56 protein-coding genes (2 of these 56 cut by a window edge) are annotated in these 56,221 nt (G+C 72.2%); 22 read left to right on the top strand and 34 right to left on the bottom strand.

All coding sequences use genetic code 11. From position 1 onward, the window contains the following. A protein-coding gene (locus HHX33_RS04430) for a DUF222 domain-containing protein (protein ID WP_259402145.1) crosses the window boundary here: on the top strand, window positions 1–1,538 show its 3' portion. The gene continues 514 nt to the left of window position 1, outside the view; 1,538 of the gene's 2,052 nt are visible here — the last part of the coding sequence; its start codon lies beyond the left edge, outside the window; its stop codon occupies window positions 1,536–1,538. Window positions 1,539–1,670: 132 nt separating this feature from the next. Here the strand turns inward: HHX33_RS04430 and HHX33_RS04425 are convergent, their stop codons facing one another. Further along, window positions 1,671–3,233: an FAD-dependent oxidoreductase gene (locus HHX33_RS04425; protein WP_182873459.1), complete on the bottom strand. Its 1,563-nt coding sequence runs from the start codon at window positions 3,231–3,233 to the stop codon at window positions 1,671–1,673. Between the two features lie 177 nt (window positions 3,234–3,410). Here HHX33_RS04425 and HHX33_RS04420 point away from each other — a divergent pair, with 177 nt between their 5' ends. Then, on the top strand, window positions 3,411–4,064 hold the full coding sequence (locus HHX33_RS04420; RefSeq protein ID WP_182873458.1) for a TetR/AcrR family transcriptional regulator: 654 nt from the start codon (window positions 3,411–3,413) through the stop codon (window positions 4,062–4,064). 67 nt (window positions 4,065–4,131) lie between these two features. Beyond that, the gene (locus HHX33_RS04415) at window positions 4,132–4,788 is read left to right on the top strand and encodes an IMPACT family protein (protein ID WP_182873457.1); all 657 of its coding nucleotides are present in this window, start codon (window positions 4,132–4,134) and stop codon (window positions 4,786–4,788) included. 40 nt (window positions 4,789–4,828) lie between these two features. Here the strand turns inward: HHX33_RS04415 and HHX33_RS04410 are convergent, their stop codons facing one another. Continuing rightward, window positions 4,829–6,058, bottom strand: a complete 1,230-nt coding sequence (locus tag HHX33_RS04410) for an isochorismate synthase (RefSeq protein ID WP_310741230.1) — start codon at window positions 6,056–6,058, stop codon at window positions 4,829–4,831. A 165-nt stretch (window positions 6,059–6,223) separates the two neighbouring features. On the opposite strand from HHX33_RS04410, the gene HHX33_RS04405 reads away from it, so the two are divergent. Next, window positions 6,224–7,039: a GDSL-type esterase/lipase family protein gene (locus HHX33_RS04405; protein WP_182873456.1), complete on the top strand. Its 816-nt coding sequence runs from the start codon at window positions 6,224–6,226 to the stop codon at window positions 7,037–7,039. A 5-nt stretch (window positions 7,040–7,044) separates the two neighbouring features. On the opposite strand, the gene HHX33_RS04400 is transcribed toward HHX33_RS04405, so the two are convergent. The 10 genes from HHX33_RS04400 to HHX33_RS04355 all read right to left on the bottom strand — a co-directional run bounded on the left by HHX33_RS04400 (window position 7,045) and on the right by HHX33_RS04355 (window position 17,818). Beyond that, window positions 7,045–7,626, bottom strand: coding sequence for a CGNR zinc finger domain-containing protein (locus HHX33_RS04400; protein WP_182873455.1), 582 nt, complete (start codon window positions 7,624–7,626; stop codon window positions 7,045–7,047). A 30-nt stretch (window positions 7,627–7,656) separates the two neighbouring features. Further along, a complete protein-coding gene (locus tag HHX33_RS04395) occupies window positions 7,657–8,262 on the bottom strand; it encodes a response regulator transcription factor (RefSeq protein WP_111698573.1) in 606 nt (201 codons plus the stop codon). Next, on the bottom strand, window positions 8,259–9,419 hold the full coding sequence (locus tag HHX33_RS04390; RefSeq protein ID WP_182873454.1) for a sensor histidine kinase: 1,161 nt from the start codon (window positions 9,417–9,419) through the stop codon (window positions 8,259–8,261). Before HHX33_RS04390 ends, HHX33_RS04395 begins: the two co-directional genes overlap by 4 nt. 20 nt (window positions 9,420–9,439) lie before the next feature. Next, window positions 9,440–10,165, bottom strand: coding sequence for an ABC transporter permease (locus tag HHX33_RS04385; protein WP_182873453.1), 726 nt, complete (start codon window positions 10,163–10,165; stop codon window positions 9,440–9,442). After that, entirely contained in the window at window positions 10,165–11,079 is a 915-nt protein-coding gene (locus tag HHX33_RS04380; RefSeq protein WP_310741213.1) for an ABC transporter ATP-binding protein, read from the bottom strand. The genes HHX33_RS04385 and HHX33_RS04380 overlap by 1 nt, the downstream gene beginning before the upstream one ends. Window positions 11,080–11,255: 176 nt before the next feature. After that, window positions 11,256–11,798, bottom strand: coding sequence for a calcium-binding protein (locus HHX33_RS04375; protein WP_220501486.1), 543 nt, complete (start codon window positions 11,796–11,798; stop codon window positions 11,256–11,258). A gap of 71 nt (window positions 11,799–11,869) precedes the next feature. Then, a complete protein-coding gene (locus HHX33_RS04370; RefSeq protein ID WP_182873452.1) occupies window positions 11,870–12,703 on the bottom strand; it encodes an SAM-dependent methyltransferase in 834 nt (277 codons plus the stop codon). Window positions 12,704–12,749: 46 nt separating this feature from the next. After that, complete coding sequence (locus HHX33_RS37060; RefSeq protein WP_182873451.1) at window positions 12,750–15,596, bottom strand: ATP-binding protein; 2,847 nt, start codon at window positions 15,594–15,596, stop codon at window positions 12,750–12,752. Between the two features lie 139 nt (window positions 15,597–15,735). Then, window positions 15,736–17,079, bottom strand: coding sequence for a glycosyltransferase family 4 protein (locus HHX33_RS04360; RefSeq protein WP_310741212.1), 1,344 nt, complete (start codon window positions 17,077–17,079; stop codon window positions 15,736–15,738). Window positions 17,080–17,164: 85 nt separating this feature from the next. Beyond that, the gene (locus HHX33_RS04355) at window positions 17,165–17,818 is read right to left on the bottom strand and encodes a class I SAM-dependent methyltransferase (protein ID WP_182873450.1); all 654 of its coding nucleotides are present in this window, start codon (window positions 17,816–17,818) and stop codon (window positions 17,165–17,167) included. A 163-nt stretch (window positions 17,819–17,981) separates the two neighbouring features. On the opposite strand from HHX33_RS04355, the gene HHX33_RS04350 reads away from it, so the two are divergent. Then, entirely contained in the window at window positions 17,982–18,260 is a 279-nt protein-coding gene (locus HHX33_RS04350) for a DUF3040 domain-containing protein (RefSeq protein ID WP_111698552.1), read from the top strand. Between the two features lie 28 nt (window positions 18,261–18,288). On the opposite strand, the gene HHX33_RS04345 is transcribed toward HHX33_RS04350, so the two are convergent. Together HHX33_RS04345 and HHX33_RS04340 are read right to left on the bottom strand one after the other, a co-directional pair. Then, the gene (locus HHX33_RS04345) at window positions 18,289–19,908 is read right to left on the bottom strand and encodes a penicillin-binding transpeptidase domain-containing protein (protein WP_182873449.1); all 1,620 of its coding nucleotides are present in this window, start codon (window positions 19,906–19,908) and stop codon (window positions 18,289–18,291) included. Between the two features lie 63 nt (window positions 19,909–19,971). Continuing rightward, a complete protein-coding gene (locus tag HHX33_RS04340) occupies window positions 19,972–20,595 on the bottom strand; it encodes a lysophospholipid acyltransferase family protein (protein ID WP_138460932.1) in 624 nt (207 codons plus the stop codon). Window positions 20,596–20,785: 190 nt separating this feature from the next. On the opposite strand from HHX33_RS04340, the gene HHX33_RS04335 reads away from it, so the two are divergent. The 3 genes from HHX33_RS04335 to HHX33_RS04325 all read left to right on the top strand — a co-directional run bounded on the left by HHX33_RS04335 (window position 20,786) and on the right by HHX33_RS04325 (window position 22,764). Continuing rightward, window positions 20,786–21,343: a TetR/AcrR family transcriptional regulator gene (locus HHX33_RS04335; RefSeq protein WP_111698707.1), complete on the top strand. Its 558-nt coding sequence runs from the start codon at window positions 20,786–20,788 to the stop codon at window positions 21,341–21,343. Window positions 21,344–21,387: 44 nt separating this feature from the next. Continuing rightward, entirely contained in the window at window positions 21,388–21,972 is a 585-nt protein-coding gene (locus HHX33_RS04330) for a DUF4865 family protein (protein ID WP_220501519.1), read from the top strand. Window positions 21,973–22,212: 240 nt separating this feature from the next. Beyond that, window positions 22,213–22,764: a GNAT family N-acetyltransferase gene (locus HHX33_RS04325; protein ID WP_310741211.1), complete on the top strand. Its 552-nt coding sequence runs from the start codon at window positions 22,213–22,215 to the stop codon at window positions 22,762–22,764. Between the two features lie 36 nt (window positions 22,765–22,800). Here the strand turns inward: HHX33_RS04325 and HHX33_RS04320 are convergent, their stop codons facing one another. Continuing rightward, window positions 22,801–23,613 (bottom strand): class I SAM-dependent methyltransferase, encoded by an 813-nt coding sequence (locus tag HHX33_RS04320; RefSeq protein WP_182873446.1) that lies wholly within the window; start codon window positions 23,611–23,613, stop codon window positions 22,801–22,803. A gap of 9 nt (window positions 23,614–23,622) precedes the next feature. Beyond that, a complete protein-coding gene (locus HHX33_RS04315; protein ID WP_182873445.1) occupies window positions 23,623–24,078 on the bottom strand; it encodes a GbsR/MarR family transcriptional regulator in 456 nt (151 codons plus the stop codon). A gap of 166 nt (window positions 24,079–24,244) precedes the next feature. Here HHX33_RS04315 and HHX33_RS04310 point away from each other — a divergent pair, with 166 nt between their 5' ends. Continuing rightward, a complete protein-coding gene (locus HHX33_RS04310; protein WP_182873444.1) occupies window positions 24,245–24,907 on the top strand; it encodes a class I SAM-dependent methyltransferase in 663 nt (220 codons plus the stop codon). A 6-nt stretch (window positions 24,908–24,913) separates the two neighbouring features. On the opposite strand, the gene HHX33_RS04305 is transcribed toward HHX33_RS04310, so the two are convergent. Then, complete coding sequence (locus HHX33_RS04305) at window positions 24,914–25,867, bottom strand: tyrosine-type recombinase/integrase (protein ID WP_182873443.1); 954 nt, start codon at window positions 25,865–25,867, stop codon at window positions 24,914–24,916. Window positions 25,868–26,064: 197 nt separating this feature from the next. On the opposite strand from HHX33_RS04305, the gene HHX33_RS04300 reads away from it, so the two are divergent. The 3 genes from HHX33_RS04300 (at window position 26,065) to HHX33_RS04290 (ending at window position 29,004) form a co-directional block, all read left to right on the top strand. Continuing rightward, a complete protein-coding gene (locus HHX33_RS04300; RefSeq protein WP_111698534.1) occupies window positions 26,065–26,472 on the top strand; it encodes a YciI family protein in 408 nt (135 codons plus the stop codon). Beyond that, window positions 26,469–27,614 carry an RNA polymerase sigma factor gene (locus tag HHX33_RS04295; RefSeq protein ID WP_182873442.1) on the top strand — a complete coding sequence of 382 codons (1,146 nt, stop codon included), beginning with the start codon at window positions 26,469–26,471 and terminating at the stop codon, window positions 27,612–27,614. The genes HHX33_RS04300 and HHX33_RS04295 overlap by 4 nt, the downstream gene beginning before the upstream one ends. Window positions 27,615–27,783: 169 nt before the next feature. Continuing rightward, window positions 27,784–29,004 (top strand): hypothetical protein, encoded by a 1,221-nt coding sequence (locus HHX33_RS04290; protein WP_182873441.1) that lies wholly within the window; start codon window positions 27,784–27,786, stop codon window positions 29,002–29,004. A gap of 31 nt (window positions 29,005–29,035) precedes the next feature. Here the strand turns inward: HHX33_RS04290 and HHX33_RS04285 are convergent, their stop codons facing one another. Further along, window positions 29,036–29,464, bottom strand: coding sequence for a glutaredoxin domain-containing protein (locus HHX33_RS04285; protein WP_182873440.1), 429 nt, complete (start codon window positions 29,462–29,464; stop codon window positions 29,036–29,038). A gap of 140 nt (window positions 29,465–29,604) precedes the next feature. Between HHX33_RS04285 and HHX33_RS04280 the strand changes: the two genes are divergently transcribed. Continuing rightward, on the top strand, window positions 29,605–30,153 hold the full coding sequence (locus HHX33_RS04280) for a DUF2243 domain-containing protein (protein ID WP_310741210.1): 549 nt from the start codon (window positions 29,605–29,607) through the stop codon (window positions 30,151–30,153). Next, window positions 30,150–30,971, top strand: coding sequence for a cytochrome c oxidase assembly protein (locus tag HHX33_RS04275; protein ID WP_310741209.1), 822 nt, complete (start codon window positions 30,150–30,152; stop codon window positions 30,969–30,971). The genes HHX33_RS04280 and HHX33_RS04275 overlap by 4 nt, the downstream gene beginning before the upstream one ends. Here the strand turns inward: HHX33_RS04275 and HHX33_RS04270 are convergent. From HHX33_RS04270 to HHX33_RS04235, 8 genes are all read right to left on the bottom strand, one after another. Further along, window positions 30,943–32,106, bottom strand: a complete 1,164-nt coding sequence (locus HHX33_RS04270; RefSeq protein ID WP_182873439.1) for a cation:proton antiporter — start codon at window positions 32,104–32,106, stop codon at window positions 30,943–30,945. The two genes, HHX33_RS04275 and HHX33_RS04270, sit on opposite strands and share 29 nt — an antisense overlap. Window positions 32,107–32,115: 9 nt before the next feature. Continuing rightward, a complete protein-coding gene (locus HHX33_RS04265) occupies window positions 32,116–32,598 on the bottom strand; it encodes a cation:proton antiporter regulatory subunit (protein ID WP_111698508.1) in 483 nt (160 codons plus the stop codon). A gap of 112 nt (window positions 32,599–32,710) precedes the next feature. Further along, window positions 32,711–33,562 carry an SRPBCC domain-containing protein gene (locus HHX33_RS04260; RefSeq protein ID WP_182873438.1) on the bottom strand — a complete coding sequence of 284 codons (852 nt, stop codon included), beginning with the start codon at window positions 33,560–33,562 and terminating at the stop codon, window positions 32,711–32,713. Then, complete coding sequence (locus HHX33_RS04255; protein ID WP_182873437.1) at window positions 33,555–34,115, bottom strand: helix-turn-helix domain-containing protein; 561 nt, start codon at window positions 34,113–34,115, stop codon at window positions 33,555–33,557. Before HHX33_RS04255 ends, HHX33_RS04260 begins: the two co-directional genes overlap by 8 nt. A gap of 102 nt (window positions 34,116–34,217) precedes the next feature. Then, the gene (locus HHX33_RS04250; protein ID WP_182873436.1) at window positions 34,218–35,339 is read right to left on the bottom strand and encodes a SagB family peptide dehydrogenase; all 1,122 of its coding nucleotides are present in this window, start codon (window positions 35,337–35,339) and stop codon (window positions 34,218–34,220) included. Between the two features lie 11 nt (window positions 35,340–35,350). Beyond that, a complete protein-coding gene (locus HHX33_RS37055; protein WP_182873435.1) occupies window positions 35,351–36,316 on the bottom strand; it encodes a tetratricopeptide repeat protein in 966 nt (321 codons plus the stop codon). Window positions 36,317–36,394: 78 nt separating this feature from the next. After that, window positions 36,395–36,643, bottom strand: a complete 249-nt coding sequence (locus HHX33_RS04240) for a hypothetical protein (protein ID WP_182873434.1) — start codon at window positions 36,641–36,643, stop codon at window positions 36,395–36,397. 165 nt (window positions 36,644–36,808) lie between these two features. Further along, a complete protein-coding gene (locus HHX33_RS04235; protein ID WP_182873433.1) occupies window positions 36,809–37,219 on the bottom strand; it encodes a nuclear transport factor 2 family protein in 411 nt (136 codons plus the stop codon). Between the two features lie 133 nt (window positions 37,220–37,352). Here HHX33_RS04235 and HHX33_RS04230 point away from each other — a divergent pair, with 133 nt between their 5' ends. Further along, the gene (locus tag HHX33_RS04230; RefSeq protein ID WP_182873432.1) at window positions 37,353–37,973 is read left to right on the top strand and encodes a TetR family transcriptional regulator; all 621 of its coding nucleotides are present in this window, start codon (window positions 37,353–37,355) and stop codon (window positions 37,971–37,973) included. Continuing rightward, window positions 37,966–38,952, top strand: coding sequence for a pentapeptide repeat-containing protein (locus HHX33_RS04225; protein WP_182873431.1), 987 nt, complete (start codon window positions 37,966–37,968; stop codon window positions 38,950–38,952). The genes HHX33_RS04230 and HHX33_RS04225 overlap by 8 nt, the downstream gene beginning before the upstream one ends. Before the next feature lie 21 nt (window positions 38,953–38,973). Here the strand turns inward: HHX33_RS04225 and HHX33_RS04220 are convergent, their stop codons facing one another. Then, window positions 38,974–39,786, bottom strand: a complete 813-nt coding sequence (locus HHX33_RS04220) for a putative protein N(5)-glutamine methyltransferase (protein ID WP_182873430.1) — start codon at window positions 39,784–39,786, stop codon at window positions 38,974–38,976. Window positions 39,787–40,201: 415 nt separating this feature from the next. Here HHX33_RS04220 and HHX33_RS37050 point away from each other — a divergent pair, with 415 nt between their 5' ends. Then, complete coding sequence (locus tag HHX33_RS37050) at window positions 40,202–41,275, top strand: methyltransferase domain-containing protein (protein WP_182873429.1); 1,074 nt, start codon at window positions 40,202–40,204, stop codon at window positions 41,273–41,275. Between the two features lie 28 nt (window positions 41,276–41,303). On the opposite strand, the gene HHX33_RS04210 is transcribed toward HHX33_RS37050, so the two are convergent. The 4 genes from HHX33_RS04210 to HHX33_RS04195 form a co-directional block, all read right to left on the bottom strand. Next, window positions 41,304–42,665 carry an MFS transporter gene (locus HHX33_RS04210; RefSeq protein WP_310741208.1) on the bottom strand — a complete coding sequence of 454 codons (1,362 nt, stop codon included), beginning with the start codon at window positions 42,663–42,665 and terminating at the stop codon, window positions 41,304–41,306. Between the two features lie 32 nt (window positions 42,666–42,697). Next, window positions 42,698–43,318, bottom strand: a complete 621-nt coding sequence (locus HHX33_RS04205) for a TetR/AcrR family transcriptional regulator (protein WP_182873428.1) — start codon at window positions 43,316–43,318, stop codon at window positions 42,698–42,700. Between the two features lie 95 nt (window positions 43,319–43,413). After that, on the bottom strand, window positions 43,414–44,907 hold the full coding sequence (locus tag HHX33_RS34890) for a serine/threonine protein kinase (RefSeq protein ID WP_220501485.1): 1,494 nt from the start codon (window positions 44,905–44,907) through the stop codon (window positions 43,414–43,416). 69 nt (window positions 44,908–44,976) lie between these two features. After that, on the bottom strand, window positions 44,977–46,467 hold the full coding sequence (locus tag HHX33_RS04195) for an aromatic amino acid ammonia-lyase (protein ID WP_182873427.1): 1,491 nt from the start codon (window positions 46,465–46,467) through the stop codon (window positions 44,977–44,979). Window positions 46,468–46,529: 62 nt separating this feature from the next. Between HHX33_RS04195 and HHX33_RS04190 the strand changes: the two genes are divergently transcribed. From HHX33_RS04190 to HHX33_RS04180, 3 genes are all read left to right on the top strand, one after another. Then, complete coding sequence (locus tag HHX33_RS04190; RefSeq protein ID WP_182873426.1) at window positions 46,530–48,083, top strand: NAD(P)-binding domain-containing protein; 1,554 nt, start codon at window positions 46,530–46,532, stop codon at window positions 48,081–48,083. Next, window positions 48,067–49,560, top strand: coding sequence for a class I adenylate-forming enzyme family protein (locus HHX33_RS04185; RefSeq protein WP_220501484.1), 1,494 nt, complete (start codon window positions 48,067–48,069; stop codon window positions 49,558–49,560). Before HHX33_RS04190 ends, HHX33_RS04185 begins: the two co-directional genes overlap by 17 nt. A gap of 97 nt (window positions 49,561–49,657) precedes the next feature. Then, complete coding sequence (locus HHX33_RS04180; protein WP_182873425.1) at window positions 49,658–50,278, top strand: dihydrofolate reductase family protein; 621 nt, start codon at window positions 49,658–49,660, stop codon at window positions 50,276–50,278. A 52-nt stretch (window positions 50,279–50,330) separates the two neighbouring features. Here the strand turns inward: HHX33_RS04180 and HHX33_RS04175 are convergent, their stop codons facing one another. The 3 genes from HHX33_RS04175 to HHX33_RS04165 form a co-directional block, all read right to left on the bottom strand. Next, window positions 50,331–52,712: an ATP-binding cassette domain-containing protein gene (locus HHX33_RS04175; RefSeq protein ID WP_182873424.1), complete on the bottom strand. Its 2,382-nt coding sequence runs from the start codon at window positions 52,710–52,712 to the stop codon at window positions 50,331–50,333. A 127-nt stretch (window positions 52,713–52,839) separates the two neighbouring features. After that, a complete protein-coding gene (locus HHX33_RS04170) occupies window positions 52,840–53,250 on the bottom strand; it encodes a VOC family protein (RefSeq protein ID WP_182873423.1) in 411 nt (136 codons plus the stop codon). Between the two features lie 5 nt (window positions 53,251–53,255). Continuing rightward, on the bottom strand, window positions 53,256–53,744 hold the full coding sequence (locus HHX33_RS04165) for a helix-turn-helix transcriptional regulator (protein WP_259402143.1): 489 nt from the start codon (window positions 53,742–53,744) through the stop codon (window positions 53,256–53,258). A 92-nt stretch (window positions 53,745–53,836) separates the two neighbouring features. Here HHX33_RS04165 and HHX33_RS04160 point away from each other — a divergent pair, with 92 nt between their 5' ends. Beyond that, window positions 53,837–55,138 (top strand): APC family permease, encoded by a 1,302-nt coding sequence (locus HHX33_RS04160; protein WP_310741207.1) that lies wholly within the window; start codon window positions 53,837–53,839, stop codon window positions 55,136–55,138. 107 nt (window positions 55,139–55,245) lie between these two features. Beyond that, window positions 55,246–56,221: the 5' portion of an RNA polymerase subunit sigma-70 gene (locus HHX33_RS04155; RefSeq protein WP_182873422.1), read on the top strand. 32 nt of this gene lie beyond the right edge of the window; 976 of the gene's 1,008 nt are visible here — the first part of the coding sequence; it begins with the start codon at window positions 55,246–55,248; its stop codon lies off the right edge, out of view.

Below are 56,221 nucleotides of genomic sequence, written 5' to 3'. Positions count from 1 at the left end.
GGGTGGTGGCGCTGGTGCCGGTGCCTGAGTCGGCGGAGGTGTGTCTGGCCGAGGCTGAGGAGTTGCTGGCGGCACGGGATCGGATCACCTCCGCGCTTGCTGCCCGGGTGGGGCGGGTGCATCGGTCCGGGGAGGCGAGGAACCATGGGTATGCCTCGACCCGGTTGTGGCTGCGCTCTGTTGGGGGGATGACGATTCCGGGTGCGGGCCGGTTGGTGACGATGGGCGTGGAGTTGGGTCGTCTGTCGCGGGTGCGTGAGCGGTTCGCTGAGGGCAGCCTGGCGGAGGGGATTGTGGAGGCGATCTGCACGGCCACTGCGGGGTTGACGGATGAGCAGGCGACGACGGCTGAGGGGATCTTGTTGGAGTTGGCGGGTTCGGCGGGGGCGGCGGAGGTGGCCAAGGCGGGGCGGTATCTGCGGGCGGTGCTGGACCCCGACGGCCACGAAAGCGATGAGCAGGCCGATTTCGACCGCCGGTTCTTCCGGGTGCGGCGGCGCAGGAACGGCGGGCTGGAGGGAGAGTTCTACCTCCCGGTCGAAGCCGCCGCGCGGTTGCAGCAAATGCTCGACGTCTACGCCAAGCCCAAGGCCGAGGGCGACGACCGCACCTCGAGCGTGCGGAACGCGGATGCTGTCATCGCGTTCCTGGAGAACAAGATCGCGACTGAGCTTCTGGTGCTGGTCACCGCCGAATCCCTCCCCGACGATCCCCCAGCCGGCGAACCCTCACGCGACCCTATAGCCGATCCCTCGGGCGACCACCCCACCAGCGGCTCCTCAGACAGCGACCCCTCTGCCGATCACCTCACCAGCGACCCGGTAGACACCGACCCGAGCGACGGCCCTGGTCCCGCCCCTTCGGGCACCGGCCCTTCAGACTCGGACCTCTCAGACCCAGCCCCGAGCGATGACCCTGGCCCTGAGCCCGGCTTAGGCGACGACCCCATTCCCGGCCCTGACGCCTGCGCCGCTGCGGAAGGCGGTGCCTGGCGGGGAGGCAGCGCCCGGCTGGGAGGAGACGCCCTGGCGGGACGCGGGGCCTGGTCGGGAGGCAGCACCTGGCGGGGTGGCGGTGTCTGGGCGGGGGTGGGGGTGAACAGTCCGCCGCCGGGGGTGTGGTTGCGGGGGTTGCCGGGGTTGATCCTGGCGACCGGGCAGCTGCTGCCTGTTGCCAGCGTGCACCGGCTGGCCCGCACCAGCACCCTGGTGCGGATCGTGATGGACGCCGGTGGGCAGGTGCTGGACATGGGCCGCAAGGTCCGCCTGGCCACCCCGGCGCAGCGGCGGGCGGTCTTCGCCCGGTATGCGACCTGCTGGGTGGACGGCTGCCCGCTGCCGGCCACGATGTGCCAGATCGACCACGCCGAGGACTGGTGCAGTGGCGGGCTGACCGACCTCAAGCTGCTGGGGCCGGCGTGCCAGTTCCACAACCGCGACCGCTACCGCCACCCCGCCCGCTACACCCGCCGCAAGATCGGAGACGACCGCTGGGCCTTCACCTACCGCAACCTCCGCACCACCCGGAGACGCGAATGAGACACCAACGCGAATGAGACACCGAGCGGACTACTACCGGGCTCACGGCTGGGTCTGTGTGAGCAGGAAGATCGGTGTTGGACCGCCCACGTATAACCGCTCACGTATATACGTCAGTCGACGCTCACGACTTCAGGTGCGGGCGGGTTTGGTGACTCCGAACCACAGCTGCAAGGCTGCCTGGAGTGCTTCGATCTCCGTGGGGTTGGGCCGGGGCGACGCAGTTACCCAGGCCACATAGCCATCCGGTCGAAGGAGCAGGGCGGTGGGTGCGGGGATGCGAGAGCGCGCCGTGACGACATCGACTTCGTCGTGCCGCAGGGCGAGGGTCTCTGCTAGCGATGCCTCTTCGGTCAGGTCGAGCAGCAGAGGGCGTGCGTTTCTGGTGAGCTCGGCCAGCCGGACCGGTCCGGTCGGGGTGTGCAGGTCCATGTCCGGGGCGAACCGGCCGGTCAGCGGGTGTGCGTCGTGTTCGCCCATGTCGTAGCGGACGTCTGCGCCGGCGAGGAGGCCGGCGAGGCGCTGTACGGTGCTTTGGTCGCGGAGCAGCTCGGTGAACACCTCACGCAGTCCGGTGACATCGCTGCCGGGGGCTATCAGGGCCGCTTGCGCCTGCGCGTTCAGCACCATGCGCTGGGCGGCCGATCGTCGCTCCGTCTCATAGCTGTCCAGCAGCCCGGGCGGGGCGCTTCCCCGGATCTCGGCGGCGAGCTTCCAGCCGAGATTGACCGCGTCCTGCAGGCCGAGGTTGAGCCCTGGACCACCTCCCGTGGCGGCGTACACATGCGCGGCGTCACCGATCAGGAACACCCGGCCGTCGGCGAACCGTTCGGCGATGCGGGTGTTGCCGCCGGTCAGTCGGCGCAGCACGTGCGGCCCCGGGCCGTCGGGCGGATCGAGCGGCACGTCGACGCCGAGCACGCGGCGGATGCTCACCCGCAGCTCCTCCAGGCTCATGGGAGCGTCGGTCGCGGGCCTGTCCCATTCAGTGGTGCTGATCAGCGGTGGGTGGCCAGGCATCGGTGCGTAGGAGAACCCGCCGTGTTCGGTGCGGTGGGGCAGAAACGGCAGAATGTCGCCGTAGCCGGGCACGTTCAGCGCGCCGGTCGCGGGATCGACCCATTCCGCCGGGACCGTCGCGTGCGCTGAGCAGACGGTCATCCGGTCGTAGGTGATGCCGGGGAACGCGATGCCGGAGAGCTTGCGCGTGGTGCTGTGAGCTCCATCCGCGCCGACGAGGTACCGGGCCCGCAATTGGCCGGCCTCGCCCAGGCTCGCGAAGTCGATGGTCACCGTGTCGTCGTCCTGCGACAGGCCGACGACCTCGTGTCCCCGGCGGATCTCCACGCCCAGTTCGATGGCGCGCTCCTCCAGGACCTGCACGAGGCGTCGCTGCGGCACCGGCAGGGCATAAACCGGGCTGTCCTGCAGCAGGCTCAGGTCCAGGCCCAATGCGCCGAACATGAAGTATCCGGAGTTCGGCTGCGGAGGTTGTGGGCTACCAGAAAGACGTTCATGCAGCCCTCGATGGTCGAGCATTTTCACGACTTGGCCGAGCAATCCGTTCGCTTTCGGTTCTTCGCTGGGCTCGATCAGCCGCTCCAGCACGACCGGCCGGGCCCCTGCCAGGCTCAGTTCGCAGGCCAGCATCAGCCCGTTCGGGCCACCACCGACGATGACGACATCTATGGTCACGTGTTCTCCTCGGTTCGTACGGAAAGGGCGGGACGGGTGGAGCCCGAGGCGCAGGGTCGTGGGCGGTGCCGGTGTGACTCGCTTCGGGCTGCGTCCTGGCGGGTGAGGAGGCCAGGCTAGAGGAGAAATCTGCGCGCACGCAAATTTGCGCGCACGCATATAGACTATGCTGAGCCCGTGACGACGAGACGGACGGGGTTGCGCGAGCAGAAGAAGCAGGCCACCCGAGAGGCATTGCGCGCGGCGGCCCTGCGGCTGGCTCTTGAGCGTGGACCGGACAACGTGCGCGTCGATGACATCGCCGAGGCCGCCGGCGTTTCACCGAGGACGTACAACAACTACTTCTCCAGCCGAGAACAGGCGATCGTCGCCGCCGTCACCAGCGAACGAGAGGCACGAGTCGCGGCGGCGGTGGCCGACCGGCCCGGCGGCGTCGGCCTCGCCGACGCCGTCGTCGAGGCCATCGTGGATCAGTACACCGCCTCGGACGCGCCCGGCCAGGACGCGCTGCTGCTGATCACCACCCGCCCCGCGCTGCGCGACGCATTCATCGACACCGTCACCGCGATCGAACATCCCCTCACCGAAGCCATCGCCGGGCGTCTCGGCGATGGCGACCCGCACATCGCACGGGTGCTCGCGGCGAGCGTGGCCGCCGCAGTCCGCGTGGCGCTCGAGCAGTGGCTGCAGACGGCTTTCTCGTCCTCCACGGCCAGCGGGCTCGTCGTGCCGTCCGGCTCGCTGCCGGACCTCCTGCACGCCACGCTCGCACCCCTCAGGCCGGCACTCGACGCCGCAGAGCAACGAGCACTCCGCCAACGGCCACAGTGAAACTCCCGCCACGCGTGAAGCGTTCTCACCTTACTTCGTAAAGGGGTGCGCTCATTAGACTGACCATGTGACAACGCCGTACCGGACGATCGGAAACGTCGTCGAGCATGAGACCGAGATCCGCCGCTCGCGCTTCATCTGTGCCCTGGCTCCGGCGGCCACGGAGGAGGCGGCACGGGAGTTCGTCGCCGGGCGCAGGAGGCTGTACGCCGACGCCAGCCACAACTGCACGGCGTACGTCATCGCAGGAGGCGGAAGCGGAGGCGGGGACGGTGGCGTGCGCCGGGCGGACGACGACGGCGAGCCGGGCGGGACAGCGGGCACGCCGATGCTGGAGATGCTCACCCGGCGTGGATTCGCGGACGTGGTGGCCGTCGTCACCCGCTACTTCGGCGGGGTGCTGCTGGGCGCCGGCGGCCTGGCCCGCGCGTACGGCGGCGCCGTGGGGGAGACCCTCGACCGGGCGGAGGTCGTCGAGATGGTTCCCGCGGCGGTGGTGACCGTGTCGGTCGGCCACGCCCAGGCCGGCAGGCTGGAAAGTGATCTGCGCGCCTCGCCGTACGCGGTGCGCGGTGTCGACTACAGCGTCGGCCACGGCGCGCGGGTGGCCTTCGAGGTCGCCGTCGCCGAGGACCGGCTGCCCGCCTTCGAGGAGTGGGTCGCGGCGGTCACCGCCGGGCGGGCCGAGACCGAGCTCGGCGAGATCGTCCACCTGGCCCGCTGAAACCCTGGCCCTGAACCCCGGCCCGCTGAAGGCCCCTGTGTCACCCCTCCAGGGCGTACTGCATGACGCGGAGCTTGGCCTGCGCCTCGGCGAGTTCCGTGGCCGGGTCCGAGCCGGCCATGATGCCGCAGCCGGCGAACAGCCGGGCGTGCCTGCCGGAGATGTACGCGCAGCGCAGGGCGATGCCCCACTCGCCGTCGCCGTGCGCGTCGATCCAGCCGACCGGGCCGGAGTAGCCGCCGCGGTCCATGCCCTCCAGTTCGCGGATGAGACCGAGCGCGGTGCCGGTGGGCGTCCCGCCGACGGCGGCCGTGGGGTGCATGGCGGCCACCACGTCGAGCACCGACGCCCCGTCTGACAGCCGCCCGGTGACCCGGCTCGCCAGGTGCTGCACGTTGGGCAGCACGAGCAGTTCCGGCTCCTCGGGCACGTGCAGCGTCGAACACAGGGGAGCCAGGGCCTCCCGGACCGAGGCGACCGCGCAGGCGTGCTCGTGCCGGTCCTTCTTCGACGCGTACAGGGCGGCGGCGCGGGCGGCGTCGTCGGCCGGCCCCGACCCGCGCGGAGTGGTGCCGGCGAGGACCAGGGACTCCACCGCCTGGCCGGTGTGCCGGACCAGCAGCTCGGGCGTCGCGCCGACCAGGCCGTCCACGGAGAACGTGTAGCACTCGGGGTAGCTCCGGGCCAGCCGCCCGAGCAGTACGCGGATGTCGATGTCCCGGTCGGCGACGGCCGTGAGGTCGCGGGCGAGCACCACCTTGTCGAGGCCGCCGTCCCTGATGCGGCGTACCGCTCGCGCGACCCGGTGCTCCCACTGGGGCGCCGTCAGCGTGCCGTCGCCGTACCGGATGCGGCCGGGTTCCACCGGGGGACGGGCCAGTTCGAACGCGTTGTCGCCGATCGTGGTGAGCCAGGCGCGGCCGTCGCGCCGGGCGAGCACCACGCGGGGGACGACCAGGACGGTCCCCGGGGAGTCGGCGTCGAAGGTGAAGGAGCCGAAGGCCACCGGCCCCGAGCCCGGCATGCCGACCTCGTCCCGGATGAGCGCCCCGGCGAAGAGCGAGGAGAGCCAGCCGCGGGCCCAGTCGAAACGGCCCGGACCCGGCGGCACCATGGCGCGTGCCGCCTCGCCCCAGCCCACGAGTCCCTCGCCGTTCCTGATCCACGCGTACGGCGCGGCGCCGGGCAGGCGCGCCAGGAGATCGTCGGGGTCGCTCACCGCGACCGTGCGAACCACCAGGGGCTGGATAAGGGCGACACTCACCCGAATCACTCTACGCACGATCTGAACATGTTCGACAAGAGGCCCCCGCATGCCGCTGGAGCCCGCTCTGTCAAGCCGCGATAGGAAATCGGTCACGGAAGGCCTGCCTTCCCTGAAGGCGATAGAACGCACCTCCAAGAAATCCCTACCGTTGATCTTCCGGAGGTGTTCATGCTCAAGAAGATCGCGCCTGTCCTGGCCGCGTCCGTCCTGTTCGTGCCTGCGGCCGCCCACGCCGGCACGTCACCCACCGTGATGGCCGCGCTCGGCGACTCGATCAGCGCGGGGTTCAACGCCTGCGGCTGGTACGTCGCCTGCAGGTCACGCTCCTGGTCGTCGGGCGACAACGCCGGTGTGCACAGCCACTATCTGCGCCTGCTCGCCTCGGACCATGCGATCAAGGGGCACAACCTCAACTTCGCGGTCCCCGGCTCGACCAGCGCCGCCCTGCCGGGGCAGGCCCGGCATGCCGTGCGCGAGAAGGCCGACTACGTCACCGTCCTCATCGGCGCGCAGGACGCCTGCGTCGGCTCCGAGAAGGAGATGACGCCGGTTCCGGTGTTCCGGCAGCACATCGACGAGGCCTTCGCCGTGCTCCGGCCGACCGGCGCGCGGGTCTTCGTGGCGAGCATCCCCGACATCGAGCGCCTGTGGCGTATCGGCAAGGGCAACGGGTGGGCCAGGGCCTTCTGGGCGGTCGGCCACATCTGCCAGGCGATGCTGGCCAATCCCCGGTCGACGGCGAAGAAGGACCAGGCCAGGCGCGACCGGGTGCGCGAGCGGGTGATGGACTACAACGAGCAGCTCAGGGAGGCGTGCGCCCTGTACGGCCCGGCCTGCCGTTACGACGGGGGAGCGGTCTTCTCCTACCCGTTCACGCTCAAGGAGGTCAGCGGCTGGGACTACTTCCATCCCAACGCCGACGGGCAGCGGGCCCTCGCGAAGGTCACCTATGACGCCGGCTTCTTCCGGAACACCGACGCCTGACCGCATCACTGCGGCGGTGCGTCGCGGGAGCGGTGCGCGCGCACCTTGTGCCGGTTGCCGCAGCGCTCCATCGAGCACCAGCGACGGCTGCCGGGGCGGGAGGTGTCGACGAAGAGGAGAGGGCAGCCGTCCGCGGCGCACTCGCGTACCCGGCCGGCAAAGGGCCCGGTGAACAGGTCGATCGCGTCCCGCGCGACGGCCGCCACCACCTGGCGGCCGGTGGCGGGGGAAGCCCAGGATCTCCGCCCGTCCGCGGTCATGACGGGCACCGGCGGGGCCGCCGCGGCCGCCTCGTTCACCGCGTCGACGTCGGCCTGCCGTGGCGTACGGCCGTGCGCCCGGTCGGCGGCGAGCCCCCACAGGGCGGCGCGCAGGAGTCTCGCCCGGTCCAGGTCGTCCGTGGTCGTGTCCACCCGTTCCAGGCCGAGCCGGGACACGGCGGTCCAGCGGGCGAGGTCGGCAGGCTCGTGCAGCGACTCGTAGCAGGCGTAGACCCCGACGCCTCCGCTCATGAGGAACTCCAGGCAGAGCGCGCCCGGATCGAACCGGAAGGTCGCCCCGTCGCGGGCGCGTAGCGTCAGGCTCATGTAACCATTATCACTGGTTACCGCTCCGGGCTACAGCCAGCCGTTGTGGCGGGCCAGGCGGGCCGCCTCGATCCGGTTCCTGGTCCCGGTCTTGCCGATCGACGAGGACAGGTAGTTGCGCACGGTGCTCTCCGACAGGTGGAGCCGCGCGGCGATGTCGGCGATGGTCGAGCCGTCCGCCGCCGCCGCGAGCACATCGCGCTCTCGGTCGGTCAGCGGGCTCGGGCCGGTGCTGAGCGCGGCGGCCGCGAGGGCGGGATCGATGACCAGATCGCCCCGCAGCACCCGGCGGACGGCGTCGGCGAGCTCCTCGACCGGCCCGTCCTTGACCAGGAACCCCCGTGCCCCGGCTTCCATCGCCCGGCGCAGATATCCCGGCCGCCCGAAGGTGGTGAGGATGAGCACGGCGCAGCCGGGCAGGCGTTCACGCAGGTCGGCGGCGGTCTCCAGGCCACTGCGGCCCGGCATCTCGATGTCGAGCAGGGCCACGTCGGGCCGGGCGCGCAGGGCGGTGTCCACCACCTCGTCGCCGCGGCCCACCTGCGCGACGACCTCGATATCGGCCTCCAGGCCGAGGAGCAGGGCCAGCGCGCCGCGCATCATGCCCTGGTCCTCGGCCAGCAGCACCCTGATCACGCCTGCTCCTCCTTGTCGTACGGCACCGCTTCGGCGTACGGCACGGACACCCCGAGCAGGAAGCCCCCGCCCGGCGGCGTGGCGATCTCCAGGCTGCCACCCACGGCCCGCACCCGTTCGCGCAGCCCGGTCAGCCCGTTGCCGTGCCCGGGGGCCTTTCCCCGGGCCGGGCCGTCGTCGCGGATCTCCAGCAGCAGGCGGCCGTCCCCCTCGACCCGATCGATCTCACGCAGGGTGATGTCACAGGCCGCCGCGCCGCTGTGCCTGACGACGTTGGTGACGCCCTCGCGTACGGCCCAGCCGAGCAGCGCGTCGATCTCGGGGGCCGCCCGCACCGGGCAGGTGCGGACCACGGCGCCGATGCCGGCGTCGGCGAGGACGGTCCGGGCGGCGTCGAGCTCGGCCGCCAGGCCCCTGCCGCGGTAACCGGTGACCGCCGCCCGCACCTCCGCCAGCGCCTGCCGCCCGATCCGCTCGATGTCGGCGGCCTGCGCGCCGGCCGCCTCCGCGTCCACCCGCGTCAGCCGGCGTACGGCCTCGGCCTTGACGACCATCACCGAGAGGGTGTGGCCGAGCAGGTCGTGCAGGTCGCGGGAGAACCGCAGCCGTTCCTCGGTCACGGCGGTGCGCGCCAGCTCCTCCCGGGTGGCCTTGAGCTCGTCGATGGCCGCCCACAGCGCGACGATCATCGCCGGGATGAGGCCGGCGGTGAACGTGCCCCAGACCAGCGGGGCCGCGTCGGTGAGGCCGGCTCCGCCTCGTACGGCGAGCAGCAGGGCGGCGGCGCACTCCGTGAACAGCAGCAACGGCAGGATCCGGCTCCTCACGGCGATCCCGGTGGCGGTGGCCAGCATGATGACCAGGTACAGCCAGTTGTCGCCGAACCCGGTGGCCGCCGTGAGGACGACGGCCGCCAGCAGTCCCAGCGACGGCAGGGCCCGGCGCCGGTCGGCGAAGGCGTAGTGGGTGGTGAGGAGGTACAGCCCGGCCGCGGCCGCCGCCGCTGGCCACGCCAGCCAGAGTGGGTGGGACCGGCCGTGCGCGATGTCCCACACCGGTCCCGCCGTCAGGAGCACCCAGATGAACATCCCCTTCGCGTCGGGGCCGCGCTCGCCCCCGCGCAGCGGGTCGAGCCAGGTGTCGCGTCCGGTCGTCATGGGAAACGTCGGTATCGGTGTCAGGCCCGGCGCCCGGCGCGACGGTAGCCGTACACCGCGTAGACCGCGAAGGCGAGCAACCACGCCACAAGAGTCGCGGCCTGACGGAGGGTGGGGGCGTCACCGAACGCGATCCGCCAGGACAGGCCCGCGTAGCTGTTCGACGGTGTCCACTCGGCGATCGCGCGCAGCCAGGAGGGGAACGTCTCGGCCGGTATCCACAGGCCGCCGACGATGGACAGGGTCAGCATGGTCGCGACGTTGGCCACCGCCGCCGTCTGGCCGGACAGGCGGTAGCCGTTGCCGAGGCCGAGCAGGGAGAACGGCACGGTCCCGGCCCAGAGGAGGACGACGATCGCCAGCCACCGCTGCGGCGGGAGCGCGACGTGGTTGACCAGCACACCGGCCAGCAGCACGGCCGCGATGCTCGGCACGACTCCGACGACCCCGGTCAGCACCTTCCCCGTGACGACCTGCGCGGGGGTCAGCGGAGTGAGGCGTAACTGACGCAGCCATCCGGTCGCGCGGTCCTCGGCGATGCCGCTGCCGTTGTTGAACGCGCCGCCGAGCGCGCCGTACGCCGCCATGCCGACCATTGTGTAGATCGCCGCGTCGTGCCGGTCACCGGGGGCCAGGCCGAGGTTGGTGAAGATGAGGTACATGACGACCGGCATCACGACAGCGAAGATCACATAGCCGCCGTCGCGGAAGGTCCTGGTCAGTTCGAGCCGGACGTATCCCCACATCACGCGTTCTCCTTGCTTGCCGGGGCTGTGCTCGTCAGGGCGACGAAGGCGTCCTCCAGGTCGGCCGGGACGACCTCCAGGTCGCGTACGGCTCCCGCCTGGGCGAGCGCCATGACGGTGGCGTCGGAGTCGCCGCTGCGGAGGTGGGCCCGGCCGGCCCGGATCTCCATGTGGCGCACACCGGGCAGGGTGGCGAGCCAGGCGGCGTCACCGTCGACGGTCACGCGGACGGTGGTCAGCGCCGCCGCGCGTTTGATCTCCGCACTGGTGCCGTCGGCGATCACCCGGCCGCGGCCGAGCACCACGATCCGGTCGGCCTGCTCGTCGGCCTCCTCCAGGTAGTGCGTGGAGAACAGGATGGTCTTGCCCCGGTCGGCGAGCCCGCGCAGGCCGGCCCAGAACTCCCGCCGGGCCTCGACGTCGAGGGCGGCGGTGGGCTCGTCGAGGACGACGAGGTCCGGATCGCCGCACACCGCCATGGCGAAGCGCACACGCTGGCCCTGGCCGCCGGACAGCCGGTCGACCCGGCGGCCGAGCAGGTCGCCGATGCGCGCGAGGGCGACCACCTCGTCGAGGGGGAGGGGAGCGGGGTAGGTGCCGGACACGAAGGACAGCAGTTCGCGGACCGTGACCCGCTGGACCAGGCCGCCCTCCTGCGTCATCGCGCCCACGCGGCCCCGTCGTACGGCCCGCTCGGGGTCCAGGCCGAACAGCGCGGCGCGTCCGGCGTCGGGCGGGATCAGGCCGAGCAGGAGCGCGATGGCCGTCGACTTGCCGGCGCCGTTGGGGCCGAGAAGGGCCAGCGTCTGGCCGCGGGGCACGGTGAGCGTGAGCCCGTCCACGGCCCTTACCGGGCCGAAGTTCTTCGTCGCAGTGGTCAGGGACACTGCGGGATCGGGGATGTCGGTGTCCACGAGGAGAACGCTAGAAGCGCGGGGCCCGCGCGACCAGAGCGATCGATCCGGCCTCGGGCAGGACAAAAGTCCTGAAGAAATCTACTTTGTAAAGGCGAGCTCCAGGTGCACCAGGCAAATAAGACGAAGCCCTAGCCGGCGGCTGCCGGAGCCCCGGCAGCCGCCGACATCGCTGACTAGATCTCGCAGTTGATCTCAGTCTCGGCGGTGCAGGTGTCGATGCCGGCGGCGCCGTTGGCGGTATCGATGCCGCCGTTGCCATTCAGGATGTCGTCTCCGGAACCGCCGTTGAGAGCATCGCGGCCAGGGCCACCGGTCAGGCGGTCGACGCCACTGCCGCCCAGTATCGACGATTGCAAGGAGGTCTGATTGTTCACCGAGTCATCGCCACCGATGGTGCTGGCCTCGATGAACAGGATCCCGCTGCCGGTCCCGGTACAGTCGACCACGAGAGGGCCTTTCTTGACGCATCCCGCGCCGGCCGTCACCGACGCGTCGGCGCCCACGCTGACCTTGCCGGCGAGGCTGGTGATGTTGATGACGTCCTTGCCGGGAGTTCCCACGATGAACACTGTGCTGCCGTTGACGTGGACGGTGATCACGTCCGCGGACGCATGGGCGGGGGAGGTGAAAGCGGCGGTGACCAGGCCGGCCACCAGGGCCGCGCCGCCGACCCGGGTGGTCAGCCAGGAGCGCGGGTGAAGCGAAACGGTCGTCATTACCGTGTCCCTTTCTCTTTCTGTTTCTCTGTCTTATGCAGGCCGGGCGGGATTTCCGCTGCCGCCGCCGTTCAGGTGCGAAACAGGGGCTGCTTTGTATAGGTGACGGGAACGGAGGAGACGGGTTCGTCGAGTGCGGTGTCCGATCTGCGCCGGGCGACCGCGCGGACATACCCGAGGTGGCGTCCGCGATCGGCGTTGAGGGCGTTGATTTCCGCCTCGTTGTCCGGTGCGATCGCCTGTTGCCATGCCAGCCAGTACTTCCAGCCGTCCGTCATGGTGTCTGCGAGGTCCACAGAGGCGATGCCGCTGCGTTCCCAGTGCCGGTGCCACCAGTGGGCCGAGTGCAGACAGGCCATGCTCGGCTCCCACCAGCCCCGCAGATGCTCGGGGACCGGCCCGTCGATCTCCTGGGTCAGTCCCGCGCCGGCGATGCCGATCTGGCCGCCTGGCCGGACGAACCGGGCCAGATAGTTGAGGTACAGGTCGTCGGTGCCGTAGTAGACGAAGGAGTCGATGCTGACGACGGCATCGAAGAAGCCCGCCGCGAACGGCAGGGATCGGGCGTCGGCGTGGATCGGGAACACCGCGTGGTCGGCGCCGGCGTCGCGGATGCGGTGCAGCCGCTCGTCCGCACCGAACCACAGGTCCGTTGCCCAGACCTGGACGTCGAACTCGCGGTGCAGGAAGATCGATGACGCGCCACGGCCGCAGCCCAGGTCCAGCACCCGCATCCCGGGCTGTAACGTCATCGCCTGGGTGAGCCATTCGGTCAGCCAGAGCGAGTTCGCTCCGCCGCTGACGCTGGAGCGGATCCAGTCGGGGTGGTAGCGCGAGGTTCGTGGGAACAGCGGGGTCGCCAGGGGATCGTCGGGTACGGGTGTCGTTCCCTCTGTTGTGGTCATGCCCTCCAGGGTCGCCGGGTCACGGCCGACCACGCGTCCGTGCCGGCTACTGATGTTCGCGGGGCGCGTACGTACGCAACTGGGTCCGGTCCGCCGCGCCGGTCTTGGCCAGAAGCCGGCTGACGTGGGTTTCCACCGTGCGTACGGACAGGTGCAGCCGTGCTGCGATCTGCGGGTTACCCAGCCCTTCGGCCACCAGGGCGAGCACCTCGGCCTCCCGGCCGGTGACCCCGGCCGCGCGTAGTCGAGGCGGCACGCTCGCGCCCCTGTTGCGGCGGGACGGCGCACCGGCCTTCCGCAGGAGGTCTCGGCACTGCCGCGCCAGCGCCTCGTCGCCGTTGAGCTCGTGGCAGGCCAGGTCGGCGCGCAGTCCAGGTATGGGATCGCCCCAGCCCTCGGTCACCGCGGCGGTCCACACCGGCAGCCGCAGCAGTCGATGCCACCACGGATGCGCCTTGAGAGCCCCATCCCCGCGGGCCAGCGCCTGCGCCGCCTCCTTCGCCCTGCCATCGCGGCCCGCGGCGACGGCGTCGGCATAAAGCAGCGCACCCCGGTTGACCCGCCGGCGACCCACCCGGGCGTGCTGGAACACCGCGCGGGCCTCCTGCGGCTCGTGGCCGGTCACTTCGCGCAGCAGCAACCACAGCCCCCACCAGTGGGTGGGGGCGGCCGAGGCGTGACCGGCCAGGATCGCGGCGCCGTCATCGGCCTGCGTGGCCGCGCCCGGCAGGTCCCCGGTCACCACCGAGCAGATAGCGCGTACCAGGTCAAGACCGGCCCGCACCTCCCACGGCGCGTTCGGCCGGGCTCCGGCCCGTCGCAGCCATCGCTCCACGCCGTCGCGGTCTCCGGCACCTGCGCGGGCGGCCGCGACGAAGAGCTCGGCGACCGCCTGGACGCTCGTCAGCCGCAGCCGTGCTGACAGCTCGGCACAGCTGCGGGCCACCGGCTCACCCACGCGGGGACCATGCGCCACCAGCGCCAGGTCGGCCACCAGCAAGTCGATCGACGCCAGCTGCCCCAGCAGCCCGGCGGACTCGGCGACCTCGCGGGCCTCGGCCAGCGCGGGCGGGTCGGGCTGCCCACGCTGGACGGCGGCCAGGTGGAACAGGGCCGCCACGCGCAGCGGGGTCAGGCCACGCATGGCGGCCACCTGCACCGCCCGCCCGAACGCCGCGCGCGCCGCAGCGGCATCACGACGGGCCAGGCAGCGCCCCTGCACCAGCAGCGCGCCCGCCAGAGACTCGCCATCGCCGGAGCGTTCGGCCTCGCGGACCGCGTCGGCGGCGAGGGCGCCGGCGCGTTGCGGATCCCCCTCGCCGTAGGCGGCGTCGGCCCGCACGATGGCGAAACGCGGATCGTGCGGCCGGTCGGCTCGCTCGGCGTACTCGATCGCCGCCGCCCGGCGTCCGCCCACCACAGAGCTGCGGGCCAGCTGCAGGCACAACTCGACGTACTCGTCCCCGGTCGCGGTGTCGATGATCTGTTCCCCAGTGCGCAATGCCGCTTCCACCTCGCCGGCAAGTGTCAGCAGCCGGACCTGCTCGATGGCCCACGCGACGCGGATCGCACCGGCGGCCTCCACCCGGGCCAGCAACGCCCGCGCGCTGCGTAACGCCCCTCGTGCGAGATCGTGGCGGGCCAGCCGGAGCAGGATCCGGCCGGCCCGATCATGCTCTCCCACCGCGGCCAGCAGTTCGGCGGCCCGTACGTCAGCCTCACCGACGCCACCACCGTCGAGCAGTTCCGCGGCACGCCGTGCCATCGCGGCCCGCTCCGGCGGCAGCAATCCCGCCAGCACCGCCTCCCGGGTGAGCGAGTGCCGCCAGGTCAGTTCATCGGCCTCGGTGCGCAGCAGATGCACCCGGGTGGCGGCGCGCAGACCCGCCAGCAGCACCGACTCGTCCGCCTGTGCCACCGAGGCCACCACGTCCCAGCCCAGGTCAACCCCCACCACCGCCGCCACGTGCAGCAACCGGCGGTGCTCCTCAGCCAGGGCTGCCATCCGCTCACCGACGAGCGCCCGCAACGTCGGAGGCACTGCGATGTCGTTCAACGCCTCCCGCGGGGCGGTTGGATCCACGCCCGTCTCACGCAGTCCCGCCGTCAGCTCCTCCACCAGCAGCGGCAGCCCGTCGCAGCGCTCCACCACAAACGCGGCGGTCGCCGGCGCGAGCGGCATCCCGGCCCGATCACGGGCCAACTCGGTCACCTGGGCCGCGTCCAGCCGGGCGGGCCGCAGCATCCGCACAGCCGGCCGTCGGCCGATCCGCTCGATCTGATCGGCGGTGGGCGGCTCCTCACGCGACGTCCCACAGATCATGATCTGCTGGTCGACTACCTGATCGACCAGGTATTCCAGGACCGCCAGCGTGTCCGGGTCGGCCCAATGCAGGTCGTCCAGCACGAGCAGGCATCCGCGTCCGGCGCCGACCACGCGCAGCAACCGCAGCACGCCCTCCCCCACCATCACGGCGGGATCCACCATCGTGTCGGCCCTGTCGGCATAGCCGTTCGACACGAAATCGGGAATGATCCGCCCCAGCGCCGCCCGATACGGCCGCAGCTCGGCGTCCCCCGCGAGCACGGCATCCCGCAACCGCCCGACCAACGCGGTGGCCAGCGCCCGGTATGTGCCGCCCCCCGGCACCGCCCGGCCCGCCAGCACCTCCATGCCCGCCGCCGATGCCCGTGCCGACGCCTCCGCCAGCAACCGCGACTTGCCGATGCCCGCCTCACCGACGATCATCACGGCCGCACCATGCCCAGTGGCCGAAGCCTCAATGAGCTCCTCGATCGCCGCCAGCTCCTCGGCCCGGCCCACGATTGTGGCTTCCGCGGCCGAGGAGGGCCGGTGTCCGGAGGTGTCAGGGTCGGGGGTATCGGTGTCCACGCGGAAAACGGTAGAAGCGCGGGGCCGTCCCGGGTAGAGCGATCGATCCGGCCTCGGGCGGGCATATCACTGCTGGTCTTCGGGATCGTCCGTGACCGCCACGGGGCCGGCCTGGTTCGGCCCCGTGCCTTCGGATCGGTTACGGGCCGGGTCGCGACAGGACTGACGACGCCGGGAGGTCCGGCTCCTCGGCCGGTCCCTGGGACGGTTCGCCGGGCCCGCCCGCGTCGAGGGCGCGCCTGCGTTCGACGAGACCGGAGAGCAGGTTCTCCCACCGGGCGCCGATGACGTCGAGGTCGTAGCGGGCGGCGGTCGCCAGCGCGTTGGCGCCCATCTCGCGGCGCAGGTCCTCGTCCTCGATGAGGGTGCAGATGGCGTCGGCCAGCGCGTGGATCTTCTGCGGCTTCACCAGCAGCCCGTCACGGCCGTGGCTGATCATCTCCTTCGGCCCGGTGGGGCAGTCGTAGCTGACGACCGGCAGACCCTTGCTCATCGCCTCCAGGATGACCATCGGCATGCCCTCGTGGCGGGAGCTCAGCACGAACATCGAGGCGTCCGCGAGGACCGCGCCGACGTCGTCGGCCGGGCCTTCGAGGAACACCCGCTCCGTCAGCCCGCGCCTGTCGATGGACGCCTGGAGCTTCTCCAGCCGGGGACCGCCGCCGTGGATCCGCAGCGTCCAGTCCGGGTGCCGCCCGGCGACGTGCGCCCACGCGCGGATGAGCAGGTCGTAGCCCTTGCCCCAGGTCAGGCGGCCCACGCTGACGACGGTCTTGGCGGTGAGGGGCGAGACGCCGCCGTTCAGGCGGGGTGTCGCGTTGGGCACCTGGGCCAGCACGGCCGGGCGCTCCCTGCGGGCCTTGTCGAAGGACCGCTCGTAGGTGCGCAGATCGGCCTGCGTGAGGGTGACGACCGCGTCGTGCCTGCCGTACCGGCGGACGATCTGCTTGCGCACCAGGGGCTGGTGCGAGGACAGGTTCCCGTGCTCCTGGGCGACGGTGATGATCTCCGGGGGCGCGAAGCGCGCGGCGATCAGGTTCAGGCCCGGCCGCGTGCCGATCACGATGCCGCGCCGGCGGGACCGGATGTAGCGGACCAGCTTGAGGTCGGTGCGCAGAGTGAACCAGTGGTAGGCCGCCTCGTCCTTCGGCACGAGCCTGCTGGGGAAGCGGGACAGCAGGCCCTTACGGCGCGGCAGGCGGTCGTCGAGGTAGCGAACGCGTACCCCGGGCGGGACGGGGAAGGAGGGCTCCGCGCGTTCCCGCACGACGCTGACGATCTCGACGTCGTGCGTGCGGGCGAGGTGCCCGGCCAGGTTGAAGACGGTGCGGACCGTGCCGCCCACGCCGTTGGCGTGCAGCAGCAGGATGCGGATCTCGTTACCGTCGGGTGGCGGCGCCGACCTCGCGCGGCGCCGGTCGCGGGCCTCCAGGGCCCTGACCACCATCCTGGCCCCGATGCTGCGTAGAGAAACCACAATCACGCCCCGTCCGTGTCGGTGAAGATCCCCTTTCCCTTTGACGTCACCGGCAGTTCACATGTTGCTGTGATGTGGGTCACGTCCCACTTTACTGGCCATAAAGCCGATATATCGTCGTCCGCTTCCTGGGCGCGTCCTCCAGGAGGGTGGGCACCTCGTGCACGCCCACCGGCTCGAACACGCCCTCCGGCAGGTAGGAGCAGGCCCGGTCGGGCACCCCGGTGAGGACCTCGCCCGCGGCCCTGGCCAGGAACGGGGCGACCCGCAGGGCCAGGGGCCTTTCGTAGAAGACGTCTCCGGCGAGCACGACCTCCTGGGGCGGCGCGCCGTCGAGCAGGTCGCCGCCGAGGACCCGTACGGCGACGCCGTTGGCGGCGGCGTTGAGCCGCACGGCCGCCAGCGCGTACGGGTCGACGTCGTTGGCCACGACCAGGGCGGCTCCGGCCAGCGCGGCGGCCACGGCGACCAGCCCGGACCCGGTGGCGAGGTCGAGCACCGTCCGGCCGCGCACGGTCTCGGGGTGATCGAGCACGTGGCGCGCGAGCGCCTGCCCGCCGGCCCAGGGGTACGCCCAGAAGGGCAGCCCTCCGGCCCGTTCCCAGATCTCGTACAGCTCGCCGTGCGTCTCGTCGTGTTCCTCGCCGGCATGGGCCAGACACAGACGGATCTCCGGCACGTACGGCACGGCCGCGGGCCTGGTGTGCGTACGGACGAACGCCTCGGCGTGCAGGTCGTGCCCCATGTCGGGCGATCGTAGCGTCACCCGGACGAAACGCCGCCGGGCCGCGGGCACGCCCGAACCCCTAAAGGCAACTCATCGTAAATCGCGGTCCTGGAAACGGCTAACGATCTTCATCGTTGGGGACAACGTCGGCACATACCTTGCGTTCTGGGAGTGTTGCGCGATGGCCTGGTCGCAGGACGAAGAGCGGATGCTGGCGATGATCGAGCGGCACCTCACGGACGAGGACCCGAAGCTGGCAGCCAGGCTCGAGTCGTTCAACCACCGTGCCGGCCATCGCGCCGGCCACCGGGCCGGCCAGCGCGCGGGGCGGGGCGCCGCACGGCGCCGCCCGGGCCGCTCCACCTTGATCATCGCGGTGAGCTGGCTGCTCATCGCCACGCTGATCGCGACCCTGCTGGTCATGGCCCTGCGGCACGACGCCGCCGCGTTCCCCGTGTAGCAAGCACCGTGTAGTCGTCCCCGTGTGGTCACAGGGCCTTAAGGAAGTGCGCGGCGACCGGGGCGGCCACGTCGCCGCCCATGCCGCCGGCCTCCACGACGACGGCGAAGGCCAGGTCGCCGCGGTACCCCATGAACCAGGCGTGCGAGTCGAGTTTGGGCCCGGTGCCGAACTCGGCGGTCCCCGTCTTGCCCGCCGTGCCCGAGGGCAGCCCCGCCTTGCGGGCGGTGCCCTTGGTGACCACCGCCCGCATCATCGAGCGCAGGCCCTTCACCACCCCGCCGGGCAGCTCCCGGGGAGCCTCGGCCTGCTTGCGGGAGGGCACCAGCGTGGGCGGGCGCCAGGAGCCGTCCGCGACCGCCGCGGCCACGGTCGCCATGACCAGTGGGCTCGCGGTGATCCTGCCCTGGCCGAACGACTCGGCGGCCAGTTCGGCGTCGCTGGTGGCCTTCGGCATGCTGCCGGGCGTCGCCGGGACGCCGATGCGCAGCGGCTGGTTGAACCCCAGCTCCGTCGCCAGGTCGTACAGCTTCTGGGCGCCCAGCTTCTCGGCGGCGAGCGGGGCGAAGGTGGTGTTGCACGAGTGGGCGTAGGAGTCCAGGAACGACAGAGATCCGAAGGCCTCATGGTCGGAGTTCCGGATCTTCATGCCGCCGACGACCGCCTCCTCCGGGCAGGTCACCCGGCTCGACGGGGTCAGGCCCTCGGCCAGCAGCCCGGCAGCCGTGATCGTCTTGAAGGTGGAGCCGGGGGCGTACTTGCCGTCCAGCGCGCGGTTGAACCCGCCCCTGTTGTTGACGACCGCGAGGATCTCGCCGGTGGAGGGCCGTACGGCGACCAGCGAGGCGGGCTTGGGCAGGTCGCGCACCGCGTCGGCGGCGGCCCGCTGCACCTTGAGATCGAGGCTGGTCGCCAGGTCGCGGCCGGGGGAGCCCTTGACCGCGTGCAGGGTCTTGCGGCCCGCGCCCACCGCCTGGATCTCGGTGGTGGGGGTCCCGGCGAGCTGCTTCTGGAAGGTCTCCTGGAGGCCGGCGCGCCCCACGGGGTCGTTCTTCTTGTACGCGCTGCCCAGCTTGCCGAGGTCGTCGTCGCCGGCCTTGTCCAGGTAGCCGACGAGCTGCTGCACCGAGCCGCCCACGTCGCCGCCGTCGATGCGGTCGCCGTTGGCGTCGGTGATCGGCGCCCGCTGCGGCCACGACGTCTTCAGCGCCAGGTGGGTGGTCCCGTCGAGAACGGGGTGGACCGCGGCCGGTGACCAGTCGACCTTCCAGTAGTGGTCCTTGACGACGAGCCTCAGCGAGCCCTGGTAGGTCCAGTCGCCGACGTCCTTGAGGCTCGCGGTGGCGGTGAACGACGCGGTGGCCCGGTCGTCCTTCGCCTGGCCCGCCCGCACATCCCGTACGGTGACCTTCTCGGCCCCCAGGTTCTTGGTCAGCTCGGCGTACGCGGCGTCGAAGCCGGGTGCGGGGGAGGCGAGCTCGGCCTTCATGGCGGTGAGGTCGCCCCGGGACCAGGCCGAGGTGAAGCGGGCCGCGGTCTCCTGTGCGGTGCCGCGCGTGTGCAGCACGTAGTAGGCCCCTCCCGCGGCGCCCCCCGCCAGCACGACGGCCGCGGCGGCCGAGATCGCGACAGTCCGTCCTCGCGGCACAGGTACCCCCAGTCACGCCCGTGTCCCGGTCGGGACCAGAGCCTAGCGGGGCCGAATCGGTATTCACACTCCCGATTCGCCGGCGCCCTTGACGCTCGCGCCGTACCGGGGCACGTACTCCTGGCCCGACAGGCGCTGGATCGCGGCCATGACCTCGTCGGTCACCCGCCGCCGGTCCCGCGCGCTGCCGGGGTCGCCGGTGAAGGTCATCGGCTCGCCGAACCGCACGCCGATGCGGCGCAGGCGCGGCACCGACGCGCCGGGCGGCAGGACCTTCTCGGTGCCCAGCATGGCCACGGGCACGACCGGCGCTCCGGTCGTGAGCGAGAGCCACGCCACGCCGATCTTGCCGCGGTAGAGGCGGCCGTCGGGGGAGCGGGTGCCCTCGGGGTAGATGCCGAACAGTTCGCCCGCCTTCAGCACCTCCACGGCGGCGTCGAGCATGTCCTGGGCGGCGGTGACGTTCTCACGGTCGATCTCCATGGCCCCCATCGCCCGCATCCAGTCGGCCGCGAGGCGGTTGCCCGTGAAGTACTCCTTCTTGGCCACGAAGCGAACCATGCGGGGCACCAGCGCCGGCATGAAGAACGAGTCGAGCACGGACAGGTGGTTGGAGGCGAGGATCGCGGGCCCGTGCGCGGGGACGTGCTCGCGTCCCTCCATCCGCGGCCGCCACAGCAGGTGCATGACGGGAACGCTGACGGCCTTCAGGGCGGAATAGAGCACGGCCTCTCCTTCTCAGCACCACCGGACTCGGCTCGACGGACATACCCTAGGCCGCCCCGGGGGCCCTTCAGGTGTACGCCCCCTGCAACACACCCTCCCGTGTTTTGTACGGCATCGCCAACACTTCTCTGTACCTACTAGTATGTACAGCATGAGCACACCGGACCGCCTGATCGAGAGCACGCGCGAGCTGTTGTGGGAGCGCGGCTACGTCGGGACCAGCCCGCGGGCCATCCAGCAGCGCGCGGGAGCGGGCCAGGGCAGCATGTATCACCACTTCTCCGGCAAGCCGGACCTCGCGCTCGCCGCGATCGGCCGTACCGCGGGGGAGATGCGGGCCGGGGTGGAGGAGATCCTGTCCGGGCCGGGCACGGCCGCCGAGCGGGTCTCCGCCTACCTGCGGCGGGAGCGGGAGGTGCTGCGGGGCTGCCCGATCGGCAGGCTGACCCAGGACCCCGAGGTGATGGCCGACCCGATGCTGCGGGGGCCGGTGGAGGAGACCTTCGCCTGGCTGCGGGACCGGCTCGCGGCGGTGCTGGCCGAAGGACGGGAGCGCGGCGAGACCGGCGCCGGACTCGACCCCGCCGCCACCGCGTCCGCCGTCGTGGCCGTGCTGCAGGGCGGATACGTCCTGGCCCGCGCGGCGGCCTCGCCCGAGCCGTTCCACCAGGCCGTCGACGGGCTGCTCGCCCTGCTGTCCCGGTCCTGACCCTCCTGTTCCCGATCTTCCTGAGGAGCCCCGGCGTGTACGCCATGCAGTACGACATCACCCTGCCCGCCGACTACGACATGACGACCATCCGGGAGCGGGTCGCGACGCGCGGGCACGCCCTCGACGACCGGGCCGGGCTCGGCCTCAAGGCCTACCTGATCCGCGAGCGGGGCGCGGCGGGGTCGCCGGTCAACCAGTACGCCCCGTTCTACCTGTGGCACGACGCCGGGCGGATGGGGGAGTTCCTGGTCGGCGGTGGCGGCTTCCAGGGGATCGTCGCCGACTTCGGGCGCCCGGCGGTGCGGCAGTGGGCCGGCCTCGCCGTCGAACCCGGCCCGGCGCGGGGAACGGCTCCGCGGGCGGCCTCCCGCCTGCTCACCCCGCTGCCCGAGACCGCCGATCTGACGGCGTGCGTCGCGGAGGCTCTGGCCGGCCTGCGTGCGCTGGGCGGCGCCGCAGGCCTGCACACCGCCGCCCTGGCCCTCGATCCCGGTAGCTGGCGGCTGATGACGTTCGCGCTGTGGGAGCGGGAGGCGGCGGGCGCCCACGGCGACGCCGAGCGCTACGAGGTGCTGCACGTGTCCACGCCCGGCCTGGCGCTCCTGCCGGAGGGCCGGGCCTGGTGAGAGGCGTACGGACAAGAGGCGTGCGGACAACACGACGCCCCGCGAGACAGGGTCTCGCGGGGCGTCCGCGTCGAGGGCCGATGTGGCGGTCGCCTCCTCGGCGGAATGCACAACACGGCTCCAGCCGAACGGTATTCCGTGAAGGCGGTGTTTGCGGCCCGGGGGACACAAACCACATCGGCCACAACCGACTCTAGCCGACGCCGGCCCCTGCTTTCTCCCGCCCCCTATCCTCGGGAGGTGACAAGTTCGATCAAACACCCCATCAGAACCGAAAGGCTGGTGCTGCGGCGCTGGCGTGAGGACGACAAGGAGCCCTTCGCGGCGCTGAACGCCGACCCGGTCGTCATGGAGCACTTCCCGGCCACGCTCACCCGCGAGGAGAGCGACACGTTCATCGAGCGGATCGAAGCGGCGTTCGACGAACGCGGGTTCGGTCTGTGGGCGGTCGAGGCGGACGGCGTGTTCATCGGCTTCACCGGGCTGCAGGTGCCGAGGTTCGCCGCGCACTTCACCCCGTGCGTGGAGATCGGCTGGCGGCTCGCCAGATCCGCCTGGGGGCACGGGTACGCCACCGAGGCCGCGCGGGCGTCGCTGGAGCACGGGTTCGGCGCGCTCGGCCTGACCGAGGTCGTCTCGTTCACGGCGGTGCCGAACCTCCGCTCGCAGGCCGTGATGCGGCGTCTCGGGATGACCCGCGACCCTGGTGAAGACTTCGATCACCCGGTGCTCCCCGAGGGGCACCCGCTGCGCCGTCACGTGCTCTACCGCGTACGAAGACCAGCGTGCTGAGCAGGGCGAGCACCGCGATCACCGCCCGCACGGGGTTCAGAACCTGTAGCGGAGAACGCGTGCCCCTTGCCGCGACAAGGCCGTGCTGCGGGCGGTGAGACGGGTCAGCGCGCGTAGGGGTTGCGGGAACCGGGCTGTTTCCGGTGCGCGAGTGAGGATCTGCTCCTCGATCAGTTCGAGGCCGGCGTCCCAGGACTCTGGCTCGTGTGGGTCGTCGAAGCCCTGGGCGGCTTTGATGCCGAGTGCCTTGATGGTCGGGTGGTACTTCATGGCCCAGGCCGCGAAGCGGGTGTAGCCGTTGAGCGCGAGCTCGCCCGAAGGGAAATGGCCGGTCAGCGCGCGGGTCATCGTCTGGAAGGAGTCGCCGGGCATGAAGGGGAGCAAGCCTTCGGCGACGATCATCGCAGGCCGGTCGCCGGGGATGGCTGTAAGCCAGTCGGAGCTGGTGAGGTCGGCTCCGACCAGGTGGGAACGTCCGGGCAGACATTCGGCCCGCAGGTGCACCACTTCCGGGAAGTCGATGTCGTACCAGTCGACGCCGGGCGGGGGATCACAGCGGAACATCCGGGTGTCCAGGCCGCAGCCCAGGTCGAGCACCACGCATCTGGGATGAGCGGCGATGTAGGCGCGGACGACGCCGTCGAGCTTCTTGGCGCGCAGTGCCGTGGTGAGGACGAGGTTGGGCTTGACCTTCAGCTTGCCGAAGTCGTAATCGATGGTGCCGGCCAGGTCGGCGGAGAGCATATCGCCGAGGATCGGGCTGGGCCGCCCGGCGTCCAGGGCTCTGGCGTGGAGAGTGAGCAGCAGCGTTTCCTGGATCAGCCCGAGTTTGGGTTGCCGGCGGTGCATGGGGATTCCTTAACGGCGTAGCGGATGGCGGGCCGCGAGGTTCTGCAGCCACGTCAGGGAGTCGTGGGCGGCCTTGATGCGCTCGGTGCGGTGCCCCTCGCCGCCCACGAGGTCGAGCCCTTCGTCGGCGATCTCGCCGAACGCGCTCAGGCTTTCGAGCTTGCGCTGGATGACCTTCTGCCAGGCGTCGTCTTCGATGCGGTAGTAGGAGGTGCGATCCCCGGGCCTTCTCACCTTCTTGACCAGGCCGATGGCCGTGAGGAAGCGCATGTTCGAGGTGAGCGAGGCCCGGCTGGCCTGGATGACCTCCGCGATCTGGCCGGCGGACTGCTCGGCCGGGTCGCAGATCATGAGCCAGCCGAGGATGCGTCCGGTGATGGGCGGCAGCCCCCACTCCTCGACGCAGAAGGCCGCCACCCGTTCCACCCAGCGGAGCAGCCGGTCCTGCTGTTTCTCAGTGCTCATCGTCGCATGCTCCGTTGTCGATCGTGTGCCGGTTCACGTCGGCTAGTCATTTCAATAGTGACTGAAATAACTAGCAATGTCAATCTGGAAGACTGTACGCGGACTGGTTTGCTGGATTGGCAACAAGATTTGCGCCATTGCCGTATCCGTCCGCACGATGAGGGGCATGACGCACGGATTCGACAAGGACTATTGGGAGCGGCACTGGCAGCGGGGGCGGGACGGAGGCCCGGGTTCCATGGGCGGCAACCCGCCGAATCCGTACCTCGCCCGTGAGATCGGCGGCCTGGGACCGGGCACGGCGCTGGACGCGGGATGCGGCGGCGGCGCCGAGGCGATCTGGCTCGCCTCCCACGGCTGGGAGGTCACCGCGGCCGACATCTCGTCCGAGGCACTCGCCCGCGCCGCCGAGCGCGCGGCGGCGAACGGGGTGGCGAGCGCTGTGCGCGAACGCGTGCGGTGGGTCGAGGCGGACCTGGGCGTCTGGAGCCCGGACACGCGGTTCGACCTGGTCATGACCCACTACGCCCATCCGGCGATGCCGCAGCTCGAGTTCTACGACCGCATCGCCGGATGGGTGGCTCCCGGCGGCACGCTGCTCATCGTGGGGCACCTGCACACCACCGGCTCCGGCGGGCACGGGCATCACGGTCACGGGCATCATCCGCCGGCCGAGGCGTCGGTCACCTCCGCGGCCGTCGCCGCGCGCCTGGACGGCACGGAGTGGGAGATCGTCACCGCCGAGGAGCACGTGCGTACGCTCTCGGGCGACGGCGGCCGGGAAGTCCCCCTGTACGACGTCGTCGTGCGCGCCACCCGCCGTGGGTGACCGTGCTCAGCTCGGGGCGCCGGGGACGCGGAGCCGGTCGACGGCCTCGCGGCGGCGGCGCTCGGGCCGCCGGTCGTACCGGGCGGTGGTGGCGGGGGAGGCGTGGCCGACCAGGGCCTGGGCGGTGGCGAGGTCGACTCCGGCGTCGAGGAGTTCGCCGATGAACGTGCGCCGGAAGTCGTGCGGGGTGCGGGGCGAGGCCCCGGCGGCGGCCAGGCGCCGCGAGACGATGTCGGCGATGGCCTGGCCGGTCATGTGGGCCATGCGCAGCCGCCCGGCCTTGTTGATCGGGCAGAACAGCGGTCCGGCCGCCCGGCCGCGTACGGCGAGCCACAGGTTCAGGCGTTCGACGGCCTGCGGGGTCAGGTAGACGAGCCGCTCCTTGTCGCCCTTGCCGCGCACTCGCATGGAACGGGCGTGCGGGTCGAAATCGGCCAGCCTGAGCCCGGCGATCTCGGCGCGGCGGCAGCCACTGGAATACAGCGCCGCCAGCATGGCGCCGTCCCGGCGGCCGGCGGGGGAGTGGTCCTCGTCGCACACCTCCAGCGCGGCCGCGAGCGCCTCGGCCTCGACGTGCCGTCCCGCCGGAACACGCGTGTGCTTGTAGGCGGGCAGGTCGGCGGCGCGCTGGTAGTCCTCGCCGCTCATCAGGCCGAGCCGCCAGGCCTCCTTGAGTACGCGCCGCAGCGCCACCAGGTGCTTGTTGACGTGGGAGGCGGACCACCCCTGCTCGCGCATCAGCGTGCGGAGGCGGACCGTGTGCTCGTAGCGCAGCAGCTCCCAGGGCTGCCCGGCCCCGGTGGCCTCGGGGTCTCCGGTGACGAGGCGGGCGATGCGGTCGAGGCAGCCCTTCATCGTGCGCCGGGACTCCGGGCTCTGCAGCGCGCCGAGATACACCTCGTACGGATCGGGCGTGGAGGGTGCGGGGACACTCCGCTCGGGAACCGCGGGGATGCTCATCGCCCCCGATCATACTATGAATCTACAATGTAAAGGTGCTCGGATTTTTGTGCATCCAGCAAGCACCAGCACCAGAAACCTCACCGACAGGAGAATCGCTTCGGAAAAACTCGTGCCACGTGTCGAGAATGTGGCGTCGGCTCCGTCCCAGGGGCATGAGTGGCCGAACGGGCCGCCGACGACGAAGGGGAAGCACGATGAAATACCTGATCCTGAAGCACTACCGCGGTGGCCCGGCTCCCGTCGTCGACTACGGGTCGATAGACCAGTGGACGCCGGAGGAGGTCGACGCGCACGTGCAGTTCATGCGCGACTTCGCCGCCCGCCTGGAGGAGACGGGCGAGTTCGTCGACGGCCAGGCGCTGTCGCCCCAGGGCGCGTTCGTGCGGTACGACGGCGAGGGGCGCCCGCCGGTGACCGACGGTCCGTTCGCCGAGACGAAGGACCTCATCGCCGGATGGATGGTCATCGACGTGGAGTCGTGGGACCGCGCGGTCCAGCTGGCCGGGGAGCTGTCCGCCGCTCCCGGGCCCCGCGGCGAGCCGATCCACGAGTGGCTCGAGGTCCGGCCGTTCCTCGCCGAGCCGCCCACGGTCACCGAGTGAACGAGTCGCTGCTGCGGGAGCTCGTGCCCGCGGTGATCGGTGTCCTCGTCCGGCGCGGAGCCGACTTCGCCTCGGCCGAGGATGCCGTGCAGGATGCGCTGATCCGGGCGCTGGCGACCTGGCCGGACGACCCACCGCGCGATCCGAAGGCGTGGCTCGTCGCGGTCGCCTGGCACAGGTTCCTCGACGCCGCGCGTGCCGAGGCGTCGCGGCGGGGGCGGGAGGTGGCCGTACAGGCCGAGCCTCCCGCCGGTCCGGCGCCCGCCACGGACGACACGCTGCGGCTCTACTTCCTGTGCGCGCACTCCACCCTGCCGCCGGCCTCGGCCGTCGCGCTGACGCTGCGCGCGGTCGGCGGCCTGACCACCCGGCAGATCGCGGCGGCGTACCTCGTCCCCGAGGCGACCATGGCGCAGCGGATCAGCCGGGCCAAGCGGAAGATCGCGGGGCTGCCGCTCGACCAGCCCGGCGATCTCGGCACGGTGCTGCGGGTGCTCTACCTCGTCTTCAACGAGGGGTACGGAGGGAGCGTCGACCTGGCGGCCGAGGCGATCCGGCTCACCCGGCAGCTCGCCGCCCTGACCGACGAGCCAGAGGTCGCGGGGCTGCTCGCGCTCATGATGCTGCACCACGCGCGCCGTACGTCTCGGACCGGCCCGGGAGGCCGTCTGGTGCCGCTCGCCGAGCAGGACCGATCGCGCTGGGACACCGGCCTGATCGCCGAGGGGGTGACGATCCTGCAGACCGCGCTGGCCCGTGACCGGCTGGGCGAATACCAGGCGCAGGCCGCGATCGCCGCGCTGCACGCGGACGCCCGGAGCGCCTCCGAGACCGACTGGGTGCAGATCGTGGAGTGGTACGACGAACTGCTGCTCCTCACCGGCAGCCCGGTGGTGCGGCTCAACCGGGTGGTGGCGGTGGGGGAGGCGGACGGACCACAGGCCGGCCTGGCGGCGCTGGCCGGGGTGGACCCCGGCCTGCCCCGGTACGCCGCGGTGACGGCGTACCTGCACGAACGCGCCGGCGACCTCGCCCGAGCGGCGGAGCTGTACGCCGAGGCGTCCCGTGCCGCCGCCAGCGTGCCGGAGCGCGACCATCTCACCAGGGAGGCCGCGCGGGTACGGCAACTGCTGAAGGCGTGAGCGCGGCCGATGCCGCTTGTGACGGCTGGTCGGAAGGCTTGTCAAGACGCCGATGGAGTTGCTGATTCGCCCTGCTATGGCCTCCTTTGCTGTTCTTGTCACGCTCCAATGCCGGGGTTTGGATCAAGGGGGTGATCTTCCGCCGTCCCTGCGCGAAGGAGTCGTGAGCATGACCCTGCTGACCTACACCCTCCTCACCGACCCGGCGCCCCTGGAGGCGTCGGTGCCGGGAGCGCCTGCCGCGTCCACGGGGACCGTCCACCTTCTCGTCACCAACACCGGGGAGCAGGCGGTCTTCTGGCGGACGATCACGGTTCAGGTGCCCGTCGGCGACGGCGCCGTCCACCTCACGCCGGACCTGGGCAAGGTCGGCAGCGAGGGGGAGTACTTCCCCCGGTCGGGCCCCTCCCAGCGACTCGCCGTCCAGACACAGGGCACCGACGCCGTCCGCGTCACCGACCAGGCCGGTGGCCGGCCCAGGTTCGAACCCGGCGGCCACATGGTGCTGACGCTGAAGGATGTCCCCGTCGCGCCGGCCGTCGGCCTGGCCGTGCTCAGGGTGACCGAGAACGCGGGCAGGACCCGGACCGGGCAGGCGGCGGACAGGCACGCGGTGGTGGCGCTGGTGAAGACCGCCCCGGCGCCACGCGACCTCCGCCCGGAGAGCGAGATCGTCGACGCCGGAACACCGGTCACGCTGAGCTGGGAGGGGTCCGCCGACTTCGCCTACGAGATCCGGTTCCCCGGCGGACACGAGCCGGTTCCCCCGGGCCCGCCCACCGGGCCTCAGGGCAGGTACGCCGTGCGACTGAACGCCACCCCGAAGCGGGAGACCACCTACACCCTCGTCGCCGTCTCCAACAGCACCAGGCGGCAGCACACCCTCACCACCGCCGTCCAGGTGCGCAATCCCGTCATGGACGACCTCAGAGTCACCAACGTCTGGGCCACCAACGTCTGGGCCACTTCGGTGGGCGGACCGAACAGCGGCGACGGAGCCATCACCTTCCCCCAGGGTGGAGTCAACGTCATGCGCGCGAGTGGCACCGGCGAATTGGGCACGGTGGCGGCCGACAAGGCCGACCTCAACGGCGTGAACACCAGGTGGGTGCAGGGCAGGAGCTCCAGTGACGGATGGATCAGCTTCCCGCAGGGCGGCGTGAACGTCTACCGGGACGGAACGCAGACCTGGGGCACGGTGGCGGCCGACACGGCCGATCTCAACGGCGTCAACGCCAAGTGGCTGCAGGGCAGAGGCGAGCGCGACGGGTGGATCGACTTCTCCTACTACGGGATCAACGTCTTCCGGCGCGACGACGCGGGCGCCGGCAGGAGGTTGAAGCAGTGGGGTGGCGTGGGCGTCAAATGGATCGCCCACCACGACGAGTAGGAGACCAGACCGGGCCCGGTCAGGGGGAGTGTCACGGCAGCTGGCGGCGTACCCACTCGGGGTCCGGATTGACGTGGGGGCGGCCGGCGACCACGACGGTCGGCACCGTCTCGTCGCCGCCGGTGGCGGCGCGGACCGCCGCCGCGCCCTCGGGGTCCTGCCAGATGTTCACCCAGTGCAGCCGCCGCGCGTCGCGGGCGAGGCGCAGCCGGAGCCGGAGGCAGTAGCGGCAGCCCGAACGCCAGTAGACGATCGGGCGGCCGTCGGCCTCGCTGCGGCGCAGCGCCTCGGCCGCGCCGATCGACCTCGGGAACACCAGGGGAGACAGCAGGGCGGCGGCGAGCAGGAACACCAGGAAGTACGTCGCGGCGGCACCGGGGGACCCCTGGGCCGTCTGCCGGAACGCCGCGGCGACTCCGCATGCCAGGAAGACGACCGGCAGTATCCATCCGCGCACCATGGCCGTCACGCTATCGGGCCGTTCTCCGGCGCCGCAAAAGTTGGTAGGTCACGCGGCCGGTCCGCGCGTGGCCGCGTGACTGGACCCTTCCGTGCCGGGAACCTGGCGGGGACCCGAAGACGGGTGCCGAGGACGGAGGGGTGAACGAGGCGATGGCGACCACCGCAGGCGGGACCCGCGCCGATCCGGAACCGGCCGATCTCCGGCTGCCGGGCATCGTGCTGGGTGTGGGACTGGGCGGGTTCGTCGACGGAATCCTGCTGCACCAGATCCTGCAGTGGCATCACATGCTGAGCGGCACCGACAGCGATCACATCGGAGTGCGGTACTACGATCCCCGCACCGTCTCCGGGCTGGAGATGAACACGGTGTGGGACGGTCTGTTCCACACCGTGTGCTGGCTGGCGGTCCTGATCGGGCTGGCGCTCCTGTACTCCCGGGTCACCCGGAACCGCCGCCGGGTGTGGGGTTCGCGGGTGCTGTGGGGCTGGATCCTGGCCGGGTGGGGTCTGTTCAACCTCGTCGAGGGCGTCGTGGACCATCACCTCCTGGCCATCCATCACGTGCGCGGCGGCCCGCGTCAGTCGTGGTGGGACATCGGCTTCCTCGTTTTGGGGGCGCTGCTGGTCGCCGGGGGTTACCTGCTGGCCCGGAGCGGGCGGTCCGTCGAGCCCGGAAGCCGGACGTGACGGACCCTGTGACGGAACACGGCGCTCACTTCGCGGGCGCGCTGCCGGTCCTGGCCGTGCTCGGCTGCGCGATCGGTTACCTGCGCCTGGCGGGGCTGGCGCGCCGCCGCAATCCGGCGCGCGGCTGGAGCCGGTGGCGTACGGCGGGGTTCGTCGGCGGGCTCGTCCTGCTGGGCGTCGCGCTGGTGCCGCCCGTCGCGTCCCTGGCCCACGCGGACTTCCGCGGTCACATGCTCCAGCACCTGCTCGTCGGCATGTACGCGCCGCTCGCGCTGGTGCTCGGTGCGCCCGTCACCCTGATGCTGCGCACCCTGCCCGCCGACGGCGGGCGGTGGCTGACCGCCGTGCTGCGCAGCCGTCCCGTCCGGGTGGTTACCCACCCGGTGGTCGCCCTGCTGCTGTCCGCCGGCGGCCTCGTGGTGCTCTACTTCACGCCGCTCTACAACGCGGCGTCGGCATCGGCGGCGGGGCACTGGCTGCTGCACGCGCATTTCCTGCTGTCGGGCTGCCTGTTCGCCTATGTGATCGCCGGGCCCGATCCCGCCCCGGACCGGCCCGGGGTCCATACCCGCCTGGTGTACCTCGGCTGCGCCGTCGCCGTGCACGCCGTCGTCGCCCAGCTGATGTACGGCGGCTTCCGGGTGGACGTGCACGCCCCGATCCCCGAGGTCCGGGGTGGCGCGGAGATCATGTACTACGGCGGCGACATCGCGGAGCTGCTCCTCGCGGCGGCTCTGGTCGCCACCTGGCGTCCCGCGCCCCGCACGGGTGCGGGGCGCGGGACGGTCGTCAGGCGGTACGAGCGGCGATCTTGGTGAGGAGCGGCTGCACCAGGCGGGCGGCCAGGGGGCCGAAGGCCGCGAGGATGAGGACGTACGCGGCGGCCAGGGCGCCCAGGTCGGGGTGGGCTCCGGCGGCCACGGCCAGTCCGGCGATGACGATGTTGAACTCGCCGCGGGGGATGAGCGCGATGCCGGCGCGTACCCGTCCGGCGCGGGCGATGCCCGCGCGGCGGGCCGCGTAGATTCCGGTCATCAGCTTGGTGATCATCGTGACCAGGGCGAGGCCGGCCGCCAGCCCGGCCGCGGGCAGGATCTTGGTCGGGTCGGTCTGCAGGCCGAAGAAGACGAAGAACACCGCGGCGAACAGGTCGCGCAGGGGAGCGAGCAGCGCGTGGGCGTCCTCGGCGAGCTCGCCGGACAGGGCGATGCCGACCAGGAAGGCGCCGACCGCGGCGGAGACCTGCAGCTGCTGGGCCAGCCCGGCCACCAGCAGTGCGAGCCCGACCACCTTGAGCACGAGCACCTCGGAGTTGGGGCTGGCGACGAACGCCTCGATGTAGCGGCCGAAGCGGAGCGCGACCAGCAGCACCACGCTGACCGCGGCCAGTGCGATGGCCACGGTGACCGCCCCGGCGACGAGGGTCAGGCCGGCCAGCATGGCGGTCAGGACCGGCAGGTAGACCGCCATCGTGAGGTCTTCGAACACCAGCAGCGACAGCACGACCGGGGTCTCGCGGTTACCGATCCAGCCCAGGTCGGAGAGGACCTTGGCGGTGATTCCGGAGGAGGTGGCGTAGGTGACGCCCGCCATGGCGACCGCGGCGACGGGTCCCCAGCCGAGCAGCAGCGCCAGGATGGCGCCGGGGGCGGCGTTGAGCAGGAGGTCGACGAGACCGGCGCGGGCGTTGCCCTTGAGGCTGGTCACCAGTTCGTCGGCGTTGTATTCCAGGCCGAGGGTGAGCAGAAGGAGGATGACGCCTAATTCGGCGCCGGTGGCGATGAAGTCCTCACTGGTGCCCAGAGGGAGGATGCCGCCGGTGCCGAAGGCCAGGCCCGCGAGGAGATAGAGAGGGATGGGGGAGATGCCGACGCGCAGCGCCAGTGCTCCGAGAATGCCGAGTCCGAGGACGACGGCGCCGAATTCCAGGAAAAGTATTGCGGTGTTGTGCACGCGCTGCCCTCAGCCGCTGGCGAAGATGTCGGCGACTGCGGTGGTGCTCTCCTCGCCGCCCACCACGACCACGATGTCGTCCCCGGTCAGGACGAAGTCGGGTGCGGGGCTGGCGAAGACGCGTCCGGCGCGGACCACGGCGACGATGGAGGCGCCGGTGCGGGTGCGCACCTGCGCGTCGCCCATGGGACGGCCGTCGTAGCGGGAGCCGGGGGTGATCAGCACCTGGAGGCTGACCAGGCCCTCGACCTCGCGGTGCATCGCGTTGAGGCGCTGGACGATGCGGGGGGCGCCGAGGAGTTCGACGAGCGCGTCGGCTTCCTCGTCGTTGAGTTTGACCGTCTCACAGGCTCTGTCGGGATCGTCGGGGTCGTAGATGACGAGGTCCCGCCGTCCCGTGCGGTGCGAGACGACTCCGATGCGCCGGCCCGAGCGGGTGGTGAACTCGTGTCGCAATCCGATCCCCGGCAACACCGTCTGCTCGACTTCCACGGCGCCGCTCCTCCGTTCGTAACATGTCATTACTTGTCCGGAGAACCTACCAATAAGACGCGGTCGTCCCGCCGCCGGTGTCGCTCGGCGGCGGGACGACTACGCTCGCGTGTCAGGCGGCCGGGTCGTCGGCGAGCCAGATCGGCCGCCAGTTCGACCGCTCGTGGTAGCGGCGCAGCTCGGCGAGTCCGGACAGCCATCCGGTCCAGGCGCCGTATGGCGGGTTGGCGGTGTCGAAGCCGCTCTGGACGAACGTCAGGCGGGTGGCGCCGCCGGTGTCCTCCAGCTCCCAGGTGACGACGCCCATCGGTCCCCAGTCGACCGAGATCGTGCTGTCGGGAACCAGGTCGATGATCTTGGCGGGCTGGGGGTTGGCGTCGAGGCCGCCCATCGCGAAGCGCCCGCCGACGTACGGCTCGATGCCGATGGGGTAGCCGAACCACTCGGTGGCCTTGTCGGAGTCGATCAGCGATTCGTACACCGTGGACACGGGCGCGGCGATGTCCAGGTGACCGCGGAAGTCGGTGGTGGTGTAGTCGGGCTGGGGGCCGATCTCCCGCCCCTGGACGTGGTCGGCGAGGTTCGACAGCGCGAGCGACCAGAACACCTGCAGCACCCCGCGGATGCTCGCCCCGGTGATGGCGTCCTGGAAGTCGAAGTGGGTCTGCGACAGCGTCAGGATGGTCGAGCCGGCGTCCTCCTCCGCCAGGGTGATCTCCGTGGTGGTCTCCTCGCCGTCGAGCAGCCAGGCGAAACGCAGGGTGTGGTCGTCGGCGTGCAGCAGGCGCTGGTGCGGCGCGTCGCCCTCGGGAGTGCGGCGGCCCCAGAACTCGTACCGTTCGGGCAGGTCCACCTCGGCGTGCTCGGCCAGCCACACCCGCATCGCCGCGGGGTCGGTCAGCGCGTGGCGCACCTCCTTGATCGGGGCTTCCAGGCGCACACGGATGATCATCGGCTCACTCACTGTCGTCTCCCTTGGGGTAGCAGGCCACGGCGAGTTTGAAGGCGTCGCCCTCGGCGCCGCCGTAGCGGGTGAACAGGTCCTGAAGTGCGGACCGCAGGTCGTTGAGGAACTCCTGACGGCGTTCGGGGGGCACGCGTATCTCCCCGGAGACGCCGATGGACGGCAGTTCCGGCGCCGTCCGGTCGAGGGCGGCGACGTCGGCCTGCACCTGTTCCATCAGGTCGAGGAGGTAGCCCAGGCTGAGCTCGTCCCGCCGCCGCCGCAGCCCGCCGATCCTGCCGACGAGGCCGGGGGACAGCCAGTAGGACCTGGCGCTCGCCCGGTAGATGCCCTCGGTGATGCCGCGCACCCGCCGCTCGGAGACCTGCTGCACCAGGCCGGCCTCCACCAGGCGTTTGACGTGGTAGTACACCCGCTGCGGGGTCTGGCCGAGCGCCGCCGCCACCTCGGTGCAGGTGCGCGGCTCGGCCAGTTGCCGCAGCACCTCGATGCGCTGCGGCTTGAGCAGGGCTTCGGCCTGCTCGATCTGCTCCAGGTACAGGACGTCTCTCATCGCAAAAACAAGCTTGTACGTAAAAATTGTATTTGTCAATGGGGTACGCCTACGGCCTGCCGGGGGTCCCGGCAGGCCGGCGTACGGGTAAGGACGGGCGGGTCAGGAGGCGGGCGGGGCGCCGATGACGGAGGTGCCGATGACGAGGTGGCGGGCGGGATCGCAGCCGAGGAGCTCTTCGACGACCTGGTCCCGAAGGGCCGCGGTGAAGGTGATGTGCAGACCGGCCGCGGTGGCCAGCAGATAGACGGTCTGGCTGAGGTGGCCGACGTCCATCATCAGCGCCCGGTAGACCCGGGGAAAGGTGTACTTCCACTGGTTTCGGGCGATGACGCTGGTGTAGAAGATGAGCGCTCCGGCGCCCGCGACCCAATCCTGGCCGCCGACGGCGGCCACGAGCCGCTCGTCGTCGAGACGGCGGCCGAGGAACTCGAGGGTGTGGTCGGCGGCGGCGTAGTGGTAGGCGCCCGGATCGAGGCCCTGGACGTTGCGCGCGTAGAGGTAGACCTCGGTCGGGTGGCGGGCGCCGCCGGAGGGGCTGGTCTTGAACACCCGCTGCCAGGAGTCGGTCACCACCCCGTTCGGGTCGAGGTCGACACCCGCCTGGGTCAGCGGGCCGTCGGCCCGCGGCAGAGGTCCCGCGGCGGTCTTGAGCAGGGCCGCGACGGTTTCCAGCGGCAGCGCGGAGGGGCCGAAGTAGCGGCGGCTGCGACGCCGGTGGAGTACGTCCAACAGGTCGCGATGGCGCCAGACGCCGGGGTCGGCGTCCGGCAGCGCGAGGCGGGTGGTGCCGGGCAGGGACCAGAACGCCGGAGGCGGCGGGTCGGTCAGAACCTTGGCTTCGAGTTCCTCGTTGTCCTGTTCGGCGGTGCGCATGGCGGTGCCGGCGTGGGAGCGGGTGGAGAAGTGGTAGGCGCGCGCCAGCCGCCCCCACGGCTGCCAGGCCTCTTCTATGGCCTGTTCGCGCTGGTGGCGGGGTCCATTTTTCGCGATCAGGATGTCGTGCTCGGCCAGCACGGTGGCGACCTGGTGCCAGTGGGCGGCCTCGCCGGGATCGCCGCCCAGCTCTCTCACCGAGCCCAGGTCGCGGAATCCGGTGAACCACCGCAGCACGCGCTCGACGCCGTCGGCGAGGGCGAACTGGCGATGGTCGAGATAGTCGTCCCAGACCAGTTGGCCGGCGTCCCACAGCAGGGCGCCGCAGCCGGACACGCGTACGTTCACGATTCGGTCTCTCACTTCTCGTTCGCGGGCGGCGCCGGGGGCGCGCAGGCGGCCGCCCGGCCGCGGCGTGCCGCCGCCAGATGAGGGTGGTCCGGCGCCGCCCGCCGCAGCAGCTCCACGGCGCGGCCGTAGCAGGCGTGGGCCTCGCCGGGCTGGTGGCGGGCGCGGTACAGGGCGCCGAGGTTGATCAGGGTGATGGCGGATTCGGGATGGCCCGGCCCCAGGACCGCGTCCTTGACGGCCAGGGCGCGGAGGTAGTGGGCCAGGGCCTCGTCCAGGTCACCGCGACGATGCCTCAGGGCGGCGAGGTTGTGCAGCGCGGCGGCGACATCGTGGTGCTCCGGGCCGTAGGCCTCCTCGAAGACGGCGAGGGCACGCCGGAGCAGCGCCTCGGCCTCGTCCGGGCGTCCGCGGCCCTCCACGAGCGCGGCCCAGGCGGCGAGGTCCGCCGCCACCCTCGGATGACGCTCACCGAGGAGCCGGGCGCGGAGTTCCGCCGCCCGGCGAGCCCACGGCTCACCGGCCTCGTGGTCGCCACGGGCGTGGGCGAGCCCGCCCAGGTTGTGGCAGACGGTGGCCACGTCCTCGTGCTCACCGCCGCGGGCCGCCTCCAGAATCGCCAAGGCCCGCCCGTAGAGGGCCTCGGCCTGCTGGAATCGGCCGGTGTACTTGCCCAGCACCCCCCATTCGTTGCACACCTTGGCCACTTCCACCGACTCCGGGCCGAAGACCCGCTCCGCGGCGGGAAGAGTGAGAGCGAACAGCAGCCCCGCCCTGCGGTAGCCGCCGCACGTACGCCACACACTCGCCAGCTCGCACTGGGCGTGGATCCGCAGCGCGTTCTGGCCCTGGCGCCGGGCCTGGCCGGCGGCGGCCCGGAACGCCCGCTCCGCCTCGTCGAAGGCTCTTCCGGCGGAACGCTCCCGTGCGTGCGCCAGCAACTCGGCCGCCCCGGCGGGACGGGACTCATCACTCACATGGCCTCCCGTACGACGTCACGACCGACGGCGGCGGCCGCCTCCCGGGGCTCACCGGCTCCGGGAGGCGGACGCGGCTCACGCCTCGATCAGAACCTCGTTGTGGTTGAGGTTCAGGGCGGCCTCCGGCTGGGTGTAGGCGTCCTCGTGGGCCTCGAAGACCGCGACCTCGTTGTGGTTGTAGGTCAGGGCGGACTCCGGTGCGCTGTAGCCGTCCTCGTGGACCTCGAACACCGAGGTCTCGTTGTGGTTGGGGTTCAACGCGGCCTCCGGCTGGGCGTAGTCGTCCTGGTGGACCTCGAACACTTCGGACATCTTCTGCGACATCTGGGGCACTCCTTACTGGGACTCCTGTGACTGCCGGAATCGTCTCAGCGGCGATGTCGCGGTGCTGGTCCAGTGAAGGCCGGATCAGCGGCGATACTGGTTCATTGCGCGACCCTGCCGGGCGCCGGTCCCGAACGGGAGCGCCCGCCGCTCCACCGGGAGGGGTCAGGCCGCGAACGCGGCGCTGATCGCGTGGCTGTCCTCGTGCATGCGGTAACCGACGATCCTGCCGTCGGCGACGGTGAAGTGCAGGGCGAACTCGTTCAGGAACGACCTGCCCGTGGACAGCACACCGAAGCGGCTGCGTCCGGTCACCACCGCGTGCCCGTCCTCGACGATGGTGGCGTCGATCGTGAACTCCTGTGCGGGCGTGAGCGCGGTGCCGAGCACGGCGAAGAACTCGGCGATCTGCTCCTTGCCGGAGCGGGCCCCGGTCCAGGGCACGTTGGGCGCGCCCGGGACGAGGAAGTCCACCCGGTCGGCGAAGAGATCGACCAGGCCGGTCACATCACCGGCGGCGAATCGGGCGAAGAAGGCGTCGACGACCTCGCGGGTGGTCCAGGGTGTGGCGGTCATGCCGTGTTTCCCATCTGTCGTACCTGGCGTGGAGCGTAGGCCGGCCGGCGAAATCTCCAACTGATCGGTTGGAGTATGGCACGGGCACTGTCGTGATTCCAACTGTGCGGTTGGAATTCTGTAGGCTGCTCCCATGGCATGGGACACCACCAGGACGAGGCGGCTGCTGCTGGAGGCGGCGGTGGAGGAGTTCGCCGAGCACGGGCCGCAGGGCGCGCGGGTGGACCGCGTCGCCGTACGCGCGGGGGTGAACAAGGAGCGGATCTACCAGTACTTCGGCGGCAAACGGCAGCTGTTCACCGCCGTCCTGGAGGCCGAGCTCGCCAAGGTGGCCGCCGCCGTGCCGCTGACCGGCGCGCACCTGACCGACCTCGGCGAGTACGCCGGGCGGGTCTTCGACTACCACTGTGCCCATCCGCACTTCCTGCGCCTGCTCACCTGGGAGGGGCTGGAACGCGGCCGCGCCGAGGTGGCCGCCGAGGACGAGCGTGCCGCGCACTACGCCGGCAAGGTCGCCGCCTTCGCCGCCGCGCAGGAAGAGGGGCTGATCACCGGAGAGGCCGACCCGGCGCATCTGGTCTACGCGGTGTACGCGCTGGCGACCTGGTGGTTCACAGCCCCGCAAGTGGTGCGGATGATCACGGCCGGCGTCGGCGGGGACGGCCCCGAAGCGCGCCGCGCCGGGCTGGTCCGATTGGTCCGGCGCCTGACCCACCCCGACGATCGCACGGGAGGACACCGGAGCCATGCCTGAGCCTCTGACAGGCCGCGCGGCCCCCACCGGACACGAGGAGATCAAGCACGTGCCCGACACGCACGACCACGCCCGCTCGGGCGCCGAATCGGCGCCCGGCGGCGACAGGCTCGCCCTGCGGGCCGACTGCGCGAGCTGCTTCGGGCTGTGCTGCGTCGCCCTGCCCTTCGCCGCCTCGGCGGACTTCGCGATCAGCAAGGACGCCGGGCGGCCGTGCCCCAATCTCCAGTCCGACTTCCGCTGCGGCATCCACTCCCGGCTGCGCGACAGCGGCTTCCCCGGCTGCACCGTGTTCGACTGCTTCGGCGCGGGGCAGAAGGTCTCCCAGGTCACCTTCGGGCGCAGCTGGCGCGACGAGCCGGACACCGCGGCGCGGATGTTCGAGGTCTTCCCGGTCATGCGGAACCTGCACGAACTGCTGTGGTACCTGCACGAGGCGCTCTCCCTGCCCGCGGCCCGCCCGATCCACTCCGAGGTGCGCCGCGCGATCGAGGAGACCGAGCACCTCACCATGGGCGCTCCCGGCGAGCTGCTCGACGTGGACGTCGCCGCCCACCGGGAGAAGGTCAACGTGCTGCTGCTGCGGACGAGCGAGCTGGCCCGGGCCGGCGCCGGGGGCCGCGCGCCCGACCACAGGGGAGCCGACCTCATCGGCGCCCGGCTCAGGAAGGCCGACCTGCGCGGCGCCAACCTGCGGGGGGCGTACCTGATCGGCGCGGACCTGACCGGAGCCGACCTGCGGGGCGCCGACTTGATCGGCGCGGACCTGCGGGGCGCCGGCCTCGGCGGCGCCGACCTGACCGGATGCCTCTTCCTCACCCAGGCCCAGCTCAACGCCGCCAGGGGCGACGCCGCGACCGTATTGCCACCCTCGCTGACCCGCCCGGCGCACTGGCCGGAGCGCTGGCAGGCGGAGGCGGCGCCGACGGCGGGCCGGGCGCCCGCCCGGCGGCCCCGCTCCCGCGAACGGCGCAGGTAGGGACCGCCCGCGTCCTGCCGCTCAGCCGGCCGGTACGGGCAGGGTCCCGATGATGGCGCTGGCGTCTAGCTCGTCGTCGCAGGTCAGGCGGGTGACGAGTCCGGCGCGGGCGACTGCTTCGGCGGTCTTGCCCGCCTGGCTCTCGCTCGTCTCCACCAGAAGGCTCCCGCCCGGCGCCAGCCATCCGGACGCCCCGGCGACGACCCGCCGTACGACGTCGAGCCCGTCTGCGCCGCCGTCGAGTGCGACCTTCGGCTCGTGTTCGCGCGCCTCGGGCGGGAGCAGGCCGATGGCCCGGGTGGGCACGTACGGCGGACTGGCGACGACGACGTCCACCCGGCCCCGCAGGGCGGCCGGCAGCGGCGCGTACAGGTCGCCTTCGTACACCCGGCCGCCCACCTCGGCGAGGTTGCGGCGGGCGCAGCGCACGGCGGCGGGATCGACGTCCACGGCGTGCACCTCGATCGGCCCCGCGGCGGCGGCCAGCGCCGCGCCCAGCGCCCCCGTTCCGCAGCACAGGTCGACGACGACGGCCCCCGGGCGGGTGAGGGCGGCGGCCTGGCGGACGAGGAACCCGGTGCGCGGCCGGGGCACGAAGACCCCGGGCTCGACGGCCAGCCGCAGGCCGCAGAACTCGGCCCAGCCGAGGACGTGTTCGAGCGGCAGCCCGTCGGCACGCCGCCGCACCATGGCGTCGAGTTCGACCGGCGTACGCGCGGCGGCGACCAGCAGACGGGCCTCGTCCTCGGCGAACACGCAACCGGCGGCGCGCAGCCGGGTCACGATCGCGGGCGGAGCAGGGGAGGGAGCAGGGGAGCGGGATGACAGTGACATGGGGAGCCTTCCGGGAATGCCGAGGGCGCTCCCGCGGTCGCCTCGCTCTAGGGGACCGTACGCACGGGGAGAAGGGAGCACCCGACCTGTTCAGCGGTAATGGGGCTCACCTCCTCGCGTCGTCGCCGCCGTGGACGGCACATTATCAGAGCACGCCTTCCGATCGCCCGGAGCGCTCGTCGGTGGAGACGCTGCCGGGTTGATCACCTGCTTCCCGCGCCCTAGGATCGCCGCCATGACGTTCACGTCCTTCTTCCACCTCCGCTAGCCGCCGTCGGCGAAGCGAGGCACGACCCGTCGCCGACGAGGCGGGGCGGCGCGGTGCCGTCCCGGGCCGACGCGGGAGAAGAAGGATCACCATGCGCGTTCGCGCTGTCACTCTCACCGCTCCGCGTCCCAGCGCTCCCGCCGTCCCGTGACGGCGGCGAGCCTGGTGGCGCGGTGCGTCCACGGGCTGGAGCCGACGCTCGCCGCCGAGATTCTGCGGCGCGGCCTCGGCGTCATCACTCACATCGGGCATCGCGAGGTGCGGTTCCGCGCCTCGCGCCTGCCCGCCCTGGGCCTGCGCACGGCGGACGACGTGTTCCTGCTGGCGGCGCAGGGCCCGGACGTCGGCGCGTCCCGGCAGGGCGCCGCCGCGCTCGCGGGGCTCGCCGGCGCGGCCGATCTCGCCGCGCTGGCGCGGCTGCGCCGTGACCATGGCGGCCCCCGCGGGCTCACCGGCGTGGAGGTGTCGGCGTCGTTCCTGGGCAGGCGCACCTTCACCAGGTACGACGTGGAGGACGCGGTGGGCCGCGTCCTGGCCGGCCGGCTGGGGGTCGGCTACCACTCGCGGCGCGGCGCGGGCGCGCCGCCGCCGGGCCACAGCGGCTGGCGGGTCACGCTGGACGGCGAGCGGGCCACGCTCCTGCTGCGGATCGCCGAGCGTCCCCTGCATCGGCGGGAGTACAAGCGGCAGTCGGTCCCGGGGAGCCTGCACCCCCCGCTGGCCGCCGCCATGGTGGCGATGGCCGGCGTCGAGCCGGGCGACACGGTGCTCGATCCCTGCTGCGGCGCCGGGACGCTGCTGATCGAGGCGGCGGGGCAGTGTCCGGGCGCCCGCCTGTACGGGTTCGACCTGGCCGGGCGGGCGGTGACGGCGGCCCGGGAGAACGCGGCCGGGCTGCCCGTCGCCGTCGGCCGCGCCGACGCCGGACGGCTGCCGGTGCGGGACGGTGTCGCCCACCGTGTGCTGGCCAACCCGCCCTGGGGCGGTCAGGTCCCTCCCGGCGGCCTGCTCGCCGCGTCCCCCGCACGGTGGTGGGCGGAGGTGCGCCGGGTGCTCGCACCCGGTGGGACCGCCGTGGTCCTGCTTCCCGGCGTCGGCGACCTGCCCCTCGCCCTCCGTCAGGGCCTCACGCCCGTGCACCTCCAGCGCGTGCGGGTCGCCGGGGCGGAGTCGTTCCTCGTCCGGTTGACGGCGCCCAGGCCCGCCCGCGGGGCACGGTGAGGGCGCTGTGAGGGCGCGGTGAGGCGGCCTACGCGTCCCCCGCCTCCGCGGCCGGCTGTGCCGTGGGGCGCGGGGCCGGCCCGGCGGGCAGCAGCGACGCCGGTAACAGGCCGAGGACGACGAGCCCCGCCATGACCGGCAGGGTGGACCCCAGGGCGGATCCTGTGGCGGGGGCCTCCACGGCCGTCACCCCGGCGGCCACGGCGATGCCCAGGCTCGGGCCGATGTTCATCACCGTCTGCTTGAGCCCGCCGACGACTCCGGCGTACCGGGCCGGGGCGTCGCCGACGACGGTCCCGGTCGCGGTGACCATGACGGCCGCGAACCCGGCGCCGACCAGGGCGAAGGCGGCGCCGGTGGCCGTCCACGGGCCGTCCGGGCCGAGCCGGGCCACGCACGCGACGCCGAGGGCCGCGAGCGCCGTCCCGGCGACAGCCGTACGGCGCGGGCCGTACCGGCGCACGGCGGCGGCTGCCACGGGCGCGCCCAGGACCATGACCACCGTCACCGGAAGCAGCCGCACACCCGCCGCGAGCGGGCCGAGCCCGAGCCCCTGCTGCAGCACGAAGGTGACGGCGAACAACGCGCCGAACACGCCGCTGGTGACGGCCAGCAGGAGCAGCATCGACGCCGTCACCGGCAGGGACCGGGCCACCGCGGCCGGCACGATCGGGTGCGCGGCCCGGCGTTCGTGTGCCGCGAACACGGCCGACAGGCCCGCGACGGCGAGAAACCCGAGCAACGTCGGCCCGGCGGTCCACCCGTGCCCGGGCACGCCGGCCAGCGTGTGGACTCCGAGCGCCAGCACGACCGTGAGCAGGGCCGCGCCCGTGAGGTCGAGCCGCGTCCGTACGGAGCCTTGGGGGCGGGGTGTGCGCACGGCGAGGGTGAGCGCGGCGATCAGGACGGCGATCGGGACCTGGAGCACGAAGACGGTGCGCCAGCCCAGCTCCGCGACGACGACCCCGCCCACGACCGGCCCGGCGGCGCCGGCCACGCCGATGGCGCCGGTGCGGACGGCGATCGCCGTCCCGAGCCGGTCCGCCGGGTAGGCGAGCCTCAGCAACGCGAGGGTCGCCGGCTGGAGCAGCGCGCCGAACACGCCCTGGAGGACCCGCAGGCCGATCACCCAGCCGATCGCGGGCGCGAGCGCGATGCCGGCCGAGGCGGCCGCGAAGCCGAGCACGCCGGCGAACAGCATGCGCCGATGGCCGTAGCGGTCGCCGAGCCGTCCTGCGACGACGAGGAGCGCGGCCACCGCGACCATGTAACCGGTGCTGGTCCACTGGACCTGCGTGAGGCTCGCGGCGAGGTCGCGCTGCAGGCTGGGCTGCGCCACGACCAGGACGGTGCCGTCCAGGGCGACGACCATCGCACCCGCCGCGCTCACCGTCAGCGCCAGGCGGGGTCGCGGGGCTCCGGTCACGGGGCCGCGGGCCCGAGGTGGGCGTCCAGCACCTCGGCGACCAGCCGGTCGAGGCGTTCGCCGTCCGGCACCGCGCCGTTGGCGTCGAGGACGAGTCGCAGGCTGCCCCACGTCCACAGCTGCGCGAGCCCGTGCAGGGCGGACCAGAAGGCGGCCGCCGTCACCGCGGGCTCCTCCGGCGGGTTCGCCGCGCTCCGGCACTCGGCGACCAGCGCGACCAGGCGCTCGAACAGCGGCAGCGTGGACTCCCGCAACCTCGGCCCGTCCGACCCGTGCCTGTCGCTGTCGAGCAGTTCGTGGCGGAACATCAGCTCGAACATGCCGCGGCACTCCAGCGCGTACGCGACGTACTCCCGCGCGAACACTCCCAGCAGGTCGCGCGGTGAGGTCAGCCCCGCCATGGCGGCGGAGAACCGCGCTTCGAGGTCGGCGAAGCCCCGGCGGGCGATGGCCGACAGCAGCGAGTGGTGGGTGGGGAAGTACCGGCGCGGCGCGCCGTGCGACACCCCCGCCCGGCGGGCGATCTCCCGCAGGCCAACGGCGGCGGCTCCCTCGGTCATCACGAGGTGGACCCCGACCTCCACGAGCCGCTCCCGCAGGGAGCCCTCAGTCTTCATAGACAGTGTCTACCAGCCCCGAGTAGACACTGTCTATCCACAATCGGAGATCGCGACGGCGTCGCCCGTCTGCGCGGGTTGCTCCGTTGGAGTCGTCAGTCCTTGATCAGGAGGCCCTGGAAGGTGACGTCGCCCTCGTTGCCGTCCGATCGGTAGGCGAGCCCTTCGCCGGTCCGGGTCAGGGTGATCCTGCCCGGGGCGCACCTGTCCAGCCGGAAGACGAGTGCCGTCTCGGAGCTGCGCGTCAGCGTCCGGACTCCCCGGCACGAGCTGTCGGTGTCCTTCCAGCTTCCGGTGCGCCCGCCCGGCTCCAGCACGATCTGGACGTCGGCCTCGCTGGTTCCCACGAGCTCGTCGGGCACGAGATGGCCTCCCCAGGTGCCGGCGAACGCGGCCGGAACCGTCCCGCCGGGGGTGGTCGACGGGACGGGAGCGGCCTTCGGAGTCGCCGCGGCGTCCCCCTCGGCGCCGTCCGTCGCCGCGGTGTCGTCCGTTGCCACGGCGTCGTCCTGGGCCGCGCTGTCTTCCGCGACGGTTTCCCCTGGCCTGGAGCCGGCGGGCGGTGCCGGTGACTCGGCGGTGTGCGACGAGGTGCCGGCCGGGCCGGTGGACAGCAGGCGCGGCCCCAGCAGGACGGCGGTGACCGACAGCGCGGCCACGGCGGCCACCGCCCCGGCGACGATCCCGGTACGGGAAGCCGGACCCGAGGCGGGGACGGCCGGGAGGGTCGCGGTCGTCCCGCCCTGCCGTACCGGCCTTGTGGCCGCCGCGGCCGCGCCCGCCCGAAGCGGGTCGGGGGTGGCACCGACGAGTTCCAACAGCAGGTCGCGGGAGGCCGGCCGGCGGGCGGGGTCCTTGGCGAGGCAGCGTTCGACCACTCCGCGCAGCGGCCGGGGCAGCGCCGAGACGTCGGGCTCGGCGGTCAGGATCCGGTGCAGGACGGCGGGGACGCCGGCGGCGCCGAAGGCCGGGCGGCCCGTGGCGGCGAAGACGATCGTGGCTCCCCAGGCGAACACGTCGCAGGCGGGCGTGGCCGGGTTTCCGGCGATCTGCTCGGGAGCCAGGTAGGCCGGGGTGCCGACCGGGCCCGCCGTGATCGTGTCGCTCTCGCCGTGCCTGGCGATGCCGAAGTCCACCACCCTTGGGCCGTCCGGCCCCAGCAGCACGTTGGCCGGCTTGAAGTCCCGGTGCACGATCCCGGCCGCGTGAACGGCCGCCAGCGCCGTGGCCGTGCCGACCGCGAGGCGTTCCAGCTCGCCGCCCAGCAGCGGACCGCCGGAATCCACCCGGTGCTGCAGAGAAGGCCCGTCGATGAACTCGCTCACCACGTACGGCATCCGCCCGTCGACCATCGCGGTCAGCACCCGGGCGGTGCAGAAGGGCGCGACTCCGCGAATCGCGCCGAGCTCGCGGACCAGCCGCTCCTTCACCGAAGAGTCGAGCCCCGACTTGAGCACCTTCACCGCGACCGGTTCGCCACGGGGCGACCGGCCGAGGAACACCACCCCCTGCCCGCCCTCGCCGAGCCGTCCGCTCAGTGTGAACTCACCCAGTACGCGCGGGTCGTCGGGCTCCAGGGGGGTGACCATGGCACCGGACCCTAGCGACGCGGGGGCCCGGTGCGGAACGCCTGTCGGCGAGAACCCGGAGGCTGTCGCTCACAGAGGGAGTGTCGCGGTGAGCAGCTCGGCGGCCTTGCGGACATCGGCGTCCAGCGGGCGGTCGGGATCGACCGCGGGGATCGCCTCGACCAGGGTGTCGAGGAGCGCCGCGCAGCCCGGGGCCGTGGGGCGGCGGGCGCCGACGTGCGCCGCCTGCCGCAGCCCCACCGCCAGCGACCCGCAGAGCAGCCGCAGCAGGTCGGCCATGTCGTAGGCGCGAAGGGCGGCCTGGGTGCCGAACGGCACCACGTCCTGGTTGTGCAGGTTGGTCGGCAGGCTCTGCATGCTCGCCGGCACGGCGGCGCGGCGGATCTCGGCGACGAACGCGGTCGTGGCGAGCTGCACTCCCTGCATCCCGTGCTGACGGCCGGGTCCGGCGGCGAGCATCGGGGGCAGGCCGCCGTTGCGGGCCGGGTCGACCAGGAGGTCGAGCTGCCGCTCGGCGAGGTTGCCGAGCTGGGCGGTGACCGTCGCCAGGACGTCGGCGGCGAACGCGGCCGGCTGCCCGAAGAAGTTGCCGCCGTGCACGACCAGGTCGTCGTCGGGAAAGAACAGCGGGTTGTCGCTGACGCTGGACAGGTCGGCCGCGACGACGCCGTCGACGTAACGCAGGGCGTCCTCGGCGGCGCCCAGCAGTTGCGGGGAGCAGCGGATGCTGTACGGCTCCTGCAGCGCCCGTGTGCCGGCCGGGAGGATCCCGGCGAGGGTCTTGCGCATGCCGTCGGCGACGTCGATCGCGCCGGGATGGCCGTAGGCGCCGAGCAGGCGCGGGTGGAGGAAGCCCGGGTCACAGCCGAGCAGATCGACCAGGAGACAGGTGAGCGCCTGCATCGCGCGGTGCGAGGACCGGACGCTGTCCAGGGCCAGGGCGGTCGCGGCCGTGGTGAGAGAGGTGCCGTTGACGAGCGCGAGGGCGTCCCGGCCGTCGAGCGTCAACGGGGTCAGCCCGGCCTGGCGCAGCGCCTCGGCCGCGGGCATCCGCGAGCCGCCGAGATAGGCCTGTCCCCGTCCGCGCAGCGCCTGGGTGGCATAGGCGAGCGGGATCAGGTCCCCGCTCGCGCCGACCGAGCCGTAGCGCGGGATCGCCGGGACGAACGTCGTCGTGAACATCGCGGCGAGCCCGTCGACCACGTGTGCCGAAACCCCCGACGCCCCTTGGGCGAGCGACCACGCGCGCACGAGGAGCGCGGCCCGGCTCACGTCGTGGGGCAGATCCGGCCCCTGCCCGGCGCCGAGGTGGGCCAGGGTGTTGTCACACTGGTCCGCTTCCTCCTCCCGGCCGGCGAACCCGACCAGGGCGCCGAAGCCGGTGGTCGCGCCGTACACCGGACGTTCGTCCTCCCGCACGTCGCGGAGGAAGTCACGGCCGCGTTCCACGCGGTCGCGGACGGCCGTGCCGACCACGACGGACACCGGTGTCGCGGCGCGGTGCAGGTCGGCTGAGCGCAGCGGAGCGCTGAGGTCGATGGTGTCTTCGACGGCGGGCATGCCCGGACCGTAGACAGCCGATTCTCAGAATCCTATGAGAATTCGCCCGTAGCTTCCGGCTCATGGCGCATGACTACCTGATCATCGGGGCCGGACCGGCCGGGCTGCAGCTGGCCGCACTGCTCGAACACGGCGGTCACGACTACGTCGTCCTGGAACGCGGATCCGGGCCGGGCACCTTCTTCACCCGGTTCCCGCGGCACCGCCAGCTGATCTCCATCAACAAGGTGCACACGGGGTACCAGGACCCGGAGCTGCGGCTGCGGATGGACTGGAACTCGCTGCTGAGCGACGATCCCGAGCTGCTGTTCACCCGCTACAGCGAGGAGTACTTCCCGCAGGCCGACGATCTCGTACGCTACCTGTCCGACTACGCGGGGGCGACCGGCGTCAAGGTGCACTACGACGTCGACGTCGTCCGGATCGGCCGGGACGACGAGGGGTTCACCGCCACCGACGGCAGCGGACGCTCATGGCGGGGGCGGCGGCTGGTCGTGGCCACCGGGGTCTCCCAGCTGCACGTCCCGCCGATCCCGGGCGTCGAGCTCGCCGAACGCTACGACACGTTCGAGACCGACCCGGCGTCCTTCGCCGACCAGCGGGTCCTGGTTATCGGGAAGGGCAACTCGGGGTTCGAGACCGCCGACGCGCTCATGGCCAAGGCCGCGGTCATCCACGTCGCCGGGCCGCACTCGGTCAGGATGGCCTGGCAGTCGCACTACGTCGGGCACCTGCGGGCGGTGAACAACAACTTCCTCGACAGCTACCAGCTGAAGTCCCAGAACACGGTCCTCGACGGCACGGTGGAGAGCATCGAACGCCGCGCCGACGGCGGCTACCGGGTGCTGTTCCGCTACGCCCGCACCGTGGAGGCGCTGCGCGAGCTGTTCTACGACCGGGTGGTCGTGTGCACCGGTTTCCGCTTCGACGCCTCGGTGTTCGACGACGGCTGCCGGCCCGCGCTGGTCATCAACGACCGTTTCCCCGAGCAGACGCCGGCGTACGAGTCCGTCAACGTGCCTGATCTGTACTTCGCCGGCACGATCACCCAGCAACGCGACTTCAAGAAGGGCACCAGCGGGTTCATCCACGGTTTCCGGTACGGGGTGCGTGCGCTCTACCGGATCCTGACCACCCGGTACCACGGCGCGACCTGGCCGGCCGAGCGGGTCGAGCCCACTCCGGAGGCGATCAGCGACGCGATCATCGCCCGGGTCGACCGCTCGTCGGCGCTCTGGCAGCAGTTCGGCGTGCTCGGCGACGTCGTCACCGTGACCGGAGGCACCGCGCTGTACCAGGAGGAGGTCCCGGTGGCGTACGTGGCCGACGGCGGCCTCGGCGGCGCCCGGCACACGTTCGTCGTCACGCTGGAGTACGGCCAGGGCCACGACGCCGTCGACCCGTTCGACATCTCGATCCCGAGGGTCGTCGAGAACGACGTCGTCAACGCCCACGACGCGAGCTACCTGCACCCCGTGGTGCGGCACTACCGGGACGGCGCGCCGGCCGGAGTCCACCACCTCGCGGAGAACCTGGAGAACCAGTGGAACCTGCCGGAGGTGCACCAGCAGCCCCTGGCCGTCTTCGTCAAGGAGTGCCTTGCCGACGCCGGCTGAGCCGTACCCGCGTGCCGTTCTGGACCTTTTGGAGGCGGCCGGGGACCGGCCCGTCTTCGAGCACGGCGCCCGTGCCGTCACCGGCGCACAGATGCTCGGCCTCGTCCGGCGGATCGCGGCCGGGCTGCGCGCCGCGGCCGTCGGGCCGGGGGACGGCCTCGCCATGATGCTCGGCGTCACCCCGGAGGCGTTCGCCGCGACGATCGCCGCCTACGTCGTGGGAGCCCGGGCCGTCGGTGTGCGGCCCGGGCTGCCCGACGGCCAGTTGCGCCACGTGCTCCACCAGGACATCACCGCGGTCGTGACCGACGCGGCCACCGGGCCGGAGCACGCACCGCGCACGCTGACCGTCTCCGAGCTGCTGGCCGCGTCCGGCGACGACGGTCCGCTGCGCCTGTCCGGCCGGCCGGAGGACGTCGCCCGGCTCGTCTACACCAGCGGCAGCACCGGCACACCCAAGGCCTGCGCACAGACCTACGCCGCCATGAACGCCGCGTGGACGGCCCGCCCGGAGGCGTGGCCGCCGGCGATCCGCGAACTGGCCTCCCGGCTGCGGCGCTACCTGGTGTTCGGGTCGCTGGGCAGCCAGGTGATGATGGAGTACGGCGTGCTCACGCTCGCCGCGGGCGGCACCATGGTCGTCGCCGACCCGCCCGCGTTCCCCGACGCGATCACCAGGTACCGGGCGACCGCCAGCGTCATCACCGTGCCTCGCCTGTACAAACTCGTCGCCGCCCAGCGCACCGCCCCGGCCGACCTGAGCAGTCTCCGGGCGCTCATGGTGTCCGGGTCGCCGCTGGACGCGTCCCGGCTCCGCGAGGCACTCGACGTGCTCGGCCCGGTCGTGTTCCAGGGCTACGGGCAGACCGAGACCGGCACGATCTCCATGGCCACGCCGCGGGACGTCCCCCCGTCGGTCGGGTTCCCGCCCGACGTCGTCGACGTCGAGGTCCGGGACGCGGACGGCCGGCCCGTCCCGCCCGGCGTCGACGGCGAGTTGTACGTCCGTACCCCCGCGCAGGCCATCGGCTACTGGGCCGATCCGGCGGAGACCGCGGAGGTGTTCGTCGACGGGTGGGTGCGCACCCGGGACCTGGGCCACTTCGACGAGGACGGACGACTGTACCTGACCGGGCGGACCCGGGACGTCGTCATCGTCAACGCGAACCTCTACTACGCCGGCCCGATCGAGCGGGTCCTGGCCGCCGCCCCCGGCATCGCGGAGGCGTACGTGGTCGGCGCCCCGGACGAGGACACCGGCGAGGCGGTGCACGCGTTCGTGGTACCGGTGGCGGACCGGATCCCCGACCTGGGCTCGCTGCGGGCGCTGGTCGGTGAGCGGCTCGGCGAGGCATGCGTTCCGGCGACCATCACCGTCCTCGACGAGGTGCCGACGGCGCCGAACGGCAAACCGGACAAGCGCCTTCTGACGACCGCGATACCCCGAGGCCGACCGGCGTCCGGGAAGTTCTCCTGAAGAAATCCGGGAGGCGGTGTCGGATCGGGGCGGCGGCGTTCGTAGCAGGGGTGAGGCGGCCCACAAGGGGCGGCGCCGAGGTAGGGGAACCGCGATCATGAAGCTGACCACCATGACCCAGGTCACCGTCGACGGAGTGATGCAGGGAAACGGCGGCGCGTCGGACGAGGACCGCAGGAACGGATTCGAGCGCGGCGGATGGGCCCTGGGGAAGGGCGACGACGAGACCCACACGTTCATCAAGCAGACCTACCGGCGCGCCGACGCGTTCCTGTTCGGCCGGCGGACCTACGACCTGTTCGCCGGCTCGTGGGGGTCCTGGACGGATCGGGACGTGCCCGGCTGGGAGCCTGTCGTGCGCGCGTTGAACTCACGACCCAAGTACGTGGCATCGGCCACGCTCGCCGACCCGGCGTGGCCGGGCACCACCGTCCTGTCCGGCGACCTCGCGACCGCCGTCGCGGACCTGAAGGCCAAGCCCGGCGGTGAGCTGCAGGTGCACGGCAGCGGCACCCTGACCCGATGGCTGCTGGAGAACGACCTGGTCGACGAGATGACGCTGATCGTCGTTCCCGTCATTGTGGGCCAGGGCGCGCGCCTGTTCCCGGACGCCGGCCCTGATCTCGCGCTCGACCTGGTCGAGTCGCGCGTCGACTCGAAGGGCGTGACGATCCAGGTCTACCGGCCGGCCGGGCGCCCGCGGTATGCGACGGCCTGAAGTCCCTTACGGGGACACCAGACCGCCGATACCACGCGCCGGTGCGCCGCGGTCACGCGCCGACGTAGTCGGCGAGGTGCTCGCCGGTGAGGGTGGAGCGGGCGGCCACGAGGTCGGCGGGGACGCCCTCGAAGACGATCCGGCCGCCGTCGTGACCGGCGCCGGGCCCGAGGTCGATGATCCAGTCGGCGTGCGCCATGACCGCCGGGTGGTGCTCGATGACGACGACCGACTTGCCGGAGTCGACGAGCCGGTCGAGCAGGCCCAGCAGCTGCTCGACGTCGGCGAGGTGGAGACCGGTGGTGGGCTCGTCGAGGACGTAGACGCCGCCGTCGTCGGCCATGTGGGTGGCCAGCTTGAGCCGCTGCCGCTCGCCGCCCGACAGGGTGGTGAGCGGCTGGCCGAGGCTGAGGTAGCCGAGCCCGACGTCGGCGAGCCGGCGGAGGATGCGGTGGGCGGCCGGGGTGCGGGCCGGACCGGCGCCGAAGAACTCCTCGGCCTCGGTCACCGGCATCGCGAGCACCTCGCTGATGTCCTTGCCGCCGAGGGTGTAGCCGAGCACCGCGGCCTGGAAGCGCTTGCCCTCGCACTCCTCGCAGGTGGTGGCGACACCGGCCATCATCGCGAGGTCGACGTAGATGACGCCGGCGCCGTTGCAGGCCGGGCAGGCGCCCTCGGAGTTGGCGCTGAACAGCGCCGGCTTCACGCCGTTGGCCTTCGCGAACGCCTTGCGGATCGGGTCGAGCAGCCCGGTGTACGTCGCGGGGTTGCTGCGCCGCGAGCCGCGGATCGCGCCCTGGTCGACCGACACCACGCCCGCGCCGGCGGGGATCGACCCGCGGACGAGGGAGCTCTTGCCGGAGCCGGCGACGCCGGTGACGACGACGAGCACCCCGAGCGGGATGTCGACGTCGACGTCGCGCAGGTTGTGGGTGCGCGCGCCGCGGATCTCCAGACTGCCGGAGGGCGTCCGCACGGTCTCCTTGAGGCGGGTCCGGTCGTCGAGATGGCGGCCGGTGACGGTGCCGGCGCTCCGCAGCCCCTTGACGTCGCCCTCGTAGCAGACGGTGCCGCCCGCCGTGCCCGCGCCGGGGCCGAGGTCGACGACGTGGTCGGCGATCGCGATGGTCTGCGGCTTGTGCTCCACGACGAGCACCGTGTTCCCCTTGTCGCGCAGCCGCAGGAGCAGGTCGTTCATGCGCTGGATGTCGTGGGGGTGCAGGCCGGTGGTGGGCTCGTCGAAGACGTAGGTGACGTCGGTGAGCGAGGAACCGAGATGGCGGATCATCTTGACGCGCTGGGCCTCGCCGCCCGACAGCGTGCCCGAGGGCCGGTCGAGCGAGAGATAACCCAGGCCGATCTCCGTGAAGGAGTCGAGGGTCTGCTGCAGCGTGGCCAGAAGCGGCGCGACCGACGGCTCGTCCAGGCCGCGCACCCACTCGGCCAGGTCGCTGATCTGCATGGCGCAGGCGTTGGCGATGCTGACGTCGCCGATCTTCGACGACCGGGCGGCCTCGCTGAGCCGCGTGCCGCCGCAGTCGGGGCAGGTGGTGAACGTCACCGCCCGCTCCACGAACGCCCGGACGTGCGGCTGCAGCGCCTCCTTGTCCTTGGACAGCATCGACTTCTGGATGCGCGGGATCAGGCCCTCGTAGGTGAGGTTGATGTTGTCGACCTTGATCTTGGTCGGCTCCTTGTGGAGCAGGTCGTTCAGTTCGGTCTTGGTGAAGTCGCGGATCGGCTTGTCGGGGTCGAAGAAGCCGGAGCCGCTGAAGATGCGGCCGTACCAGCCGTCGACGCTGTAGCCGGGGATCGTGAGCGCGCCCTCGTTCAGCGACTTGGAGTCGTCGTACAGCTGGGACAGGTCGATGTCGGAGACCCGGCCCATGCCCTCGCAGCGGGGGCACATGCCGCCGGTGACGTTGAAGCTGCGGCGCTCCTTCACGGTCTGCCCGGCCCGTTCCATGGTGACCGCGCCCGCTCCGCTGATCGAGGCGACGTTGAAGGAGAACGCCTGGGGCGAGCCGATGTACGGCTTGCCGAGCCGGCTGAACAGGATGCGCAGCATCGCGTTGGCGTCGGTGACGGTGCCGACCGTGGAGCGGGGGTTGGCGCCCATCCGCTGCTGGTCCACGATGATCGCGGTGGTCAGGCCGTCGAGCACGTCCACCTCGGGCCGTGCCAGCGCCGGCATGAAGCCCTGCACGAACGCGCTGTAGGTCTCGTTGATCAGGCGCTGCGACTCCGCGGCGATCGTGCCGAACACCAGCGAGCTCTTGCCCGAGCCGGAGACGCCGGTGAAGACGGTCAGCCGGCGCTTGGGGATCTCGACGCTGACGTCCTTGAGGTTGTTCTCCCGCGCGCCGTGCACGCGGATCAGATCGTGGCTGTCGGCCGCGTGCGGCGGGGTGTCCTGGCTCGGGGGCAAGCTCATCGTGTCTCTGTCTCCATGTGCGTACGCGGGGCCGTACCGGCGAACTGCGGTCGCGGCAACGGTCCCCCTGTCTACCCGATCGGCGGCTCCGGCGCGGCGGCGTGGCCCCGGGCCGGGGCAGGCCGCGTCAGCCGACCTGGTTGATGCGGATCAGGTTGCCCGAAGGGTCGCGGAAGGCGCAGTCGCGCACCCCGTACGGCTGGTCGGTCGGCTCCTGGACGACCTCGGCGTCGCCGGCCTGCAGCCTGTCGAAGGTGCCGTCGACGTCGTCGGTGGCCAGGGTGAGTATCCCGTAGGTGCCCTTCGCCATCATCTCGGCGATGACGCGGCGTTCCTCCTCGGTGATGCCCGGGTCGGCGGCCGGCGGGTGGAGGACGATGGACGTGCCGGGCTGCCCGGCGGGGCCGACCGTGATCCAGCGCATGCCGCCGTACCCGACGTCGTTCCGGACCTCGAAGCCGAGGGTGTCGCGGTAGAAGACGAGCGAGGCCTCGGGGTCGTCGTGCGGGAGGAAGGTCGCGTGAATGGTGAGGTTCATACAGGTCAGGCTAGTTTCGGCGCGGTGGTCCGCGCTTCTCGATTCCTGACCGGCCGGGTCACCTGTTTCGCGACGCACGACGGCATCCCCGCCGTCGCGCCCGCCGCGGCGCGGCGGTAGGCGCTCGGGGGCATGCCGACCAGCTCGGTGAAGCGGGTGCTGAAGGTGCCCAGCGACGAGCAGCCGACCGCGAAGCAGACCTCGGTGACGCTGAGGTCGCCGCGGCGCAGCAACGCCATGGCCCGCTCGATGCGGCGGGTCATCAGATAGCCGTACGGCGACTCCCCGTAGGCGAGCCGGAACTGGCGGCTCAGGTGGCCGGCGGACATGTTCACGCCACGGGCGAGCGCCTCGACGTCGAGCGGCTGGGCGTACTCCCGGTCGATCCGGTCCCGGACGCGGCGCAGCCGCGCGAGGTCGGCGCGGCGCTGTGCGGAGACGGGTGTGCTGGTCACAGGGGCATCGTACGCCGCTACGCCCTGCCGGCGGCCCATGACCCCGGCCGCCGGGACGGCTTGACTCCGGGACGCCGCGACGCGGACGATACATCAAACATGTTTGATGTAAACGACCCCGAGGGGGTGCGGTGGCGTCCCAGCCACGAACCGGGCCGTACGGGCAGGACCACGGCGGCCTCGCGCGCCGGCTGGGCACGGCGGACGCGGTGGTCATCGGGCTGGGGTCGATGATCGGGGCGGGCGTGTTCGCCGCGTTCGGTCCCGCCGCGCGGGCCGCGGGCACGGGCCTGCTGATCGGGCTGGTGATCGCCGCGGTGATCGCGTACTGCAACGCGGTCGCCTCCGCCCAACTGGCCGCGGTCCACCCGGTCTCCGGCGGCACCTACGTCTACGGCCGCGAACGCCTCGGCCACTGGTGGGGGTTCACGGCCGGGTGGGGCTTCGTCGTCGGCAAGACGGCGTCGTGCGCCGCCATGGCGCTCACCTTCGCCTCCTACGCGGTGCCCGGCCCCTGGTGGGCGCAGCGGGCCGTCGCCGTCGCGGCCGTGCTGGGGCTGGCCGCGCTGAACTACCACGGCGTCACCAGGACCGTCCTGCTCACCCGGGTGCTCGTCACCGCCACCCTGACCGCCCTGGCCGTCGTGGTGACGGGGATCGCCCTTAGTGGCGGCGCCGCGCCGGACAGCCTGGGCGACTGGCGGGGCACCGGCGGCGCGTACGGCGTCCTGCAGGCCGCGGGGCTGCTGTTCTTCGCCTTCGCCGGATACGCCCGCGTGGCCACCATGGGCGAGGAGGTCCGCGACCCGGGCCGCACCATTCCCCGCGCGATCCCGATCGCCCTGTTCGTCACCGTGGCCGTCTACCTGGTGGTCGGGGTCGCGGCGCTGCTGGCCGCCGGGCCGTCCCGGCTCGCCGCCTCGTCCGCGCCGCTGACCACCGCGGTCGAGGCGGCGGGCGCCGGCGGCCTGGCCCCGGTGGTGCGGGCGGGCGCGGCGCCGGCCGCGCTGGGCGCGCTGCTCGCCCTGATGGCCGGGATCGGCCGCACCGGCCTGGCCATGGCCCGCCACCGCGACCTGCCGGGCTGGCTGGCGGCCGTCCACCCCCGCTACCGGGTGCCGCACCACGCCGAGATCGCCCTGGCCGCCGTCGTCTGCGTCCTGGTCGCCACCGCCGACCTGCGCGAGGTCATCGGCTTCTCCTCCTTCGGCGTCCTCGTCTACTACGCCGTCGCGAACGCCTCGGCGTTCACCCAGCCCGCGTCCGAGCGCCGCTGGCCGCGCGCGCTCAACCTGCTCGGCGTCGCCGGCTGCCTGACCCTGGTCGCCACCCTGCCCTGGCCGTCCGTGCTCGCCGGGCTGGTCATGTTCGCCGCCGGTCTGGCCGGCCGATGGCTGGTCCTGCGCCGCCGCGCCCGAAGGGCGGGCCCGTGAGGGCTCTCCTGCGAACGGCCCGGTGTCAGCGGCTTCACCGATCAGAAATCCTCCGCCACGTCGTCAGTTCTGGTAACCCCTCGCCACCCGCGGAAGGATCGACGACCATGACCGACGCCAGACCGCCAGGCGACGACAAGGCCGCGTTCATCGCGGCGGCCCGCTCGAACGACGCGGCACAGTTCGCGCTCATCACGGAGCACTACCGGCGTGAGCTGCAGGTGCACTGCTACCGGATGCTCGCGCACTACGAGGACGCCCAGGACATGACGCAGGAGACGTTCCTGCGGGTGTGGAACAAGCGGGAGTCGTTCAAGGGCGACGCCGCGCTGCGGACCTGGCTGCACCGGATCGCGACGAACGCCTGCCTCGACTTCCTGGAGAAGCGCGACGACCGCACACCCGTGCCTGCCGAGCTGCCGGGCGCGGGCTCCGAAGTGCGCTACCTGCAGCCCTACCCGGACCGAATGCTCCCGGAGGACCCACAGGAATCGGTGGTGGTGCGGGAGACGGTCGAGCTGGCGTTCATCGTCGCCGTCCAGCATCTGCCGCCACGGCAGCGGGCGGTGTTCATCCTGCGCGACGTCCTCGGCTGGCCGGCGTCGAAGGCCGCCGACGCCCTCGGACTGACCGTCGCATCGGTGACCAGCGCGCTGCAGCGGGCGCGCGTGACGATGCGCGAGCAGCTGCCCGGCCGCCGCCTCGACTGGCGGCGCCCTGCCGCGCACGAGCTGTCGGATGACGAGCGCGGCGTGGTGAAGTCGTACATCGAGGCCCATGAGCGCAACGACATCGACGGGCTGACGGCCCTGCTGCGCGACGACCTGCGCTTCACGATGCTGCCCGACCCGGGCACCGTGACCGTCACGGCCAAGGAGGCGGTGGACGGCTGGGTCTCCAATGGGCTCTTCCAGCGCGGCTACGACGACTGGCGCTGCACCGCCACCACGGTCAACCGCATGCCCGCCGCCGCGCTGTACCTCCGCACCCCCGGCGACCCGGAATACCGTTTGTTCACCATCGCGGTCCTGCACATCGTCGACGGCAGGATCGCCGAACTCACCGGATTCGACGCCACCGACA

It is taken from the genome of Microbispora sp. H10670, assembly GCF_014161385.1.
In the GTDB taxonomy this organism is placed as follows: Bacteria; Actinomycetota; Actinomycetes; order Streptosporangiales; family Streptosporangiaceae; genus Microbispora; species Microbispora triticiradicis.
This window is presented reverse-complemented; position numbering and strand designations above follow the sequence as displayed.

Bases quoted from the DNA above. Each gene is read 5' to 3' on its own strand.
- HHX33_RS04405 (WP_182873456.1), top strand. From the start codon at position 6,224: ATGCTCAAGAAGATCGCGCCTGTCCTGGCCGCGTCCGTCCTGTTCGTG.
- HHX33_RS04400 (WP_182873455.1), bottom strand. From the start codon at position 7,626: ATGAGCCTGACGCTACGCGCCCGCGACGGGGCGACCTTCCGGTTCGAT.
- HHX33_RS04390 (WP_182873454.1), bottom strand. From the start codon at position 9,419: ATGACGACCGGACGCGACACCTGGCTCGACCCGCTGCGCGGGGGCGAG.
- HHX33_RS04385 (WP_182873453.1), bottom strand. From the start codon at position 10,165: ATGTGGGGATACGTCCGGCTCGAACTGACCAGGACCTTCCGCGACGGC.
- HHX33_RS04375 (WP_220501486.1), bottom strand. From the start codon at position 11,798: ATGACGACCGTTTCGCTTCACCCGCGCTCCTGGCTGACCACCCGGGTC.
- HHX33_RS04370 (WP_182873452.1), bottom strand. From the start codon at position 12,703: ATGACCACAACAGAGGGAACGACACCCGTACCCGACGATCCCCTGGCG.
- HHX33_RS04355 (WP_182873450.1), bottom strand. From the start codon at position 17,818: ATGGGGCACGACCTGCACGCCGAGGCGTTCGTCCGTACGCACACCAGG.
- HHX33_RS04350 (WP_111698552.1), top strand. From the start codon at position 17,982: ATGGCCTGGTCGCAGGACGAAGAGCGGATGCTGGCGATGATCGAGCGG.
- HHX33_RS04340 (WP_138460932.1), bottom strand. From the start codon at position 20,595: ATGCACCTGCTGTGGCGGCCGCGGATGGAGGGACGCGAGCACGTCCCC.
- HHX33_RS04335 (WP_111698707.1), top strand. From the start codon at position 20,786: ATGAGCACACCGGACCGCCTGATCGAGAGCACGCGCGAGCTGTTGTGG.
- HHX33_RS04330 (WP_220501519.1), top strand. From the start codon at position 21,388: ATGCAGTACGACATCACCCTGCCCGCCGACTACGACATGACGACCATC.
- HHX33_RS04320 (WP_182873446.1), bottom strand. From the start codon at position 23,613: ATGCACCGCCGGCAACCCAAACTCGGGCTGATCCAGGAAACGCTGCTG.
- HHX33_RS04315 (WP_182873445.1), bottom strand. From the start codon at position 24,078: ATGAGCACTGAGAAACAGCAGGACCGGCTGCTCCGCTGGGTGGAACGG.
- HHX33_RS04310 (WP_182873444.1), top strand. From the start codon at position 24,245: ATGACGCACGGATTCGACAAGGACTATTGGGAGCGGCACTGGCAGCGG.
- HHX33_RS04305 (WP_182873443.1), bottom strand. From the start codon at position 25,867: ATGAGCATCCCCGCGGTTCCCGAGCGGAGTGTCCCCGCACCCTCCACG.
- HHX33_RS04300 (WP_111698534.1), top strand. From the start codon at position 26,065: ATGAAATACCTGATCCTGAAGCACTACCGCGGTGGCCCGGCTCCCGTC.
- HHX33_RS04290 (WP_182873441.1), top strand. From the start codon at position 27,784: ATGACCCTGCTGACCTACACCCTCCTCACCGACCCGGCGCCCCTGGAG.
- HHX33_RS04285 (WP_182873440.1), bottom strand. From the start codon at position 29,464: ATGGTGCGCGGATGGATACTGCCGGTCGTCTTCCTGGCATGCGGAGTC.
- HHX33_RS04255 (WP_182873437.1), bottom strand. From the start codon at position 34,115: ATGAGAGACGTCCTGTACCTGGAGCAGATCGAGCAGGCCGAAGCCCTG.
- HHX33_RS04240 (WP_182873434.1), bottom strand. From the start codon at position 36,643: ATGTCGCAGAAGATGTCCGAAGTGTTCGAGGTCCACCAGGACGACTAC.
- HHX33_RS04235 (WP_182873433.1), bottom strand. From the start codon at position 37,219: ATGACCGCCACACCCTGGACCACCCGCGAGGTCGTCGACGCCTTCTTC.
- HHX33_RS04230 (WP_182873432.1), top strand. From the start codon at position 37,353: ATGGCATGGGACACCACCAGGACGAGGCGGCTGCTGCTGGAGGCGGCG.
- HHX33_RS04225 (WP_182873431.1), top strand. From the start codon at position 37,966: ATGCCTGAGCCTCTGACAGGCCGCGCGGCCCCCACCGGACACGAGGAG.
- HHX33_RS04220 (WP_182873430.1), bottom strand. From the start codon at position 39,786: ATGTCACTGTCATCCCGCTCCCCTGCTCCCTCCCCTGCTCCGCCCGCG.
- HHX33_RS04205 (WP_182873428.1), bottom strand. From the start codon at position 43,318: ATGAAGACTGAGGGCTCCCTGCGGGAGCGGCTCGTGGAGGTCGGGGTC.
- HHX33_RS34890 (WP_220501485.1), bottom strand. From the start codon at position 44,907: ATGGTCACCCCCCTGGAGCCCGACGACCCGCGCGTACTGGGTGAGTTC.
- HHX33_RS04195 (WP_182873427.1), bottom strand. From the start codon at position 46,467: ATGCCCGCCGTCGAAGACACCATCGACCTCAGCGCTCCGCTGCGCTCA.
- HHX33_RS04190 (WP_182873426.1), top strand. From the start codon at position 46,530: ATGGCGCATGACTACCTGATCATCGGGGCCGGACCGGCCGGGCTGCAG.
- HHX33_RS04180 (WP_182873425.1), top strand. From the start codon at position 49,658: ATGAAGCTGACCACCATGACCCAGGTCACCGTCGACGGAGTGATGCAG.
- HHX33_RS04175 (WP_182873424.1), bottom strand. From the start codon at position 52,712: ATGAGCTTGCCCCCGAGCCAGGACACCCCGCCGCACGCGGCCGACAGC.
- HHX33_RS04170 (WP_182873423.1), bottom strand. From the start codon at position 53,250: ATGAACCTCACCATTCACGCGACCTTCCTCCCGCACGACGACCCCGAG.
- HHX33_RS04165 (WP_259402143.1), bottom strand. From the start codon at position 53,744: ATGGGCCGCCGGCAGGGCGTAGCGGCGTACGATGCCCCTGTGACCAGC.